This window comes from Rouxiella aceris (assembly GCF_012933545.1).
GTDB lineage: Bacteria > Pseudomonadota > Gammaproteobacteria > Enterobacterales > Enterobacteriaceae > Rouxiella > Rouxiella aceris.
In genome coordinates, this window is record NZ_JAADJU010000018.1 from 1 (window position 1) to 51142 (window position 51142).

A 51142-nucleotide genomic window follows, 5' to 3' on the forward strand; every position below is an offset into this window, starting at 1 on the left:
GGCTATGTTTCAGTGACTCCCAGCGTGGCACGAGCCGCGCTGCTGCGCAGTCCCCTTGCTCGGTCGGGAGCCAAAAACGTCTCCCTCCTCTTCGCGCGGCGCCGTCTCTGAATGTGCCAGCAAACTATCTACACCGTGCCGTTTCAGACAAAGATTTTTTGTCTTTTTGTCTTTCGCCGTTGACCTTTAATGTTGCCGGTTTTGCTTTAAATGTTTCCTGGCCGATTCAAAACCTACGCTGAGCGACGTGGAGCGAGACGTTTTTGGCTCGCGACCGAGTGAAGGGACCGCGCAGCGGCGTGGTTTAGGCCACACACCGATGTCACTGGAAAGAACTCGAACCGAGGGCACGACACTGATCAATTTGGACAAGGCGCAGGATTCCAAAGGAGGCGCGCCTTCGCCTCCTTTGGGCGGTCTGGGCCGCCGCCCAGTGAGCGCAGCGAATGCAGTTGACCTTGAAGTTGACTTTAAAACCCAAAATTGCCATTTAAGCCCCAACCTAATTATTTCCTTGTCAACCAAATCCCATGATGCGGCCGTTGCCGCCACGCCAACGACGATATGGTATGCATAGCGCTCAAATGCGCCAGTATGCGGCGCAGATGGCGCTCCATCTCGGTAACCGGCATATCGGCAACCAACTCGGGAGCGTTAAACAGCGTGGTTTCACTGCTTGGTCCATCGTAGGTTAAACGCTGCTGACAGCTTTGCAGCGCAATTTCGCAGGTTTGCAAATACTCCATCGCCAGCTTGGGCGTCAACATATAGTGTTCGCGGGCGAGAATAGTCATGGCGTTGATATGATCGACCAGAAACTGGCTGTGCGTTACCCATAAACGCATATCGGTCAGATAACGGGAATTAAACCCCGGTTCCTGCATCGCCTGGTTCAGCGAGGTAAATAGCGTATTGTGTGCCTGGTTGACCTTCATCCGCGCATAGGCAAGTTGTACCGGGTCGGGGTTTTCCTGCAATAACAGGCGAATGGCCTGCTGATCGCTTTCCAGCGCCTGATGGGCATTGGTGCGCAGCAGACCACTTTGCCATTGCGGCCATAGCCAAATGGCACCGCCGAACGCCAACGCGCAGCCAATAAGCGTATCAATCAGCCGCGGTAACAGGAAATGTGCACCGTTTAAGGCCAGTAGCTGCAAAGTGTAGACCGCGGTAACCGTCAGACCAATCACCCCCAGGCCGTAGTTTTTACGTAATACCGTGTAGGAGAGCAGAGTGATCACCAGCATGCACAACAGCGTGATATTTTGCGGCAGAGCAAGCTGCAACAGACCGGCGGCAGCGATTAACCCTGCCAGTGTACCGAGGGCACGGTGCTGAATACGTACGCGGGTGGCGTTATAACCGTTTTGGCTGACCAATAGCGTGGTCAACAGTATCCAATAGGGTTTGGGCAAATTGAAAAACAGTCCCAGACTGCTGCCGATGGCCAGGATCACCCCCAGACGTGCGGCGTTACGCAGCGCAGCGGATTTAAACGACAGATAGCTTTTCAGCGCCGCCCAGAACGGCAGACGAGTTTGCGTTTGCATCAGGTCGCGGCGGTAAAGCGGACGCTGGGTGCGCAGCAGGCGGGCAATACGGCTGAAATGGTAATAACAAAATTGCCCCACCGGGTTGTCACGATAGCGTGAGGCAATTTTTTCCAGCGCCGCCAACTCGTTGGTCATTGAGAAACGGTCGGATAAACGGTGATAGAGAATATCGTCAGCCAGCACCCGTAGACGGGCGGCAATCACCTGGGCATTGCGGCGGATCACCGCTTCGGCATGGCTCTCCTCCACCAGCTTTTGTACCTCTGCCGGCAGATGCAGACTGACGGAAATATGCTCCTGCAAATCGAGGGCCACCTGAAAACGACGGAACAACCGCTGATGATGCTGATGGCCATGGGTTGGCAACATATGCAGTTGCTGATAGAGGAGAGCAATCAAATCGATCACCTGCTGCTGTCTTTTCAGCAGTGGCGGCAGGGCGGTATCGGGGTCGGTATGCTGGGTCAGCAGGCTATATTTCGCCTCAAAATAATCGGCTAACTGCAGGTAGAGCTGGCTCAGGGTCTCGCGCATCGGCTGTTCTTCTGACAGACGAAACCACAGCCAGTTAAACAGACCATACCAGGCGGTACCGACGACAAACAGCAAAGGCGCATGCCACACCGGCACTGTGCCGACCATGCTGAGCGTAAAAATGGTCGCTACCAGCGCACCGGGTAACAGGCGGGCGTGCAGCGGGCTGATCTCGCCGGTCACGCCCAGCACCAGCGACAGACCGAGCATAATCAACGGCAGCGGCAGGTGCCAGTCTTCCAGCATCAGTTGCAGCAAAATACTGCTGATGGCAAACAGCGCACCGCCAATCAGCAGACGTTTAAAGAAGCGTTTATGCGGCGTATCCAGACCGGCGATATTGCAGCAGGCAGGCACCAGAGAGAAAAGCAGGCCGAGTTGCAGCTGGCCAACCAACAGAGCAATGGCAATAGGCAGGCAAAGCACCAGCGTCTGTCGTAACGCATAGTTGACTTCGGGGTGATAAAAGCATTTTCGCCACAGCGTCATAGGTTGTCTATATCAGATCCCGTGAATATCAGAGAGGTAATGTCTATCGGCGCTCGGTATGGCCTCAGCCATCTTGCTGGTAAGCCTCAAAGAGTAGCTTTTGGATCCTGTTATTTCAATGCATTGGCGAGGAAATAGTGTTCATTGGTGGGGTGGGAAATGCCGGGTGCCGTAACAGCACCCGGCGGGGTATAGCGTTTAGCGAGGCGTTGCCGCGTAGATACGGGCTACCGCTTCCTGGTTGCGCGTTAAAGTCTCATCCAGCGTCAGCTTACCCTGCAGCAGATCGGCAATTTGCTGGCCGACGATATTGCCCATCTGGTCGAAACCGGGAATGCTGACATATTGCACCCCCTGGTAAGGCACCGGCATCAGGGTTGGCTGGTCCACGGTGGCACTTTCCACCGCCGCCCGTACGCGTTGCGCATAAGGGGCCAGCTTCAGATAACTACTCTGCTCATAGGTTGAGATACGGCTGCCTGGCGGCACCGACCCCCAGCCGACCGTCTGCGCGACCTGATTGATGTAGGCGCGGGAGGTGGCCCAACTGATAAACTCTATCGCCTGCTGTTTATTTGCCGCGTTGCTCGGCACCGCCAGCGCCCAGGCCCAAAGCCAGTTTGACCCGTTGCTGGTGACCTGGCTGGGTGCCGAGGTAAAGGCGATTTTGTCGGCTACCGGCGAAATCTGTGGATTAACCAGCAACCCGGCCGCCACGGTACTGTCTACCCACATGGCGCATTTTCCCTGGGCAAACAGACGCAGAATTTCATTGAAACTGTTCTTTGGTGTGTCTGGCGGGCCATAGTCGTGGACCATCTGCACATAATCCTGCAGTACCTGACGCCACTCGGGACTGTTAAGCATTGGCTGCCAGTCGCCGTTAAACCATTGCGCGCCGTAACTGTTGGCCATGGTATCGATAATGGCGACATTGTCGCCCCAACCAGGGCTACCGCGCAGGCACAGGCCGTAGATGCCTTTCTGTGGATCGTTGAGTTTGGCGGCCAGCTGTTTGATATCGCTCCATTTGACGTTATCCGGCATGGTCAGCCCTTTTTCCGCAAACAGATCTTTGCGGTAATAGGTCATGCTGCTTTCGCCGTAAAAGGGCAGCGCATAGAGCGTATCGTTCCATGACAGCGCTTTGCGCACCGGCTTCAGTAAATCGTCAGCCTGATAATCGGCAGGCAGGGCATTGAGCGGGGTTAACCAACCGCGTTTGCCCCAAAGCGGCGCTTCATAGGTGCCGACGGTGATCACGTCAAAACCGGGCTTACCGCTGCTCATCGCCTCCATATTTTGACGACGTAGTTCGGTTTCGCTCATGACCTGCCATTTGAGATGAATGCCAGGGTGGCTTTGCTCAAAGGATTGCGATAGCTGCTGCATAATCGTCATATCGCCATTCACAATGGTGGCGATAGTCACGGTGGTATCTGCCAGTGCGCCGAGGGGCAGAGCAAGCAGCAGAGCTAATAGGGCTGATTTGCGCATAATGGTTTCTTACTCCCACACCGGTTTCATGGCGGGTCTGGCCAGAGCCAGTGGCGCGGTTCCGGCCTTTGGTAAACGGCTCTTACCGTCATCCTGTAAGCGGAAGAAGGCCATTTTTTCCACCAGCAGGCCAGCATGCTGGCTCACCGTCTGGCTGGCGGCGCTGGCTTCATGGACCAAGGCGGCATTCTGCTGAGTGGCACTGTCCATCTGGATCACCGCCAGGTTGACTTGTTCGATGCCGCTGGACTGTTCGCGGCTGGCAACGGCTATTTCGCCGACAATTGCCACCACGCGGGCAACGCCGCCATTGATCTCCTCAAGCATCTCCCCGGAACGTATTACCAGTGTGCTGCCGGTATCGACCTTGCTGACGCTGGCCTGGATCAGCTCTTTAATTTCCTGTGCGGCTTTCGATGAGCGCTGCGCCAGTTGACGCACTTCTGAGGCGACGACGGCAAACCCGCGGCCCTGTTCACCGGCCCGTGCGGCTTCTACGGCGGCGTTAAGTGCCAGCAAGTTAGTCTGGAAGGCGATTTCATCAATCACGCGGTTGATATCGGCAATACGTTTACTGGATGACTCAATTTCGCGCATGGCGGCCACAGCATCATTGAGCACTTTGCTGCCATTTTGAGCCTGCTCACGCACCGACATCGCCAGTTCATTAGCCTGCGCGGCATTGTCTGCGTTATGTTTCACCGTGGCTGTCATCTGTTCCATGCTGGCGGCGGTTTGTTCCAGCGAGCTGGCCTGGGTATGGGTGCGTGCCGACAGGTCATCGTTGCCTGCTGCCATTTGGTGGGCTGCATCATTGAGCGCCGAGGCGCTTTCACCAACTTCGCGCACAATACCCGACAGGCGGACATCCATGGTGGCCAGTGAGCGCATAACTTCGCCCATTTCATCGTGAGAAAACTGCGTAATATTATGGTCGAGTTGACCATCGGCGATGGACTCTGCCAGTTCTCGGGCGCTGGAGACCGAGCTGGCAATGGCGCGGACCAACAGCCAGCCGGCAAGGAATGCCAGGAAAAGGCCGCCAGCCAGAATAACCACCAGGCTGTTACGGGCCAGCTGGTAGGAGCTGGCGCTGTCCTGGTAGTTTTGCTGCGCATGTTGGCGCATTAGCTGGTCAAGCTGGTCAATGCCCTGTTGCAACGCTTCGCTGTCGCTACGCAGGCTGGTTTCGATTATCACCAGCGCTGCGGAAGGGTTGCCGGCTTTTAATTGTTCCCCTGCCTTGTTCAGCACGGTCTGATAGTCATTCAGATCGGCCATCAGTTTGCTGTTCAGTGCCTCGGTTCCCGGAACCCGTGGCATGGTAGTGAAACTTTTCAGGTCATCAGCAATCTGCGCACTGTAGAGGCTGATTTTTTGTAATCGTTTGTCCACTTCGCTGGCATCGGTCCAGTAGCGAAGCGTTTCAAATAAGGTGGCGGATTGTAACTGTGCGGTGCGAAAAAGACGTGAGGTAGTTTGTAGCGGTAAAAGTTCAGTTTGATAGGTGGTGGCAGCGCGCTGGTCAGCGGCACGCAAACCGATAATGCCCCAAACGGCAGCGATAATCAGAAGAACACACAACAGGCTCACAATACCGATCAGGCGAGCGCGGATAGTTAAACGCATAACGACCTTCCCCAGTTTAAGTAAAATTCAGATGGGGTTGTCTACAACTCAGTGGTCACCCCTTGATAATGGGTATCGGCCACAGAGGGATAAACTTTATACAAAGTGTAGGGTTATTTAGATGAATTTTTCAACGGCTTGGGGGAAGTGCGCAGATAAAAACGGCGCGGCAGATATCTGTCGCGCCGTTTTAAAACAGTTAACGTGTGCCGTAAACGACAATCGTTTTACCGTGAGCAGAAATCAAACTTTGATCTTCGAGCATTTTTAGAATTCGACCAACAGTTTCGCGTGAACAGCCGACTATCTGACCGATTTCCTGACGAGTAATTTTAATCTGCATACCATCTGGATGGGTCATGGCATCGGGCTGTTTAGCCAGATTAAGCAGGGTTTGTGCAATACGACCTGTGACGTCCAGGAAAGCGAGGTTACCCACTTTCTCAGAGGTTATCTGCAATCGGCTTGCCATCTGTGCGGACAAACGCATCAGAATGTCTGGATTAACCTGGATCAGCTGGCGAAATTTCTTGTAGGAAATTTCCGCTACTTCGCAGGCAGTTTTCGCTCTGACCCACGCACTACGTTCCTGTCCTTCTTCGAAGAGTCCCAGCTCGCCGATGAAGTCACCTTGGTTAAGGTAGGAAAGTATCATCTCTTTGCCTTCTTCATCCTTGATCAGTACGGCGACCGAACCTTTCACGATGTAGTACAGCGTTTCGGCTTTTTCACCCTGGTGAATCAGCGTACTTTTAGATGGATACTTATGTATATGACAGTGAGACAGGAACCATTCGAGAGTGGGGTCTGTTTGTGGCTTGCCGAGAACCATTAGCTATTATCCTCTGTTATTATCGCTGCCCAAATCACAGGGCTCAGAGTTCCCTGTTCGGCGATTTTTTACTTCGCGCTCTTTTAGCATATGAACTGACCAGCAATGCTGCAAGCGGCAGGTGAAGTGAATTCAGCTAAAAATTGGCATTATCACCACGGTAATCCTGTTTGCACCTAAAATACCTAGCCGCAACTTGTTGGAAAGTTACTTTTCGGCTTTGTTTGTAGCACAGGTTTGAAGATGTGTCTTGTGTTGTCTCGCTTCAGCATGATGCGGATCGAGTTCCATTGCCAGTTTCCGGGCTAAAGGGTAGTCTGTTTTGAAAATTGCCGGCGGAGAAAGGAAATGAAAGCACGAGTAAAATGGGTCGAAGGGTTAACCTTTTTGGGGGAATCATCGTCGGGACATCAGATTATTATGGACGGCAATGCCGGTGACAAATCACCCAGTCCAATGGAGATGTTGCTGATGGCTGCCGGGGGATGCAGTGCGATCGATGTGGTGTCTATTTTGCAAAAAGGTCGTAACGAGGTGCAGGGCTGCGAAGTCAAACTGACTTCGGAACGCCGTGAAGAAGCACCGCGTCTGTTTACCCATATCAATCTGCATTTTGTGGTCACCGGTAAAGACTTGACCGACAAAGCGGTGGAACGTGCGGTCAGCCTGTCGGCCGAAAAATACTGCTCGGTTTCGTTGATGCTCGGTAAAGCGGCGACTATTACCCACAGCTTTGAACTGATTGAGGCTGAATAATCGGCTCAAGTCAGGCACACCGCGCCTGGTGGTGCGGTGTGTGTTGCCGTGTACCGGCTTATTCTATTTTCTTGCCTTCCATCAGGCGCTGTACCAGCGGCCCCATAATCAGCTCCATCGCCAGCCCCATTTTTCCCCCGGGCACCACCAGCGTATTGATATGTGAGATAAAAGATCCCTGCAACATGGCCAGTAAATAAGGGAAATCGATCTGATCCAGCCCCTGAAAGTGGATCACGACAAAACTCTCATCCAGCGAAGGGATGGCTTTGGCGGCAAAGGGATTGGAGGTATCCACGGTCGGCACGCGCTGAAAGTTGATATGGGTGCGTGAAAATTGCGGTGTGATGTAGTTGATGTAGTCATCCATCGATCTGACCACCGAGTCCATTACCGCTTCGCGCGAATGTCCACGCTCGCCGGTGTCACGCACCAGTTTTTGTATCCACTCCAGGTTAACGATCGGCACCACGCCCACCAGTAAATCGACGTGTTTGGCGACGTCAACCTGTTGGCTGACCACGCCGCCGTGCAGGCCTTCATAGAACAGAATATCGGTGGGTTCCGGCAGCGCCTGCCACGGCGTAAAGGTCCCCGGCACCTGGTTATAGGGCACCGCTTCGTCATAAGTATGCAAATACTTGCGCGAACGGCCGCTACCCGTTTTTCCGTATTCAATAAAGCTCTGTTCCAGGAGCGCAAAGTCGTTGGCTTCGGGACCAAAGTAGCTGATATGACGTCCCAGATCGCGCGCTTTGCGGATGGCTGCGTCCATCTCCGGACGGGTGAAATGGTGGAAGCTGTCCCCTTCCAGTTCGGCAGCGTGCAGGCCAAACTGCTGGAAAATTTTACGAAACGCCAGACTGGTGGTGGTGGTACCGGCACCGCTTGAACCGGTGACGGCAATAACTGGGTGTTTAGCTGACATGGTAAGTCTTCACTCCCTACAGGTCGCGTCTGCCTGACTGTTTTCTGAGATCTTCAGGCGACAGTCGCATGATAAGCGGTGCATAATTACGCTTATTGTTACCATATCTATGCGATAAATTATAGGGTATCTCTGCGTAAGTTTTGGCGTTGCCGCGGGCCTGACGCGATGAAACAATCCCCCGGCACTGGTAATGATAGCTACATTTCTTCGCGCTCTTCCTGACCGGGGCGAAACTGGCCGCGCGGCATCATATTTAGCGTTTCATGCAGCTCTGACCAAACCAGTACCACGTCACCACTTTTTAGCTGGCGGCGAATATCGTCGACTTTTTGCGACAGCGTACGTTCTTGCTCGCCGTAGTCGGTGCCTTCACGCAGGACGAAAGCTTCAATTACGCCGTTTAGCGTTTCAGGATCCAGTTCTTGCCAGGGAATGATCATCTTCTGTTGGTCTTTTCTCAATTTGTTGCATGGGGATTAACTTCGGCAGCAGCCAGTCGGGAATGCGCTGTTCCAGCCACATTTTCGGATGACGCCAACTGCCGGATACAAAACCGACGTGACCGCCGTGGTCGGTCAACTGATATTCTACCCCAGGCGGCAGTGCTTGCGCGTCGGGGATCACTGCTGCGGTCATAAAAGGGTCGTCTTTGGCATGAATAATCAGTAACGGCACTTTGATGGCGGGGAGTAATGGCATGGCGCTACAGCGTTGGTAATAGTCCAGCGCATTGTTAAATCCATGGGCTTTGGCGGTAATGGCATCATCAAACTCACGGATGCGGCGCATGGCTTTGAGCTGTGCCAGCGTTACCGGCAGCGTCCCCGGATATTTCAGCAGCTTGCGTCTGGCGTTGCCTTTTAGCTGATTAAGCAGGTAACGCTGATAAAAGCGGGAGGATCCGCGCTCCAGCCGATAAGCACAGGGTTCAAGCATCAGGGGGGCGGAAACAATCACTGCCGCCTGTAAGGAACACTTTTCCCCCTCTTGCCCGAGATAACAGGCCAGCATATTGCCACCTAGAGAAAAGCCCACCGCCGCGGTGGGCGCGGCGCCGTAGGTGCGCGTTAGCCAATCAAGAAAATAGCGGGCGTCTTCGGTTTCCCCGGAATGGTAGATGCGTTGCAGGCGATTGGGCTCGCCGCTGCAACCGCGAAAATGCATCACCACCCCCAGCCCGCCCTTGGTGCGCCAGGCATCAAGTAAGCCATGGGCGTAGGGGCTGGTAAAACTGCCTTCCAGACCGTGAAACAACACCATACGCGGTTTATCCCGCGCGAACTGCGGGTCTTCGCTCCAGGCCAAATCGATAAAATCACCGTCGGGCAGCTCGAGACGCTGCCAGAATGGGGTAAGTTTTACCTGCCTGCGCACCAGTCTGGGTAACAGTGTTTGCAGATGTGGATTGCCGGCACCCGGCAACGGGCGGAAATTTTCAGTCATGCTGTGAAAAGATTCTTATTGCGGAACACTACCTATCAATATCACACTGATAGCTTCACTGCTAATTGCGCAATGGTCGGGGTGAGGAGCACCCATTTACATGGAACTTGGTTTATTTCTTTCGATGCTTGGTTTTTTATGGGTAGCGGCGATCACCCCCGGTCCAAATAATATGCTGTTAACCACCTCGGGGGCGAATTTCGGTTTTTGCCGCTCACTGTGGTTGATGCTGGGTATTATGCTCGGCATGCAAAGCATGTTGCTGCTGGTGGCCTTTGGGGTGGGCAGTCTGATTTTGGTCTACCCGTCGCTGCATACTATTTTAAAAGTGCTGGGCAGCCTGTATCTGCTGTGGCTGTCGTGGAAAATTGCCACCTCGGCCTATGAGAAACTGGAAACAGACGTTGCGCCGCCCAAACCGATCCGCCTGTATCAGGGTTGGTTATTGCAGTTTCTCAATCCCAAAGCCTGGTTGATGGGGTTGGGGGCCGTGGCCAGCTTTAGCCTGGAAGGTGCGGCCTATAATCATTCCATCGCGGCCATCAGCCTGGGGATGTTTATGGTTAATCTGGTGTCAGGGCTGATCTGGCTGGGGTTTGGTACGGTGATCGGCCGTTTGCTGCGCAGTCGTCGCGCCTGGTACAGCTTTAATGTGGCGATGGGGCTGTTGACCGCCGCCTGTGTGCTGTTGATTTGGCGATAGTATTCGCCCGTTAACTGCGGGCAAAAGAGGTATCTTGCAAGTGGTCTTGATGATCGAGATACCCGGGCATAGCACACCTGGGGGCGCTCCGGCGGGCAAGCCCGCTACGACCCCAACGGTGTACTCTGCCTAAAAACAGACTTTGTGAGCTGTCAGAGGCATCTTGCGGGATGCCTCTTTTACCTTTGAGCCAGACGATACAGATTGCGGCGTTATTCGGCGTTAAATTCCTGTGCCAGCTGCTCCAACTGTTCCTGGAGATCCAGCCAGGTCATCTCGACCTCTTCCAGCGCGCTTTTTACCTTGATCTGCTGTTGCAGACTGGCGGTCAGATCCGCTTTGCGACTGATATCGTAAATGGCGGCGTCAGCCAGCTTCTCTTCTACGCCGGCCAGTTCGCTGCTCAGCTTTTCCATCTGTTTTTCCAGCGTTGCGATCTGTTTCCGCATTGGCTGGGTCTGGTTGCGGAAATCGGCTTCGCGACGTTTCTGATCTTTGCGTGATTGCGCACTGTTGGCACCGGCATCTTTTTCCGGCGCATCCTGTTGGCTTTCCTGACGCTGAATATCTACCAGCCATTGCTGGTAATCTTCCAGATCGCCGTCGAACTGCTCGACTTTGCCGCCGTGGACCAGATACAAATCGTCGGTGGTTGAGCGCAGCAGATGACGGTCATGGGAGACCACTACCATGGCGCCTTCAAAGTCGATCAGGGCTTCGGTCAGCGCTTGACGCATATCGAGATCGAGGTGGTTGGTCGGTTCATCGAGCAGCAGCAGGTTAGGGCGCTGCCAGACAATCAGCGCCAGCACCAGACGTGCTTTTTCGCCGCCGGAGAAACGCTCGGTTTTTTCAGTGACTTTATCGCCGCGGAAACCAAACCCACCAAGATAATCCCGCAACTGCTGTTCGGTTTGACGCTCGGCCATACGCGTCAAATGCTGTAACGGCGAATCCTCTGCGCGCAGGAACTCCAGTTGGTGCTGGGCGAAGTAACCCAGTTTGACCCCTTTGGCCAGGCCGATATCACCGTGTAACGGTGGCATGGTACCGGCGAGCAGCTTAATCAGCGTCGATTTACCGGCACCGTTGCGCCCGAGCAAACCAATACGCGATCCCGGCACCAGGTTCAGCTTGATTGAATCAAGGATGGTGGTGTCGCCATAACCGGCGCTGACTTTTTCCATGCGCAGCAGCGGGTCGGGCAGACTTTCCGGCGACCTGAAACTAAACTGAAAAGGATTATCAACGTGAGCCGGGGCAATCAGCTCCATGCGCTCAAGCATCTTTATGCGGCTCTGTGCCTGCTTGGCTTTGGTTGCCTGGGCGCGGAAGCGGTCGATATAGCTGTGCAGGTGGGCAACTTTTTCCTGTTGGTGTTCAAACAGCGACTGTTGCTGGGCGAGTTTGGTGGCGCGCTGACGCTCAAATGAGGAGTAGTTGCCGGTATACTCATTGAGGCTCTGCTGCTCGATATGCAGAATTTTATCGACAATAGGGTCGAGAAAATCACGGTCGTGGGAAATCAGCACCAGCGTGCCGTTATAGCTTTTGAGCCACTTTTCCAGCCAGATCACTGCATCGAGATCGAGGTGGTTGGTCGGTTCATCAAGCAATAGCAGGTCCGAGCGGCAAATCAGCGCCTGTGCCAGGTTCAGACGCATGCGCCAGCCACCGGAGAAGGATTTGACTGGCTGTTGCAGCTGATTCTGGGTAAACCCCAGTCCGCTGAGCAGGCTGGCGGCTCTGGCCGGAATGGTCCAGGCCTGAATGGCGTCGAGTTTACCATGCAGGGTGGCAATAGCATGGCCATCATCCCGCTCGTTTGCCGTCGCTAATTCGGCTTCCAACTGGCGAAACTCGCGGTCGCCGTCGATAACATACTCCATGGCGGGGACATCAAGCGCGGGCGTCTCCTGATTGACCCAGGCCAGCGCCCAGTTGGACGGAAAGGTCAGGTTGCCCGCATCGGCGTGCATTTCGTCTTTTAACAGGGAGATCAGGGTCGATTTTCCGCAGCCGTTCTTCCCCACTAAGCCGACTTTTTGGCCTGGGTTGATGGTGGCAGAGGCATTATCAAGCAGGACATTGGTGCCACGCCTGATTTGTAACGATGAGAAAACTATCATAAAGCGCCGTGTCGTTGAGAGTATGTTAAATTAATTGTCATCATTCTACGTTAAACAAGACGTATACCTGTCATATTTGCGATTGCATCGCGCCAATGGCGCGGACTGCAATGGGATATAGAAGAACGCCCTATTGGTATTTGCGAAGCATGGTAGCCGAAAAATTGCACCCTGACGACGCTTTGGAGGTTTTGATGCCGCAGCCACCCAAGGTTTTGCTGCTCTATGCCCACCCGGAATCACCCGATTCGGTGGCCAACAGTATTTTGCTCGACAGGGCGCGGCAGTTGCCGAACGTTACTGTCCACGACCTTTACGCCCATTATCCCGATTTTTTTATTGATATTCATTACGAGCAAAAACTGCTGCGGGAACATAAAGTGATTGTCTTTCAGCACCCTCTTTATACTTACAGCTGTCCTGCCCTGCTCAAGGAGTGGATGGATCGTGTTTTGGCCCGCGGTTTTGCCAGCGGTGCCGGCGGCACGGCGTTAAGCGGTAAATACTGGCGCTCGGTGGTGACCACCGGCGAACCCGAGGGAGCCTATAAACCCGGCGGCTATAACCGCTACCCGATGAGCGATATTTTACTGCCCTTTGAACTGACCGCCGCCATGTGTCATATGCACTGGATGACGCCAATTATTATCTATTGGGCGCGACGTCAGAAGCCGGAAATATTGCACAGCCATGCGCAAGCTTACGGCGAATGGCTGCAATCTCCTATGCCCAACGGAGGAGTATAACTATCGACAGTTCGAATTTACCGACGGCGATACTGCTGTTTTTGTTTGCTGCCGTTGTGGCGGTACCTATTGCTCAACGCCTGGGAATAGGCGCGGTATTAGGCTATCTACTGGCCGGTATCGCTATTGGCCCCTGGGGGCTGGGTTTTATTCGTGACGTAGATGAAATACTGCACTTTTCCGAATTGGGGGTGGTATTTCTGATGTTTATCATCGGGCTGGAGCTGAATCCGGGCAAGCTATGGCAACTGCGTCGGCAGATATTTGGCGTCGGTGCCGGGCAGGTGATCCTCACTGCCATGGTATTGGGCTGCCTGCTCTACCTGACGAATTTTGACTGGCAGGCGGCGCTGATTGGCGGTATTGGCCTGGCCATGTCTTCAACAGCGATGGCGCTACAATTGATGCGCGATAAGGGAATGACCCGCAACGAAGGGGGCCAGCTCGGTTTTGCCGTACTGCTGTTCCAGGATATTGCGGTGATCCCGGCGTTGGCGCTGATCCCGGTGCTGGCCGGTGCCTCCTCCGGGGGCAACGACTGGCAAATGATCAGTATGAAAGTGCTGGCCTTTGTCGGCATGCTGGTGGGCGGCCGTTATCTGTTAAGGCCGATTTTTCGGCTGATTGTCGCCTCGGGAGTGCGCGAGGTGTTTACCGCCGCTGCGCTGTTGGTGGTGCTGGGCTCGGCCTTGTTTATGCAGGCGCTGGGTTTTTCGATGGCCCTCGGGACCTTCCTCGCCGGAATATTGTTGGCAGAGAGTGAATATCAGCACGAACTGGAGATCGCCATTGAGCCTTTTAAGGGGCTGTTGCTGGGGCTGTTTTTTATTTCAGTCGGCATGGCGCTCAATCTTGGGGTGCTCTACACCCATATCCTGCAGGTGCTGGCCGGGGTGATTATCCTGGTGCTGGTAAAAGGTGGTGTTCTCTACCTGCTGGCGCGGCTGTTTGATTTACGCACCTCGGTGCGTTTGCAGTTCGCCGGTGTGCTGAGTCAGGGCGGGGAATTTGCCTTTGTGTTGTTCTCGGCTGCCGCCGCGTCGAAAGTCATTTCGTCGTCGCAGTTGGCGCTGCTATTGGTGGTGGTCACACTTTCAATGATGACCACGCCGCTGCTGCTGAAATACATCGACAGGATATTATTCCGTCGTTATAACGCTCAGGAAGAGAGCGATGAAAAGCACTTTGTGGAGGATAACGAGCCACAGGTGATTATTGTCGGATTTGGGCGTTTCGGGCAGGTGATTGGCCGTTTGCTGATGGCCAACAAAATGCGCATTACCGTACTGGAGCGCGATATTAGCGCCGTGGGGTTAATGCGCACCTTTGGTTATCAGGTCTATTACGGCGATGCCACCAATCTGGAGTTACTGCGTGCTGCCGGTGCCGAAAAAGCCAAATCCATTGTCATCACCTGCAATGAGCCGGAGGATACCATGGAGATTGTGCATCTTTGCCAACAGCATTTTCCCCATTTGAGTATTCTGGCGCGTGCACGGGGGCGCGTAGAGGCTCATGAACTGTTGCAGGCCGGGGTGAAGGATTTTTCCCGAGAAACCTTCTCCAGTGCGCTGGAGCTGGGGAAAAAAGCGCTGATTACCCTGGGTATGCATCCGCATCACGCCTATCGTGCGCAGCAGCACTTCCGTCGTTTGGATATGCGCATGTTGCGTGAGCTGGTGCCGCAGGTGCAAGGGGATGTCGCCCAAATCTCGCGGGTGAAAGAGGCTCGTCGCGAGCTGGAGGATATCTTTCAAAACGAGATGCACAACGAGCGGCGGCGTATTGACGGCTGGGACGATGACGAATAAGCCCCTGGCAACTGCCGGGTAACAGAAGTTTCTGAATATTTTTTTGTAAAGAATTTCATCTGTCGGTGCCGGGTGCGGTGCCGACAGGCTGAGGTCCAGGAGAGACAGACTATGACTACAACCCGTAAACGCTTTATTGCCGGTGCCGTATGTCCAGAATGTAAAGCATTGGATACCTTGATGTTATGGCAGGAAGATCAAGTGGAAGTCGTGGAGTGCGTCAAGTGTGGTCACCACAAACGGCAGACTGACGAGCAGGTTGCGCGACATGTACGACCAGAAGAACAGGTGATTGGCATCTTCCATCCGCAGTAGCGTTATGGCGCACCTTTTTTTATGCTGTTCGGTACAGAGGCGTGGTTTTCCGCTACAATCTTCGCCAAAATTTAGTTTTCAACGTTAGGAGTTATCATGAAAGTATCAAAAGACGTGGTTGTCAGCGTTGCGTATCAGGTACGTACAGAAGACGGCGTGCTGGTTGATGAATCACCAGTAAGCGCACCTCTGGACTATCTGCACGGTCACGGCTCGCTGATTTCCGGTCTGGAAAACGCGCTGGATGGTCATGCAGTGGGTGACCGTTTTGATGTGCACGTTGGCGCCAATGACGCTTACGGCAACTATGATGAAAATTTGGTTCAGCGCGTACCAAAAGAAGTATTCATGGGCGTTGAAGAACTGGAAGTCGGTATGCGTTTCCTGGCCGATACGGACCAGGGTCCAGTGCCGGTAGAAATCACTGAAGTTGACGGCGACCATGTTGTGGTTGACGGCAACCATATGCTGGCCGGTCAGAACCTGAACTTCAACGTTGAAGTTGTGGCTATCCGTGAAGCGACCGAAGAAGAGCTGGCTCATGGCCACGTTCACGGTGAGCACGGTCATGACCACGGTCACGACCACGAGCATGGTGATGGTTGCTGCGGTGGTCACGGCCACGAAGAAGGCCATGAACATGGCAAAGGCGGCTGTGGCGGTAACGGCGGCTGCGGTTGCCACTGATTGTCATTAGCGACAATCAAACTCAGGCGGCCTCGGCCGCCTGAGTTTGATGGCAAAGTCGTCTTGATGATCGAGATACCCGGGCATAGCACACCTAGGGGCGCTCCGGCGGGCAAGCCCGCTACGACCCCAATGGTGCACTCTCCCTAATAACGGACTTTCTCAGCAGTCTGAGGCGGCCTTGGCCGCCTTTTTTATCAGCTTTATTGCTGCCATGCTGCATTTTTTCCGCACACTGCAAGCTATCAATAATGCGGCGGTGGCGTTTCTTCCGAGGCATCGGCAATCATTGAGGGCTGCGTAGCACGTAAACGATCGGTCAGTAAACGCAAATGGTCGTGCAGACGGCTCATTTCCAACTGATGCGTAGTCACAATCTGATTGAGCTCATCGATAGTCACTTCCTGAAAAGCCAGTTTGCTTTCCAGCGCTTCAAGCCGCTGTTCAAATGAATTATGTTCCATAATAGGGTGCCTTGAGTGCTGCAGGGTAAGGGGTGGCTGCCGGAGTGGCAGACTTGACGCCATATTCTACCCGCAATAGCGCAAAAAAACTCGGCCAAGCCGATTTTGCCGCCTTGCCAGAAACTTATTGAAGCAAAAAAGGTCAGAGTTAGGCGCGTTCGGTAAGTATAGAGATTGTCATCTATTGACAGGGACAGTTATATTAACCGGCGAACTTTCGTAATTGTTACTTGAGGCAAAGACCCTCAAGTCTTGGAGAAATGGATGAAATCACTGTTTAAAGTAACGCTGCTCGCGACCACTATGGCTCTTGCCCTGGGTGCGACTCAGGCTATGGCAGAAGACACTGCAAAAGCGACGACGGATACCACCGCAACTGCACCAGCAGCACCAGCAGCGACTGCGCCAGCGGCAGCAGAACCCGCAAAATTTAAAAGTGACGATGAGCAGGCTGCTTACGCGCTGGGTGCATCACTTGGCCGTTACATGGACAATTCGCTGAAAGAACAAGAGAAACTGGGCATCAAACTGGATAAAGACCAGCTGATTGCCGGTGTTCAGGACGCTTTTGCCAGCAAAAGCAAACTGTCTGACGCTGATATCGAAAAAACACTGCAAACTTTCGAAGCGCGTGTAAAAGCTTCTGCCCAGCAAAAAATGGAAGCTGACGCCAAAGCCAACGAAGACAAAGGCGACAAATTCCGCGCTGACTTCGCCAAAGAAAAAGGCGTGAAGAAAACCGAATCTGGCCTGTTGTATCAGGTTGATAAACCAGGTACCGGCAATGCACCTAAAGACAGCGATACCGTGGTAGTCAACTACAAAGGTACTCTGACTGATGGCACCGAGTTCGATAACTCTTATACCCGCGGTGAGCCTTTGTCTTTCCGTCTTGACGGTGTGATCCCAGGCTGGACCGAAGGTCTGAAACACGTTAAGAAAGGCGGCAAGATCAAGCTGGTTATCCCACCGGCTTTGGCCTACGGCAAAACTGGCGTCCCTGGTATCCCTGCCAACTCTACTCTGGTATTTGAAGTAGAACTGCTGGATATCAAACCGGCACCAAAAGCAGATGCAAAAGACGCCACTAAACCGGCTGACGCTGCAGACGCCACCAAAGCAGAATAAGTTTTTCTGACTTTTCTCCAGAAACCGTCGCCTGTGTGACGGTTTTTTTTTGGGCCGCCGCTTTTTAACGGCTTCTTCCCCACTTTTGCAGGGGTTACTCTATGATGATAACTTGACGACTTTCGCGCTCAAGCTTAACGTCACTATCTTGAGTAATCGTAAAGACCTTTCCACTGTAGCTTTGATACAGTAATGGCCTGCTGAGATTGAATGGTGAGCCTTGCTCCAGATAATGAGTAAGGTTCCGATGTAGAGGGTGGTAGCTCCAATGTCTAATTCGCTTTTCAATGGCGAAACCGGTGAACTGGATTTGCTGGACCAACGTCCTTTTAGTGTAACCGACCATGAAATCCTGACCTCCTACGAGGCCGTGGTGGATGGTCTGGCCATGCTGATTGGTCAACACTGTGAAATAGTTCTGCATTCTCTGGAAGATCTGAAATGCTCGGCTATTCGTATCGCCAATGGGGAACACACCGGACGTAAAATAGGCTCGCCGATTACCGATTTGGCGCTGCGTATGCTGCATGATATGACCGGCGCGGACAGTAACGTCTCAAAAGCGTACTTCACCCGTGCGAAAAGTGGTGTGCTGATGAAGTCGGTGACCATCGCCATCCGCAATGGCGAACAGCGCGTTATCGGACTGTTGTGCATCAACATGAATCTGGATGTGCCTTTCTCACAGATTATGCAAACTTTTATCCCGCCAGAAACGCAGGACGTTGCACCATCGGTAAACTTTGCTTCGTCGGTTGACGATCTGGTTGCGCAGACACTCGAATTTACCATCGAGGAAGTGAACGCCGATCGCAATGTGACCAACAATGCCAAGAATCGCCAGGTTGTGCTCAATCTCTATGAGAAAGGCATTTTTGATATTAAAGATGCCATTAATCAGGTTGCCGACCGCCTGAATATTTCCAAACACACGGTCTATTTGTATATTCGCCAGTTCAAAAGTGGCGAACCCGTGGGGAATGAGCGTTGATATTGCGATATAGCATTATGGTCACCGGGCCGGCTTATGGCACCCAGCAAGCCAGTGCCGCCTATCAGTTTGCTTTGGCGCTGGTGGCCAGAGGACACCAACTTGACAGCATTTTTTTCTATCGTGAAGGTGTGCTCAATGGCAATCAGCTCTGTTTGCCCGCTTCCGACGAATTTGATTTGGTGCGTAGTTGGCAGCGGTTGGCGGCTGACCATCAGATTGCCTTGAATGTCTGCGTAGCGGCGGCACTGCGACGCGGGGTGATTGATGCCGATGAAGCCGCTAACCGTGAAGATGTGCGCGCCAATTTGCAACCCGGATTTACCTTGACCGGATTAGGCAGCCTGGCCGAAGCTTCGCTGGTTTGCGATCGTCTGGTGCAATTTTAATTTCTGGTGCAATGATAACGAGGGATCGGACCAAAACATGACGGCAGAAAACCAGAAAAAGAAGGTCGCCTTTATTTTTTCTCAGGGGCCTCACGGCAGTTCAGCGGGTAGGGAAGGGCTGGATGCTTTGCTCGCTACCTCGGCATTAAGCGAAGATATTGGCGTGTTTTTTGTTGCCGATGGCGTTTTACAGCTACTTCCGGGTCAACAGCCAGAAAAAATTTTGGCACGCAATTACATCGCCACTTACGGTGTTTTACCCCTTTACGATGTCGATCAGTGCTTTGTTTGTGAAGCATCGCTCAAAGAGCGGGGACTGTCCAATATCAACAATTGGGTCCTTGATGTTGAAAAGCTTTCCCCCGAAATCCTGCGCCAGCATCTGATTTCCTATGATGTGATAATGACCTTTTGAGCAGGGACAGATAATGCTTTTTACACTGGCACATTCGCCTCAACAATGTGATTTACCTGCACTTGTTCGCATGATTTGCGAGCGGGATGCTTTGCTGTTAATGCAGGACGGCGTTATTGCCGGTCTTGAAGACAGCCTGGCGTTGCCCCATATCACTCAACTGCAATGCCCGGTATATGTCCTGACCGAGGATCTGCAGGCCAGGGGTTTGGTTGGTCAAATTTCGGACAAATTGACGCCGATCGACTATACTGGATTCGTTGAATTGACCGAACAGCATATGCAGCATATTGCGTGGTGATTTGCGTAAATGCTGTATATTTCTTGACACCCTCGTGGGTCAGCAATAAAATTCTGCGTCCCCATATTGGCCTTTGCTAATTGTGGGGCGATTTATTACGTGTTTACAAAGCAGTTTATGAAACAAAATCCAGGAGCTTTTTAATGGCAACAATTAATCAGCTGGTACGCAAACCACGCTCTACGAAGGTTGTTAAAAGCAACGTTCCAGCGCTGGAAGCCTGCCCGCAGAAACGTGGCGTTTGTACCCGTGTGTACACCACCACTCCAAAAAAACCGAACTCCGCATTACGTAAAGTTTGCCGTGTTCGTCTGACTAACGGTTTTGAAGTTACCTCCTACATCGGCGGTGAAGGTCATAACCTCCAGGAACACTCCGTGATCCTGATCCGTGGCGGTCGTGTAAAAGACTTGCCAGGTGTGCGTTACCACACCGTCCGCGGCGCACTGGACTGTTCAGGCGTTAAAGACCGTAAGCAAGCTCGTTCTAAATACGGCGTTAAAAAGCCGAAGTCTTAATGGTTCTCCGTTAAGTAAGGCCAAACATTTTCACATTACTGTCAAAATAAACTCATAGAGTTTTGGACAATCCTGAATTAACAACGGAGTATTCCCATGCCACGTCGTCGCGTCATTGGTCAACGTAAAATCCTGCCAGATCCTAAGTTCGGATCCGAGCTGCTGGCCAAGTTTGTAAATATCCTGATGGTAGATGGTAAAAAATCTACTGCAGAAGCAATCGTCTACACTGCTCTTGAGACCCTGGCTCAGCGCAGTGGCAAAGACAGCCTGGAAGCTTTCGAAGTCGCTCTGGACAACGTCCGTCCGACCGTGGAAGTTAAGTCCCGCCGCGTAGGTGGTTCTACTTACCAGGTTCCTGTTGAAGTACGTCCGGTTCGTCGTAATGCTCTGGCAATGCGCTGGATCGTTGAAGCTGCTCGTAAACGCGGTGATAAATCCATGGCTCTGCGCCTGGCGAACGAACTTTCTGATGCTGCAGACAACAAAGGTACTGCTGTTAAGAAACGTGAAGACGTTCACCGTATGGCTGAAGCCAACAAGGCGTTCGCCCACTACCGCTGGTAATCACCAGTTGTAGTAATACCCAAAAGATTTCAGGTTGCGGGTAGGCGGCAACTGAATGAATCCCGGGCGCTTATTCAGGTAAGTGATCTGGGATAAGCGAAGGCAGCCAACGCAACTGCGATTTGAAATATGCTGGGTATATGCTAACCAAGCGGGCGCTGGTAACAGCTCACCCGCTTGGATTAACTAAATCTGAACGCCCTAGGAATAGAGGAATCAAATGGCTCGTAAAACACCCATTGAGCGCTACCGCAACATTGGTATCAGTGCTCACATCGACGCCGGTAAAACAACGACTACCGAACGTATTCTGTTCTACACCGGTGTAAACCACAAAATTGGTGAAGTTCATGATGGCGCAGCTACCATGGACTGGATGGAACAGGAACAGGAACGTGGTATTACCATCACGTCCGCTGCTACCACCTGTTTCTGGTCTGGTATGGCCAAACAGTTTGAACCACACCACGTAAACATCATCGACACCCCAGGACACGTTGACTTCACCATCGAAGTAGAACGTTCCATGCGTGTTCTTGATGGCGCGGTAATGGTTTACTGTGCTGTTGGCGGTGTTCAGCCACAGTCTGAAACCGTATGGCGTCAAGCCAACAAATATAAAGTTCCACGTATCGCGTTCGTTAACAAAATGGACCGTATGGGTGCTAACTTCCTGAAAGTTGTAGGCCAGATCAAATCTCGCCTGGCAGCTAACCCGGTTCCATTGCAATTGGCAATCGGCGCGGAAGAAAAATTCACCGGTGTTGTTGACCTGGTGAAAATGAAAGCAATCAACTGGAGCGATGCAGACCAGGGCGTGACCTTCGAATACGAAGAGATCCCGGCTGATATGCAAGAGCTGGCCACCGAATGGCGCCAGAACCTGGTTGAATCTGCTGCTGAAGCTTCAGAAGAGCTGATGGACAAATACCTGGGCGGCGAAGAGCTGACCGAGGAAGAAATCAAGACAGCTCTGCGTCAACGCGTTCTGCGGAACGAAGTTATTCTGGTTACCTGTGGTTCTGCGTTTAAAAACAAAGGCGTACAGGCAATGCTGGATGCGGTTATCGAGTATCTGCCAGCACCAACTGACGTTGAATCTATCAACGGCATCCTGGACGACGGTAAAGACACTCCAGCAGTTCGCCATTCTGACGACAAAGAGCCGTTCTCTGCTCTGGCGTTCAAAATTGCAACTGACCCATTCGTGGGTAACCTGACGTTCTTCCGCGTGTACTCCGGTGTTGTTAACTCCGGCGACACCGTAATGAACTCAGTAAAAGCGCAGCGTGAGCGTCTGGGTCGTATCGTTCAGATGCACGCCAACAAGCGTGAAGAGATCAAAGAAGTCCGTGCGGGCGATATCGCTGCAGCAATCGGTCTGAAAGACGTGACAACTGGTGACACTCTGTGTGATCCGAACAATGTGATCATCCTTGAGCGTATGGAATTCCCAGAGCCAGTTATCTCTGTTGCAGTAGAACCGAAAACCAAAGCTGACCAGGAAAAAATGGGTCTGGCTCTGGGCCGTCTGGCTAAAGAAGACCCATCATTCCGCGTATGGACTGATGAAGAATCAGGTCAGACTATCATCGCAGGTATGGGTGAGCTTCACCTTGATATCCTGGTTGACCGTATGCGTCGTGAATTCAACGTTGAAGCTAACGTTGGTAAACCGCAGGTTGCCTACCGTGAAACTATCCGCGATACCGTTACGGACGTGGAAGGTAAACACGCCAAGCAGTCTGGTGGTCGCGGTCAGTATGGTCACGTGGTTATCGATATGATGCCACTGGCACCTGGCGGTGTAGGCTACGAATTTGTCAACGATATCGTTGGTGGTTCAATTCCTAAAGAATTTATCCCAGCGGTTGATAAAGGTCTGCAGGCGCAGCTTAAATCTGGCCCTCTGGCTGGTTACCCGGTTGTTGACGTTAAAGTGCGTTTGCACTTCGGTTCTTACCATGACGTCGACTCCTCTGAATTGGCGTTTAAATTGGCCGCTTCTATCGCGTTTAAAGAAGCGTTCAGAAAAGCTAAACCAGTTCTGCTGGAGCCAGTCATGAAGGTTGAGATCGAAACCCCTGAAGATTACATGGGTGACGTGATCGGTGACCTTAACCGTCGTCGCGGTATGATCGAAGGTATGGAAGATACTGCAACTGGTAAGACTATTCGTGCCCAGGTTCCACTGTCTGAAATGTTCGGTTATGCTACAGACCTGCGTTCTCAGACCCAGGGTCGTGCTTCTTACTCCATGGAGTTCCTGAAGTACGCCGAAGCGCCGAACAACGTTGCTACAGCTATTATCGAAGCCCGTGGTAAATAAGCTTTCGGGTTTAACACATTGATCCAGTGCTCTCTCCTTGAGGGGAGAGCATAAGAGTAAGGAATATATCCGTGTCTAAAGAAAAATTTGAACGTTCCAAACCGCACGTCAACGTTGGTACTATCGGCCACGTCGACCACGGTAAAACTACCCTGACTGCTGCTATCACCACCGTACTGGCTAAAACCTACGGCGGTAACGCTCGTGCATTCGATCAGATCGATAATGCACCAGAAGAAAAAGCACGTGGTATCACCATCAACACTTCACACGTTGAATACGATACCCCAGCACGTCACTATGCGCACGTTGACTGCCCAGGACACGCCGACTATGTGAAAAACATGATCACCGGTGCTGCCCAGATGGATGGCGCGATCCTGGTTGTTGCTGCAACTGACGGCCCTATGCCTCAGACCCGTGAGCACATCCTGCTGGGTCGCCAGGTTGGCGTTCCTTACATCATCGTATTCATGAACAAATGCGACATGGTTGATGATGAAGAGCTGCTGGAACTGGTAGAAATGGAAGTGCGTGAACTTCTGTCTGCTTACGATTTCCCTGGCGACGATCTGCCAGTGGTTCGCGGTTCAGCGCTGAAAGCACTGGAAGGCGAAGCAGAGTGGGAAGCTAAAATCATCGAACTGGCTGGTTACCTGGATAGCTACATCCCAGAACCAGAACGTGCGATCGACAAGCCATTCCTGCTGCCAATCGAAGACGTATTCTCCATCTCTGGTCGTGGTACCGTTGTGACCGGTCGTGTAGAACGCGGTGTTGTTAAAGTTGGCGAAGAAGTAGAAATCGTAGGTATCAAAGACACCGTTAAGTCTACTTGTACCGGCGTTGAAATGTTCCGTAAACTGCTGGACGAAGGTCGTGCAGGCGAGAACGTTGGTGTTCTGCTGCGTGGTATCAAACGTGAAGACATCGAACGTGGTCAGGTACTGGCTAAACCAGGTTCAATCAAACCACACACCAAATTTGACTCAGAAGTTTATATCCTGAGCAAAGATGAAGGCGGCCGTCATACTCCGTTCTTCAAAGGCTACCGTCCACAGTTCTACTTCCGTACAACTGACGTGACCGGTACTATCGAACTGCCAGAAGGCGTTGAGATGGTAATGCCTGGTGACAACGTGAACATGATTGTTACCCTGATCCACCCAATCGCGATGGATGACGGCTTGCGTTTCGCAATCCGTGAAGGCGGCCGTACTGTTGGTGCTGGCGTTGTTGCTAAAGTTATCGCTTAATCGCTGATAATTGCTGCAAATAAAAAGGGTGCTTCGGCGCCCTTTTTTTATGTAAATTTTTCAAAGCGGAATTGAAATAAAAACGATTCCCATTTACAGTTATGGGAACTGATTAAATATTGAGTTCTTCTATGTACGTGTGTTTGTGTAATGCCATTTCTGACAAAGTGATCCGCAAGGTCATTCAACAGCATCAGCCACAGACGATGAAACAGCTCCGTAACCTGGTACCCATCGGTACTGACTGTGGTAAATGTATCAGACAAGCTCGAGAGATCCTGATCGAGGAGCAAGAAAATGCACCGATGATGATTGAGGTCGCCTAACAAAAAGTAGGGCTATTTTTTTGACTCTGCGCTGACCGGTTCTACACTTCATAGAACGAGAGCGGAGAGGTATACCTATGAAAGGCGATAAAAAAGTCATTGCGCACCTGAATAAGCTGCTGGGTAACGAGCTGGTAGCGATTAATCAGTATTTTCTTCACGCCAGAATGTTCAAAAACTGGGGTTTAATGCGCCTTAATGGCATTGAATACCACGAATCCATTGATGAAATGAAACATGCCGATGTCTACATCGAGCGTATCCTGTTCCTGGAAGGTATTCCCAATCTGCAAGATCTCGGCAAACTGAATATTGGCGAAGACGTTGAGGAAATGCTTAAGTCCGATCTGGTTCTGGAACTGGAAGGAGCAAGGGATCTGCGCGAAGCGATCGCCTATGCCGATTCGGTCCATGATTATGTCAGCCGCGATATGATGATCACGATCCTCGCCGACGAGGAACACCATATCGACTGGCTGGAAACTGAAATTGATCTGGTTGCTCGCATCGGTCTGCAAAATTATATTCAGTCGCAGTTAAAAGAGCAGGCACAATAAGCACCCGTAGCTATTTATTAATGTGTCGAGTCACGGCGATCAGCCAGGCAAAGTAAAATGCTGGCTGATATAGACCAGTGCTCCCCCGGTGGCCAGACAGGGACCAAAAGGGAGTTCACCGCGTTTCTTATAAAAACCCAGCCGTAAGCAGTAGACCACTCCACCGGTAAATGAAGCAATTATCGCCACCTGCGGTAACTGTTGCCAACCGACCCAGGCTCCCAATGCCGCCATCAGTTTAAAATCACCATAGCCTAATCCCTCCTTTGCGGTTATCGCCTTGCACAACCAGTAAATTATCCAGCAACAACCGTAGCCCGCCGCTGCACCATAGACGGCATCTGCCAGTTGGTTGGGCAGCAACAGGGCATGACTCAGTAAGCCCAGCCATAACAGGGGTAGGGTTAAGCTGTCGGGTAACAGATAGCAATGCAGATCAATCAGACTCAGGACAAGTAAAAAACTCAGTAACAGCAGAGTCGCGATCAGGATGCACAGCGGAGCCGACAGAAAAGAGAGTAATAGAAACAGGCTGGCACCTGGCAGGGCAAGCAACAGCCGTGTCCGGCGGGAAACCCCGTCATGGCGTGCAGTGCACAAGTGGCAAACTACCGACCAAATAACCGGCCCGTAAAAGAGGCCGGCAGTCCATAGCATGAAATGAAACGCGGGGTTACCGCGCAAGGGAGTCTGCAGGCAGAGTTCAGGCAGCATGGAATATCCTTATTCGCATCATCGTGATTGGACATGATGCGAAAGAGGCTACTCATCGAGGTGGGGAAAACAACGGATAATTATCCCGCTTGATAGCGGCGAAGAGAAATCGGGCGAAATATCGCACAAGGGGATGCAATGAAAAGGCTGGCAGTCGCTAATCTTGGCCAGAGATCGCAAGGGGCAGGCAGTACGAAATAAAACCACTTTATTGTCAGGAATAGGTTGCTTCCTGGCCCTGTTTACGTATAATGCGCGGGCTTACCTAATATTGGTAAGCCTAATTCTAACGAATTAGTTGTCAGGCAAAGTAACCGCCTGGCAAACAATACTCCCGATATGGGGGTTATGTGAAGAACGATTACACTCTCCCATCAATCGAAATGGGTACGAGGAGTAATCATTTACGTTTAAAATAATTGGAGCTCTGGTCTCATGCAGAACCAAAGAATCCGTATCCGCCTGAAAGCGTTTGATCATCGTTTGATTGATCAATCAACTGCGGAAATCGTTGAGACTGCGAAGCGCACTGGTGCGCAAGTTCGTGGTCCAATCCCGCTGCCGACCCGCAAAGAGCGCTTTACCATTCTGATTTCTCCGCACGTCAATAAAGATGCGCGCGATCAGTATGAAATTCGCACTCACAAGCGTCTGGTTGACATCGTTGAGCCAACCGAGAAAACCGTTGATGCTCTGATGCGTCTGGATCTGGCTGCTGGTGTAGACGTGCAGATCAGCCTGGGTTAATCAGGTCATTGAGCGATTGAGAGGTTGAAACAATGATTGGTTTAGTCGGTAAGAAAGTGGGTATGACTCGCATCTTCACAGAAGAAGGCGTTTCTATCCCAGTAACCGTTATCGAAATTGAAACAAACCGCGTTACTCAGATCAAAGATCTGGAAAACGACGGTTACCGTGCTGTCCAAGTTACTACTGGTAGCAAAAAAGCTAACCGTGTAACCAAACCAGAAGCGGGTCACTTCGCTAAAGCTGGCGTAGAAGCTGGCCGTGGTTTGTGGGAATTCCGCCTTGCAGAAGGTGAAGAATTTACTGCAGGTCAAGACATTAGCGTTGAAATTTTCGCAGACGTTAAAAAAGTAGACGTTACTGGTACATCTAAAGGTAAAGGTTTTGCTGGTACTGTAAAGCGCTGGAACTTCCGTACTCAAGATGCTACGCATGGTAACTCCTTGTCTCACCGCGCTCCGGGTTCTATCGGTCAGAACCAGACTCCGGGCAAAGTGTTCAAAGGCAAGAAAATGGCAGGCCAACTGGGTAACGAACGTGTAACCGTTCAAAGCCTGGACGTAGTACGTGTTGACGCTGAGCGCAACCTACTGCTGGTCAAGGGTGCTGTTCCGGGTGCTACCGGTGGCAACCTGATCGTTAAACCTGCTGTTAAGGCTTAACGTCGAGGAGATAGGAATGGAATTAGTAGTGAAAGACGCGCAAGGCGCGCTGACTGTTTCCGAAACTACCTTCGGGCGTGATTTCAATGAAGCGCTGGTACACCAGGTTGTTGTTGCTTACGCAGCAGGTGCCCGTCAAGGTACTCGCGCTCAGAAGACCCGTGCTGAAGTAACTGGTTCCGGTAAGAAACCATGGCGTCAGAAAGGTACCGGCCGTGCGCGTTCAGGTTCTGTTAAGAGCCCGATCTGGCGTTCCGGTGGTGTAACCTTCGCTGCAAAGCCACAGGACCACAGTCAAAAAGTAAACAAAAAGATGTACCGCGGCGCGCTGAAAAGCATTCTGTCCGAACTGGTACGTCAAGATCGCTTGATCGTTGTCGAGACGTTCTCTGTAGAAGCGCCTAAAACTAAGCTGCTGGCACAGAAACTGAAAGACATGGCTCTGGAAGACGTGCTCATTATCACTGGCGAAGTCGACGAGAATCTGTTCCTGGCCGCACGCAACCTGTACAAGGTTGACGTTCGCGATGTAGCAGGTATCGATCCAGTAAGCCTGATCGCCTTCGACAAAGTAGTTATGACTGCTGATGCTGTGAAGCAAGTTGAGGAGATGCTGGCATGATTCGTGAAGAACGTCTGCTGAAAGTGCTGCGCGCGCCGCACGTTTCTGAAAAAGCGTCCGCTGCGATGGAAAAGAACAACACCATCGTTCTCAAAGTTGCCCTCGACGCAACCAAAGCCGAAATCAAGGCTGCGGTTAAGAAACTGTTTGAAGTCGAAGTCGAAGACGTAAACACTTTGCTGGTTAAAGGCAAGTCTAAACGTCACGGACAGCGTGTTGGTCGTCGTAGCGACTGGAAAAAAGCTTACGTCACCCTGAAAGAAGGCCAGAATCTGGACTTCATCAGCGGCGCAGAGTAAGTCGGAGGAGTAAGAACAATGGCAATTGTTAAATGTAAACCTACATCTCCGGGTCGTCGCCACGTTGTTAAAGTGGTTAACCCTGAGCTGCATAAGGGTAAACCTTTTGCCCCGCTGCTTGAAAAATTGAGCAAAAGCGGTGGCCGTAACAACAATGGCCGTATCACTACCCGTCATATCGGTGGTGGCCACAAGCAACATTATCGTCTGGTTGACTTCAAACGCAACAAAGACGGTGTGGTAGCAGTGGTTGAGCGTCTGGAGTACGATCCGAACCGTTCCGCGAATATCGCGCTGGTTCTGTACAAAGACGGCGAACGCCGTTATATCCTGGCGCCGAAAGGCCTGAAAGTGGGTGACCAGATCCAATCTGGCGTTGATGCCGCAATCAAAGTAGGTAACACCCTGCCGATGCGCAACATCCCAGTAGGTTCAACGGTTCATAACGTAGAAATGAAACCAGGTAAAGGCGGCCAGATGGCTCGCTCTGCTGGTGCCTACGTTCAGATCGTTGCTCGTGATGGTTCCTACGTAACTCTGCGTCTGCGCTCTGGCGAAATGCGTAAAGTTCAGATTGATTGCCGCGCCACCGTTGGTGAAGTCGGTAACTCTGAACATATGCTTCGCGTCCTGGGTAAAGCAGGTGCTGCACGTTGGCGTGGTATTCGTCCTACCGTTCGCGGTACTGCGATGAACCCAGTCGATCACCCACACGGTGGTGGTGAAGGTCGTAACTTTGGTAAACACCCAGTAACACCATGGGGCGTTCAGACCAAAGGTAAGAAGACCCGTAGCAACAAGCGTACTGACAAGTTCATCGTACGTCGCCGTAGTAAAAAATAATTAGAGGATAAGCCATGCCACGTTCTCTCAAGAAAGGTCCTTTTATAGACCTGCACTTGCTGAAGAAGGTAGAGAAAGCGGTGGAAAGCGGAGACAAGAAGCCTTTGCGCACTTGGTCCCGTCGTTCAACGATCTTTCCAAACATGATCGGTTTGACCATCGCTGTCCATAATGGTCGTCAGCACGTTCCGGTGTTCGTTTCCGATGAAATGGTCGGTCACAAACTGGGTGAATTCGCGCCGACTCGTACTTATCGCGGCCATGCGGCTGATAAAAAAGCTAAAAAGCGCTAAGGTAGGAGGAAGAGATGGAAACTATCGCTAAACATCGCCACGCTCGTTCTTCTGCACAGAAGGTTCGCCTTGTTGCAGACCTGATCCGCGGTAAGAAAGTGTCGCAAGCTCTGGAAACTCTGGCCTATACCAACAAGAAAGCTGCTGGTTTGGTTAAGAAGGTACTGGAGTCTGCCATTGCTAACGCAGAACACAACGATGGCGCTGACATCGATGATCTGAAAGTCTCGAAGATTTTCGTAGACGAAGGCCCAAGCATGAAGCGCATTATGCCGCGTGCTAAAGGTCGTGCAGATCGCATTCTGAAGCGCACCAGCCACATTACTGTGGTTGTGTCCGATCGCTGAGACTCTGGAGACTAGCAATGGGTCAGAAAGTACATCCTAATGGTATTCGACTGGGTATTGTCAAACCTTGGAACTCTACTTGGTACGCGAATACCAAAGAATTCGCTGACAACCTGGACAGCGACTTTAAAGTTCGTCAATTCCTGACTAAGGAATTGTCGAAAGCTTCCGTTTCTCGCATCGTTATCGAGCGTCCAGCGAAGAGCATCCGTGTGACTATTCACACCGCTCGTCCTGGCATCGTTATCGGCAAGAAAGGTGAAGATGTCGAAAAACTGCGTAAGGTCGTAGCGGATATCGCTGGCGTTCCTGCACAGATTAATATCGCCGAGATCCGTAAACCGGAACTTGACGCAAAATTGGTTGCTGACAGCATCACTTCACAGCTGGAACGTCGCGTTATGTTCCGTCGTGCTATGAAGCGTGCAGTACAGAACGCAATGCGTCTTGGCGCTAAAGGTATCAAAGTTGAAGTAAGCGGCCGTCTTGGCGGTGCTGAAATCGCGCGTACCGAATGGTACCGTGAAGGTCGTGTTCCGTTGCATACACTGCGTGCGGATATCGATTACAACACATCTGAAGCGCACACCACTTACGGTGTAATCGGCGTTAAGGTATGGATCTTCAAAGGTGAGATCCTGGGTGGTATGGCTGCAGTTGAACAACCGGAACCGGCTGCTCAACCTAAAAAGCAGCAGCGTAAAGGCCGCAAGTAAGGAGAGTCGCTGATGTTACAACCAAAGCGTACAAAATTCCGTAAGATGCACAAGGGCCGCAACCGTGGTCTTGCGCAAGGTACGGATGTGAGCTTCGGCACTTACGGTCTGAAAGCTGTTGGCCGTGGTCGTCTGACTGCTCGTCAAATTGAAGCAGCACGTCGTGCGATGACCCGTGCAGTTAAGCGTCAAGGTAAGATCTGGATCCGAGTATTCCCGGACAAACCGATCACCGAGAAGCCACTGGAAGTTCGTATGGGTAAAGGTAAGGGTAATGTTGAGTATTGGGTTGCCCTGATCCAGCCTGGTAAAGTCCTGTACGAAATGGACGGTGTGCCTGAAGAGCTGGCGCGTGAAGCATTCCAGCTGGCAGCAGCGAAACTGCCTATCAAAACCACCTTTGTAACTAAGACGGTGATGTAATGAAAGCACAAGAGCTGCGCGAAAAAAGCGTGGAAGAGCTGAACACTGAGCTTCTGAACCTGTTGCGTGAGCAGTTCAATCTGCGCATGCAAACGGCCAGCGGCCAGCTGCAGCAAACACACCTGTTGAAACAAGTGCGTCGTGATGTTGCACGTGTTAAGACTTTACTGACTGAGAAGGCGGGTGCGTAATGAGTGACAAGATCCGTACTCTGCAAGGTCGTGTTATCAGTGACAAGATGGAGAAATCCATTGTTGTTGCGATCGAACGTGTTGTGAAGCACCCAATTTACGGTAAATTCATCAAACGTACGACTAAGCTGCACGTACATGACGAGAACAACGAATGCGGTATCGGCGATGTCGTTGAAATTAGCGAATGCCGTCCGCTGTCCAAGACTAAGTCCTGGACACTGGTTCGCGTTGTAGAGAAAGCGATTCTGTAATAGAATCAGCCTCTCGAAAATGGATAAACGGCTCATGTTTTGAGCCGTTTATTTTTTCTACCCATAATCAGGAAGCAGTGTTATAATGCTGCGCCCTCATTTGTGGGGATTTCTTAATGACCTATTCTCGGGTCTGATAAGTTGTAGTTGACATTAGCGGAGCACTAACATGATCCAAGAACAGACTATGCTGACCGTGGCCGACAACTCCGGTGCACGTCGCGTAATGTGTATCAAGGTTCTGGGTGGCTCGCACCGTCGCTACGCAGGCGTTGGCGACATCATCAAAATTACCATCAAGGAAGCAATTCCACGTGGTAAGGTGAAGAAAGGCGACGTGCTGAAGGCGGTAGTGGTGCGCACCAGGAAGGGTGTTCGTCGCCCGGACGGTTCTGTCATTCGCTTCGATGGTAATGCATGCGTTATTTTAAATAATAACAGCGAGCAGCCAATCGGCACGCGTATTTTTGGGCCGGTAACTCGTGAACTGCGTAATGAGAAGTTCATGAAAATTATCTCTCTGGCACCAGAAGTACTCTAAGGAGCGAACCATGGCAGCGAAAATCCGTCGTGATGACGAAGTTATCCTGCTTACCGGTAAAGATAAAGGTAAGCGCGGTAAAGTAAAAAATGTCCTGTCTTCTGGTAAGGTCATTGTTGAAGGTATCAACCTGGTTAAAAAACATCAGAAGCCTGTTCCGGCCCTGAACCAACCAGGCGGCATCGTTGAAAAAGAAGCTGCTGTTCAAGTTTCTAACGTTGCTATCTTCAACGCGGCAACCGGTAAGGCTGACCGTGTAGGCTTTAGATTCGAAGACGGCAAAAAAGTCCGTTTCTTCAAATCTAATAGCGAAACTATCAAGTAATTTGGAGTAGTACGATGGCGAAACTGCATGATTACTACAAAGACGATGTCGTAACAAAACTCATGTCTGAGTTTGGTTACAATTCTGTCATGCAAGTCCCTCGGGTCGAGAAGATCACCCTGAACATGGGTGTAGGTGAAGCGATCGCTGACAAGAAACTGCTGGATAATGCAGCAGCGGATCTGGCAGCTATCTCCGGTCAAAAACCGTTCATCACCAAAGCACGCAAATCAGTTGCAGGCTTCAAAATCCGTCAGGGCTATCCGATCGGCTGTAAAGTAACCCTGCGTGGCGAACGCATGTGGGAATTCTTTGAGCGTCTGATCTCTATTGCTGTTCCACGTATCCGTGACTTCCGTGGCTTGTCCGCTAAGTCATTCGATGGCCGTGGTAACTACAGCATGGGCGTGCGTGAACAGATCATCTTCCCGGAAATCGACTATGACAAAGTCGATCGCGTTCGTGGTTTGGATATTACCATCACCACTACTGCGAAATCCGATGATGAAGGCCGCGCTCTGCTGGCTGCCTTTAACTTCCCGTTCCGTAAGTAAGGTAGGGTTACTAATGGCTAAGCAATCCATGAAAGCACGCGAAGTCAAACGCGTGAAATTAGCTAGTAAGTTCTTCGCTAAACGCGTTGAGCTGAAAGCGACTATCTCTGACGTGAACGCTTCCGACGAAGATCGTTGGGATGCCGTTCTGAAGCTGCAGACTCTGCCGCGTGATTCCAGCCCGTCTCGTCAGCGTAACCGCTGCCGTCAAACTGGTCGTCCGCACGCTTTCTTGCGGAAGTTCGGGTTGAGCCGTATTAAAGTCCGTGAAGCCGCTATGCGCGGTGAAATTCCGGGCCTTAAAAAGGCTAGCTGGTAATTGTCACCAATTGAATCACGGGAGTAATGACAGATGAGCATGCAAGATCCGATCGCGGATATGCTGACCCGTATCCGTAACGGTCAGGCCGCGAACAAAGTTGCGGTCACCATGCCTTCCTCGAAGCTGAAAGTGGCAATTGCCAACGTGCTGAAAGAAGAAGGCTACATTGAAGAATTTAAAATCGAAGGCGACACCAAACCTGAACTGGAATTAGTACTGAAGTACTTCCAGGGTAAGGCAGTGGTAGAAAGCATTCAACGTATCAGCCGTCCTGGTCTGCGCATCTATAAGAAAAAAGATGAGCTGCCAAAAGTTATGGCCGGTTTGGGGATCGCTGTTATTTCTACCTCTAAAGGTGTTATGACCGATCGTGCAGCTCGCCAGGCTGGTCTTGGTGGCGAGATTATCTGCTACGTAGCTTAATCGGGAGGAAAGAATGTCTCGTGTTGCAAAAGCACCCGTCGTCATTCCTGCCGGCGTAGAGGTAAAACTCAACGGTCAGGTAATTTCGATTAAAGGTAAAAACGGCGAGCTGTCACGTACTATCCATGACGCCGTTGAAATTAAACAGGTAGAAAACACATTGACTTTCGCTCCACGCGAAGGCTTTGCAAACGGATGGGCCCAAGCGGGTACCACTCGTGCACTGTTGAATTCAATGGTAGTAGGTGTTACCGACGGCTTCATTAAAAAGCTTCAACTGGTTGGTGTTGGTTATCGTGCTGCCGTTAAAGGCAACGTGGTGAATTTAGCCTTAGGCTTCTCTCACCCGGTCGATCACCAGCTGCCGGAAGGCATTACTGCAGAGTGTCCTACTCAAACTGAAATCGTACTGAAAGGTGCTGATAAGCAGATGATTGGACAAGTTGCTGCAGATTTACGTGCCTACCGTCGTCCTGAGCCTTACAAAGGCAAGGGTGTCCGTTACGCCGACGAAGTCGTGCGTACCAAAGAGGCTAAGAAGAAGTAAGGTAACACTATGGATAAGAAATCTGCTCGTATCCGTCGTGCGACCCGCGCACGCCGCAAGCTCAAAGAACTGGGTGCGACACGTCTGGTGGTACATCGTACCCCGCGTCATATTTACGCACAGGTGATTGCACCTAATGGTTCTGAAGTATTAGTCGCTGCTTCTACAGTAGAAAAAGTGATTACTGAGCAATTGAAGTATACCGGTAACAAAGATGCTGCTACAGCTGTAGGTAAAGCTATTGCTGAACGCGCGTTGGAAAAAGGGATCACGAAAGTATCCTTTGACCGTTCCGGTTTCCAATATCATGGTCGAGTCCAGGCACTGGCAGATGCTGCCCGTGAAGCTGGCCTTCAGTTCTAAGGTAGAGGTGTAAGATGGCACACATCGAAAAACAAGCTGGCGAACTGCAGGAAAAGCTGATCGCGGTAAACCGCGTATCTAAAACCGTAAAAGGTGGCCGTATTTTCAGCTTTACCGCACTGACAGTAGTTGGTGATGGTAACGGTCGCGTTGGTTTTGGCTACGGCAAAGCACGCGAAGTTCCGGCAGCGATCCAAAAAGCGATGGAAAAAGCCCGTCGCAACATGATGAATGTCGCGCTGAACAGCGGCACCCTGCAGCACCCTGTTAAAGGTGCTCACACGGGTTCTCGTGTGTTCATGCAGCCGGCTTCTGAAGGTACCGGTATTATTGCCGGTGGTGCAATGCGCGCCGTCCTGGAAGTCGCAGGGGTACACAACGTATTGGCCAAGGCCTATGGTTCTACTAACCCGATTAACGTGGTTCGTGCAACTATTGCTGCCCTGGAAGATATGAAGTCCCCAGAAATGGTCGCTGCCAAGCGTGGTAAATCCGTCGAAGAAATTCTAGGGAAATAACCATGGCGAAGACTATTAAAGTAACTCAAACAAAAAGCAGCATCGGTCGTTTGCCTAAGCATAAGCAAACTCTGACTGGTTTAGGTCTGCGTCGTATTGGTCACACCGTAGAGCGCGAGGATACTCCTGCTATCCGCGGTATGATCAATCTGGTTTCCTACATGGTTAAGGTTGAGGAGTAAGAGATGCGTTTAAATACTCTGTCTCCGGCTGACGGTGCCAAGCAAGCGCCTAGGCGTGTAGGTCGTGGTATTGGTTCTGGCCTGGGTAAAACTTCCGGTCGTGGTCACAAAGGTCAGAACTCACGTTCTGGCGGTGGCGTACGTCGTGGGTTTGAAGGTGGTCAGATGCCTTTATATCGTCGTTTGCCGAAATTCGGCTTCACCTCCCGCAAAGCTATGATCACGGCAGAAGTTCGTCTGTCTGAGCTGGCTCTGGTGGAAGGCGACGTTATCGACCTGAACACGCTGAAAGCCGCTAACGTAGTTGGTATCCAGATCGAATTCGCGAAAGTCATCCTTTCAGGCGAAGTCGGTCGTGCGGTTACCCTGCGTGGTCTGCGTGTCACCAAAGGCGCTCGTGCTGCTATCGAAGCTGCTGGCGGTAAAATAGAGGAATAAGTGAGCTGATGGCTAAGCAACCGGGATTAGATTTTCAAAGTGCTAAAGGTGGACTTGGCGAGCTGAAGCGCAGACTTTTGTTTGTTATCGGTGCGCTGATCGTTTTCCGTATCGGCTCTTTTATTCCGATCCCTGGTATTGATGCCACTGTACTTGCTAAATTGCTCGAGCAGCAAAGAGGCACCATCATTGAAATGTTTAACATGTTCTCTGGTGGTGCTCTTAGCCGTGCTTCAATCTTTGCCCTGGGTATCATGCCGTATATTTCGGCATCGATCATTATCCAGCTGCTGACGGTGGTTCATCCTGCCCTGGCAGAAATAAAGAAAGAAGGGGAAGCTGGCCGTCGCAAGATTAGTCAGTACACCCGCTACGGTACGCTGGTATTAGCCGTATTTCAGTCAATCGGTATTGCTACCGGTTTACCGAATATGCCTGGTATGCAAGGCCTGGTGTTAAATCCAGGCTTTTCATTCTACTTTACTGCAGTTGTGAGTCTGGTTACCGGGACAATGTTCCTGATGTGGCTGGGCGAACAGATTACTGAACGTGGTATCGGTAACGGTATTTCGATCATTATCTTTGCTGGTATCGTAGCGGGTCTCCCGCCAGCTGTAGGCCATACTATCGAACAAGCGAGGCAAGGCGACCTGCACTTCCTCCTGTTGCTGTTGGTTGCAGTATTAGTGTTTGCAGTGACGTTCTTTGTTGTGTTTATGGAACGTGGTCAACGTCGCATTGTCGTTAACTACGCCAAACGCCAACAGGGTCGTCGTGTTTATGCAGCACAGAGCACACACTTACCGTTGAAAGTGAATATGGCCGGCGTAATTCCTGCTATTTTTGCTTCCAGCATCATTCTGTTCCCGGCCACGATAGCATCATGGTTCGGTGGCGGAACTGGTTGGAACTGGCTGACAACAATTTCGCTGTATTTGCAGCCTGGGCAGCCGCTTTATGTGTTACTCTATGCGACTGCAATCATCTTCTTCTGTTTCTTTTATACTGCGTTGGTTTTCAACCCACGTGAGACAGCAGATAACCTGAAGAAGTCCGGTGCATTTGTACCAGGAATTCGTCCGGGAGAGCAAACGGCGAAGTATATTGATAAAGTAATGACCCGCCTTACCCTGGTAGGTGCGTTATACATTACTTTCATCTGCCTTATCCCGGAGTTCATGCGTGATGCAATGAAAGTTCCATTCTACTTTGGTGGCACATCGCTGCTTATCGTAGTTGTGGTCATCATGGACTTTATGGCTCAAGTGCAAACTCTGATGATGTCAAGTCAGTACGAGTCTGCATTGAAGAAAGCAAACCTGAAAGGCTATAACCGCTAATCTGGTGTGTTTGCGAAGTTACGGAGAGTAAAAATGAAAGTTCGTGCTTCCGTCAAGAAATTATGTCGTAACTGCAAAATTGTTAAGCGTAACGGTGTCGTTCGCGTAATCTGCAGCGCAGAACCGAAGCATAAACAGCGTCAAGGCTGATTATCTCGCATATTTTTCTTGCAAAGTTGGGTTGAGCTGGCTAGATTAGCCAGCCAATCTTTTGTATGTAAGCTGCAACACTATTTGAGTATCCTGAAAACGGGCTTTTCAGAATGGTGTTGCCGTATAAAATAGTAGGAGTGCATAGTGGCCCGTATAGCAGGCATTAACATTCCTGATCAGAAACATACCGTAATCGCATTAACTTCGATCTACGGCATCGGCAAAACCCGCTCACAGGCTATCTGTGCAGCATCAGGTATTGCTGAAAATGTGAAGATCAGTGAGCTGTCTGAAGAGCAAATCGAAAAGCTGCGTGACGAAGTTGCCAAGTTCATTGTTGAAGGTGATCTGCGTCGTGAAGTCACCCTGAGCATCAAGCGTCTTATGGACCTTGGGACTTACCGTGGTTTGCGTCATCGTCGTGGTCTTCCAGTACGCGGTCAGCGTACCAAGACTAACGCACGTACCCGTAAGGGTCCGCGCAAACCGATCAAGAAATAATCGGGGTGATTGAATAAATGGCAAAGGCACCTGTTCGTACACGTAAGCGTGTAAGAAAACAAGTCTCTGACGGCGTGGCTCATATCCATGCGTCTTTCAACAACACCATTGTGACTATTACCGATCGTCAGGGTAATGCTTTGGGTTGGGCAACAGCTGGTGGTTCCGGTTTCCGTGGTTCTCGTAAATCCACTCCGTTCGCAGCTCAGGTTGCGGCAGAGCGCTGCGCAGATGCAGTGAAAGAATACGGTATCAAGAATCTGGAAGTTATGGTTAAAGGACCTGGTCCTGGTCGTGAGTCTACTATCCGCGCGTTAAACGCGGCTGGTTTCCGCATCACTAATATTACTGATGTGACTCCTATCCCTCATAACGGTTGTCGTCCGCCGAAAAAGCGTCGCGTATAACGCTGCTTTTAGGTTTGTTGGAGAGAGAAAATGGCAAGATATTTGGGTCCTAAGCTCAAGCTTAGCCGTCGTGAGGGCACAGATTTATTCCTTAAATCTGGCGTTCGCGCGATCGATACCAAGTGTAAAATTGAACAAGCTCCTGGCCAGCACGGTGCGCGTAAACCGCGTCTGTCTGACTATGGTGTTCAGTTACGTGAAAAGCAAAAAGTTCGCCGTATCTATGGTGTTCTGGAGCGTCAGTTCCGTAACTACTATAAAGAAGCAGCCCGCCTGAAGGGCAACACCGGTGCAAACCTGTTGCAACTGCTGGAAGGTCGTCTGGATAACGTTGTCTACCGTATGGGCTTTGGTGCTACGCGTGCAGAATCACGTCAGTTAGTTAGCCACAAAGCTGTTATGGTAAATGGTCGCGTTGTCAACATCGCTTCTTATCAGGTATCTCCGAATGACGTTGTCAGCATCCGTGAGAAAGCTAAAAAGCAATCTCGCGTGAAGGCCGCTTTGGAGTTGGCTGAACAGCGTGAAAAGCCGACTTGGCTTGAAGTTGATGCTGCTAAGATGGAAGGTGTGTTCAAACGTATTCCTGAACGTACCGATCTGTCTGCTGACATTAACGAACACCTGATCGTCGAGCTTTACTCTAAGTAAAGCTTAGTACCAAAGAGAGGACACAATGCAGGGTTCTGTGACAGAGTTTCTAAAACCGCGCCTGGTAGATATCGAGCAAGTCAGTTCGACGCACGCCAAGGTGACCCTTGAGCCATTAGAGCGTGGCTTTGGCCATACTTTAGGCAACGCACTGCGCCGTATTCTGCTTTCATCCATGCCGGGTTGCGCGGTGACCGAGGTTGAGATTGATGGTGTACTGCATGAGTACAGCACCAAAGAAGGCGTACAGGAAGATATCCTGGAGATCCTGCTCAACCTGAAAGGGCTGGCGGTGAGAGTTCAAGGGAAAGATGAAGTTATTCTTACCCTGAATAAGTCTGGCATTGGCCCTGTGACTGCAGCCGACATTACCCATGATGGTGATGTCGAAATCGTCAAGCCGCAACACTTGATCTGCCACCTGACCGATGAAAACGCTGCTATTAGTATGCGTATCAAAGTTCAGCGCGGTCGTGGTTATGTGCCGGCGTCTGCCCGAATTCATTCGGAAGAAGATGAGCGCCCAATTGGTCGTCTGTTAGTCGATGCATGCTACAGCCCTGTAGAGCGTATAGCCTACAATGTTGAAGCTGCCCGCGTCGAACAGCGTACTGATTTGGACAAGCTGGTTATCGAAATGGAAACCAACGGTACGATCGATCCTGAAGAGGCGATCCGTCGTGCGGCAACCATTCTTGCTGAACAACTTGAAGCTTTTGTTGATTTACGTGATGTACGTCAACCAGAAGTCAAAGAAGAGAAGCCGGAATTCGATCCAATCCTGCTGCGCCCTGTTGACGATCTGGAATTGACTGTCCGCTCTGCTAACTGCCTTAAGGCAGAAGCAATCCACTACATCGGTGATCTGGTACAGCGTACCGAAGTTGAGCTTCTTAAGACGCCCAACTTGGGTAAAAAATCTCTTACCGAGATTAAAGACGTACTTGCTTCTCGTGGTTTGTCTCTGGGCATGCGCCTGGAAAACTGGCCACCAGCAAGTATTGCTGACGAGTAACCGGATCACAGGTTAAGGTTTTACTGAGAAGGATAAGGTCATGCGCCATCGTAAGAGTGGTCGTCAACTGAACCGTAACAGCAGCCACCGACAGGCTATGTTCCGTAACATGGCCGGCTCTTTGGTTCGTCATGAAATAATCAAGACGACCCTGCCGAAAGCGAAAGAGCTGCGTCGCGTTGTTGAGCCGCTGATTACTCTTGCCAAGACCGACAACGTTGCAAATCGTCGTCTGGCATTCGCCCGTACTCGTGATAACGAGATCGTGGCAAAACTGTTTAATGAACTGGGCCCGCGTTTCGCGAGCCGTGCCGGTGGTTACACTCGCATTCTGAAGTGTGGTTTCCGTGCAGGCGACAATGCGCCGATGGCTTACATCGAGCTCGTTGATCGTGCAGAGTCAAGCGCAGAAGTAGCAACTGCTGAATAATCTGTAGATGCATGAAAAGACCGGGCAATTGCCCGGTTTTTTTACGTCCGAATTTTACCCGCATTTCCCTTCCCTCTACGCTTTTTCATCTTGTCGCGCTATGCTGTTTCACTGCTGTTATTTTTGCCTCCGGGAGGCTGATATGTTACTCAGTGACCAATGGGCCGAAAGGCGTATTCTCGACGCACAAAGCAAAGGCGAGTTTGATAACCTGCCTGGCGCAGGGGCACCTCTGTTATTAGATGATGATAGCGCTGTTCCAGAGGAGCTGAGAGTTGCCTATCGCATATTAAAAAATGCCGGTTACCTTCCTGCGCAACTGCTCGACAGAAAAGAGGCGTTAGACTTACAGCAATTGCTGGAGCAGGTTTCTGCCGATGCCCCTACTCAGCAGCAGGCAGAAAAACGTTTGATGGTTCTCAAACTGCGTCTGCAGCAGGCCGGGATGAGCACTGATTTTCTCGATAGCAAAAGTTATCACCACAAGATGCAGGCAAAATTTAATGGCGGCAAAAATGTATAAGATTGGCGAACTGGCCAGGCTGGCGGAAGTGACGCCAGACACTATCCGTTACTACGAAAAACAGGGCATGATGTCCCTGGGGGAGCGTAGTGATGCCGGCTATCGTTTGTATGGCGACCACGATCTGCAACGTCTGCGCTTTATTCGCTATGCAAAAACCATCGGCTTCACTCTGGAAACGATCAGTGAACTGTTGTCGATCCGTATCGATCCAGAACATCATACTTGTCAGGAATCAAAGGAGATTGTCGATAGTCGCCTGGCTGAGGTCGAGCATAAACTGAGCGAGCTGATCCGCATGCGTGATTCGTTGCAGCGCTTAAGTGCCGCCTGTTGTGGTGGCGCGCACTCCAGTCAGAGTTGTTCAATTATTGAGGCGTTGGAAAATGGCGCCAGTGGGGATATTGCAAATCAGGCCAATAGCGCATAAATTGTGCACCTGGCCACAGGGCTATTACTTATTCACCGAACGAGGTTCACTATGAGTCATTATCAGCATAAGAAAGGTGTTATTCAGGACAACGCGTTGCAGGCACTGTTACACGACCCATTATTCCGCCAACGCGTAGAGAAAAATTTGAAAGGTAAGGGCAGCTATCGCCGCAAAGATAAAAACGGCAAAGGGGCAAATTGGGAGGGCAGTGTTAAGTTTTTTATTCCGCTTGCGGCCTAAAGGATTTAACACTGCTCTTCTGCTTTATACTCGCCAATAAAAAAGCCATCGTTAGCCGCGATGGCGTTCGTTATTTTACAGCTTTGGTGTCTGCTGGTTTTTCAGCAAATCACGAATTTCGGTCAGCAGAACCTCTTCAGCGCTAGGTTTCGGTGGGGTTGCAGGCGCCACTTCCTCTTTTCTACGTAATTTATTCATCAATGAAATTGCGCAGAAAATAGCGAGGGCAACAATGATGAAATCAAAGATATTCTGAATAAATACGCCGTATTTCATCACCACTGCCGGAGCTGCCCCTTGCGCCTCACGCAAGACCAGTTGAAAGGATTTAAAATCAACGCCGCCAATCAGTAAGCCCAAGGGTGGCATGATAATGTCAGCCACTAACGATGAAACAATTTTGCCAAATGCTGCACCAATGATCACACCGACAGCGAGATCGACAACGTTGCCACGCATGGCGAACTCACGAAACTCTTTCATAAAACTCATAAATTACTCCTTGGCAAATCCAAAAAACATCTCAAACAAAGTAAAGACTATTTAGCGCATCTCCGCTAATAAAGTTACGCATAATCGGTTACTTGCCTGTATGCATGGTGCCTCTCGCCGTGGTTATAAGAAGAATGGGCTTGGTTGGAACAGCCTTTCTACATCGCGAACAAATTTTTTGTCGGTAATAAACATCACTACGTGATCGCCTTGCTGAATGCGGCTGCTGCCTTTGGCGATAATCACTTCGTTGCCGCGGACGATGGCACCAATGGTGGTACCCGGTGGCAGCTTGATTTGTTCCACCGTGCGTCCAACCACTTTCGAGGTACTTTCATCACCGTGTGCAATGGCTTCAATGGCTTCGGCCACACCGCGTCGCAGTGAAGACACGCTGACAATATCGGCTTTACGCACATGGCCCAGTAACGCTGAAATGGTGGCCTGTTGTGGCGAAATGGCAATATCAATAACGCTGCCCTGCACCAGATCGACATAGGCGCTGCGCTGGATAAGCACCATGACCTTTTTGGCCCCCATACGTTTGGCCAGCATTGCCGACATAATATTGGCCTCATCATCATTGGTGATGGCAATAAATACATCGACCTGCTCCACGTGCTCCTCGGCCAACAGTTCCTGATCGGAAGCATCACCGTAGAACACAATAGTATCTTGCAGCAGCTCGGCCAGCTCGGCAGCGCGTTGCTGATCGCGTTCAATTAACTTAACGCTGTAGTTTTTCTCCAGGCGATGGGCCAGTCCGGCACCGACGTTGCCACCGCCGACAATCATAATGCGTTTGTAGGGTTTCTCCAGGCGCTGCAACTCACTCATTACCGCACGAATATGCTGCGAGGCGGCCACAAAAAACACTTCATCGCCAGCTTCGATAATGGTCGAGCCTTGCGGCCGAATTGGCCGGTCCTGACGAAATATCGCCGCCACGCGGGTTTCAACGTGTGGCATATGTTCGCGCATGGCAGAAAGGGCATTACCGACTAATGGGCCGCCATAATAGGCTTTGACGGCGGCAATACTGACTTTGCCTTCGGCAAAATTCACTACCTGCAATGCGCCCGGGTACTCAATCAACTTGTAAATATAATCAATCACCAACTGTTCGGGGGAGATCAGATGGTCAATAGGCACCGCTTCCGGGTGAAAGAGTTTTTCTGATTCACGGATATACTCCGGCGAACGAATACGGGCAATTCGATTGGGTGTATTAAACAGCGAGTAGGCTATCTGACAGGCAATCATATTGGTTTCGTCGGAATTGGTCACTGCGACCAGCATATCGGCGTCTTCGGCGCCCGCTTCGCGCAATACGCGCGGGTGTGAGCCGTGCCCCTGAACCACGCGGAGATCAAATTTATCCTGCAGCTGACGTAAACGCGTGGTGTCGGTATCGACAATAGTAATGTCGTTGTTTTCACCCACCAGGTTTTCTGCCAGCGTACCGCCGACCTGGCCAGCACCGAGAATTATTATTTTCATCGCACTCTCTGTATTGCCTTAAGTGTCGTTACGTCAAAGGGATGACGTTACCCTTTAATCAGCTTAGCGTAATAGAAGCCATCACCGCTTTGTGCATCAGGAAGATTTTGCTTACCTGGTTGTGCAATATCGCCCGTTTCTACCAGGCGTGCATCGGCATGCAAGGCTAAAAACGATGAGATCTGTTGGCTATTCTCATCCGGCAGGATAGAGCAGGTGGCATACACCAGCACCCCCTGATGTTTGAGATACGGCCAAATGGCTTCGAGGATCTCTGCCTGCAGCCGCGCCAGTTCGGCAATATCGCTGTCTCTGCGCAGCCATTTGATATCGGGATGGCGGCGGATCACACCAGTGGCAGAACAGGGGGCATCAAGCAGGATTTTGTCAAAGGTCAGTCCTGTTGCCCAGATATGCGGTTCACGGCCATCGCCCTGTTTAACCTGTGCATGTAGCCCAAGACGTTGCAGGTTCTCGTTGACCCTGACCAGTCGCTGTTTATCAACATCGACCGCCAGCACATGGGCTTTAGGTGCCACTTCGAGGATATGCGTGGTTTTGCCACCCGGCGCGCAGCATAGATCGAGGATCGTTTCGCCATCTTGCGGATCCAGCAGATCGACACTGCCCTGCGCCGAGGCATCCTGTACCGTTACCCAACCCTGTTCAAAACCCGGCAATGAAGTCACGGCACAAGGGGTCGTCAGACGCAAAGCATCGCCATACTCTGGATGCGGGAAGGCTTCAATATCAGCTTGTGCCAGCAGTGCCAGATAGGCATCGCGGCTGTGATGTTGTCGGTTTACTCGCAGCCACATTGGCGGACGCTGGTTATTGGCCTCGACTATTTGCTGCCACTGGTCAGGATAAGCCTGTTTTAGTCGTTTCAGTAGCCAGCTTGGATGTAAAAAGCGGCTATCGTTGTTTTCCATGCGTTGCAGCAATTCAACCTGCTGGCGCTGGAACTGACGTAATACGCCGTTAACCAGTCCTTTTAACTGCGGACGCTTTAATGCTACGGCACCTTCCACGGTTTCCGCCAGGATGGCATGGGCAGGAATGCGGGTGTGCAACATCTGGTACAGCCCGACCATCATCAGATAGTGCAGCGGGCGCTGCTTGCCGGTTAATGGCTTGGCCATCAACTGCTGCAGACACCATTCCAGCTGGGGCAACACGCGTAATGTGCCAAAACACAGTTCTTGCAGCAGTGCTCTGTCTTTATCGGCGATACTTTTCTGCAAGCCTGGCAGAACGGTGGATAAAGACTGTCCCTGATCCAGAACCTGGCCGATTGCTTTTGCAGCAATGCTGCGGAGGTTATATGTGTTTTTCATAGTCAAAAAAGCTGACCTCAGTCAGCATAAATAAAGAGTCAATGTCCAGACCCCGCCCCTTGGCGGCGCTAACCACAGGGACAAGGGCGAAATGGTGTTCTCAGTCTAAAATTGTGCCAGGAGCAAACCATTCACTGCGTGAATTCAGCAGATCCTGGGCGGACATCGGTTTTTTACCTGCCGGTTGCAGTTGCGTAATATTTAGTACGCCCTGCGCGGTGGCAATCTGGATGCCTTTTTTATCGGCTGAGATAATTTTGCCCGGCTGATGCGCCTGTTGTTCGCCGTTGATAACCTGCGCGTTCCAGACTTTTACTGGCTGCTCATCAATCATAAAATAGCTTACCGGCCATGGATTAAAGGCGCGGATGCAGCGTTCAAGCTGCTCGGCACTCAGTGACCAGTCAAGGCGAGCCTCTTCTTTACTTAATTTTTCGGCATAGGTAACCAGAGATTCGTCCTGAACCTCGGGTTTGGCGCTGCCTTGTGCCAGTTGCTGCAAAGTGTGCAACATACCTTGCGGGCCCAGCTCGGCCAGTTTGGCATATAGCGTAGCGCTGGTATCTTGCGCTTCAATGGCGCAGTGAACCTTATGCAGCATATCGCCCGTGTCGAGGCCGACATCCATTTGCATGATAGTCACACCGGTTTCCGCATCCCCAGCCCACAGTGAGCGTTGGATCGGCGCCGCACCGCGCCAGCGAGGCAGCAATGAACCATGCACGTTAATGCAGCCCAGTTTTGGCATGGCCAATACGGCCTTGGGTAAAATCAGGCCATAGGCCACCACCACCATGATATCGGCTGCCAGCTCGGCCACTAACTGCTGATTCTCTTCAGGGCGCAGAGACTTGGGCTGAAATACCGGAATATCATGCTGTAATGCCAGGGCTTTGACCGGACTTGCTGTCAGTTTATTTCCCCGGCCAGCGGGACGATCGGGTTGAGTGAACACGCCAACGATCTGGTGCTCAGATGTTAAAAGCGCGTCGAGATGACGCGCTGCAAAATCAGGTGTACCGGCGAAGATGATCCGCAAAGCCCATGTCCTGTAAAAAGAGTCTGTAAAAAATAGCCAGCGATAAAAAACTGGCTCGGATAATTAGTCGCGCGCGTTGAGTTTTGCCATTTTTTCCATCTTCTGACGGATACGCTGACGTTTCAGCGGTGACAAGTAATCAACGAACAGTTTGCCAACCAGGTGATCCATTTCGTGCTGAATACAAATTGCCAGCAGATCATCGGCCTCGAGTTCGAAGGGGTTGCCTTCGCGATCGAGCGCGCGCACTTTGACTCTCTCTGCGCGAGGCACCAGAGCACGTTGTTCGGGGATAGACAGACAGCCTTCTTCAATCCCTGTTTCACCGCTTTTTTCCAGCAGTTCAGGGTTGATCAGTACAAGCTGTTGATCGCGATCCTCTGACACATCAATAACGATGATGCGCTGGTGAATATCCACCTGAGTCGCCGCCAGTCCAATCCCTTCTTCGGCATACATGGTTTCAAACATATCATCCACGATCTGCTTAATATGGGCGTTTACTTCTTTGACTGGTTTAGCGTGAATGCGAAGCCTGTCGTCTGGGAAATGCAATATATGTAATACGGACATAAATCTCGGGATCTTTCTTCTATGGATTGACGATATATAACTCCTATTCTAGACATTTCCCGCTCCGATTGACAGCATCGTCTATCAATTGAGCAAAGCGCCAGGGCGGCGTTTTACAAGGAAGAAGCGCTATGACACAACAGGAAGTGTGGCTCAGGCTATCAGCAGTCAAGGGGCTGGCCGCCATACAGCTCGGTGATTTGGCCGATCGGCTGGTGGCAGAGAGTACTGTCAGCGCGGCATGTCTGCGTTATTTTGGCTTTGATGATCAGCAGGTTAATGCCTATTTTCACCCCGGTACGCTGAATGTCCCCGCCGCGCTGGCCTGGCTTGAGCGGGAGAACCATCACCTTATTCCCTGTACCAGTCCCGACTATCCGCCGCTACTCAAGCACATCGCATCGTTCCCGCGAGTGCTTTATGTCCAGGGGCCGCCAGCTCTGTTGGCAACGCCGCAGTTGGCGATAGTTGGCAGTCGCCACTGCAGCTATTACGGTGAGCACTGGACGCGTTACTTTGCCGCCGGGCTGGTTAACTGCGGTTTCACCGTTACCAGCGGGCTGGCAATAGGTATTGACGGTATCTGCCATCAGGCCACCCTGGAGGCCGCGGGTAAAACCGTTGCGGTCCTCGGCAGTGGGCTGCAACATCTCCATCCCCGCAGCCATCGCGCGCTGGCGGACCGCATTGTGCAACAGGGCGGCGCACTGGTTTCCGAGTTTCCTCTCAACGCGGCCCCGCTGCCTTACCATTTTCCACGGCGAAATCGCATTATCAGCGGGATGAGTGTCGGAGTACTGATTATCGAAGCCTCACTACGCAGCGGTTCATTGATTACTGCTCGCTGCGCCCTGGAACAAGGTCGCGAAGTCTTCGCTCTGCCGGGGTCGCTGGATAATCCCAACAGCCAGGGCACGCATTGGTTAATCCAACAAGGCGCCTATCTGGTCACGGATCCGCAGGATATTGCCGAGCAGATTGGCAGTGGACTGACCTGGTTGCCGGTCGAGAATGGCTCATTTTTTGCCGATTCGGGAGCATTCAAGCGAAAAAGCGCGTCAGGAGTGAATATTTGTGCGGAACATACCGAACTTGAATTGCCATTTGCCGATGTGTTGGCTAACGTAGGATATGAGGTGACACCTGTTGACGTCGTCGCCGAACGTGCCGGCCAACCTGTGCCAGTCGTAGTAGCTCAACTACTCGAACTGGAGTTAGCAGGATGGATCGCAGCTGTACCCGGCGGCTATGTCCGAATTAGGAGGGCAGGCCATGTTCGACGTACTAATGTACTTATTTGAAACATACATTCACAACGAAGCGGAGATGAGTGTCGACCAAGATAGGTTAACAGCTGATTTGACCGAAGCCGGATTTCATCGTACCGATATCCACAACGCGTTAAATTGGCTTGAAAAACTTGCCGATCTGCAAGAGGGCGGTACACCGTCTTATTTGCTGGATGCGGATCCTTTTGCGCTGAGGGTTTATACCGATGAGGAAACAAGTCGATTAGACGTCAGCTGTCGGGGATTCTTGTTGTTTCTGGAACAGATCAAAGTGCTGAATGTCGATACCAGGGAGATGGTCATCGATCGCGTTATGGCTCTCGATACCGATGAGTTCGATCTTGAAGATCTCAAATGGGTCGTGCTGATGGTTCTCTTTAATATTCCAGGATATGAAAGCGCTTATCAGCAAATGGAAGAGCTATTATTTGATGTTAATGAAGGTTATCTGCATTAACAGATAACAGGTAAAACACAGAGTATGACAAAAGCTGCGCTTTTTGCCGGGAAGCAAAATGAAATCTGTCCGGAATGCGGGGCCGATTTGGTGATCCGTAGTGGTCGCCACGGCCCCTTTCTCGGCTGTTCCAACTATCCTGAATGTCAGTATATCCGCCCGTTAAAAGCGCAGGCCGATGGCCATATTGTTAAAGTGCTCGACGGGCAGCTTTGTCCCAAATGTCAGTCCACTCTGGTTTTGCGTCAGGGGCGGTTTGGTATGTTTATTGGTTGTGCTCAGTATCCCGAGTGCGACCATACGGAAGTTATCGATAAACCAGAAGAGACATCTTTAGCTTGCCCGCAGTGCGGTCAGGGGCATCTGCTGCAACGCAAGTCGAGATTTGGCAAAGCCTTTCACGCCTGTGACAGATATCCCGATTGTCAGTTTGCCATTAATAACAAGCCAGTGGCTGGCTGCTGTGAATATTGCCAATATCCATTATTAATGGAAAAGAAAACGGCGCAGGGAGTGAAACTCTTTTGTGCCAGTAAGTTATGCGGTAAAGCCGTAGCAAACGCAGAATAATCAACATGAATAAAGAGCAACAATCCAATATGACCTCCCTGTTGCAGGTATTAAGGGATGAGCAGGTGATGGCGTATCCCACCGAAGCGGTTTTCGGTCTTGGCTGTGATCCTGACAGTGAGCGGGCCGTAGAGGCTCTGCTGGCACTGAAGCAACGTTCAAGAGATAAGGGCCTGATCCTTATTGCCGGCAGCTATGAACAATTATTGCCCTATATCGATGATTCTCAACTGAGTGCCGAACGTCGCGAGCAAATTTTTGCCTGCTGGCCGGGGCCGGTTACCTGGGTGATGCCTGCCAAACCCACCACGCCGCAATGGCTCACCGGGCGCTTTACATCTCTTGCAGTCCGCGTAAGCGATCACCCTTTAGTCAAAGAACTTTGTCGCCAGTATGGTAAGCCGCTGGTTTCAACCAGTGCCAATCTTAGCAGCCAACCCCCTTGTCGAACGGCTGATGCCGTCAGACAGCAGTTTGGGCAAGATTTTCCGGTATTGGATGGGGCAGTTGGCGGACGCGAGAATCCGTCTGAAATCAGAGATGCTGCCACCGGCGAACTTATACGTCAGGGTTAAGGAAAGTCTGTTATGTCCTCTTTTGCTGTTTTCGGTAATCCCATCAGTCATAGCAAATCACCGCGTATCCACGCTCTTTTTGCTGAACAAACCGGTATTGCCCTGCACTATGGCACGGTGTTGGCCCCCAATGAGGCCTTCGAAGCCACGCTGCGCGATTTTTTTGCCAGCGGAGCAAAAGGAGCCAATATTACGGTGCCTTTTAAAGAACGTGCTTATGCCGCGTCAGATGAGCTGACCGAGCGTGCCGCCCTTAGTGGTGCGGTCAATACCCTGAAAAAGCTCGATGATGGACGGATACTGGGGGATAACACCGACGGCATCGGTATGCTGAGCGATCTGCAACGTCTGGGGATGATTGCTCACGGCGATCGCGTATTGCTGGTGGGGGCGGGCGGCGCAGCGCGCGGGGTGATCCTGCCACTGCTTGCCTATGGCTGTCGCCTGGTGGTGACTAACCGCACCTTTGAACGAGCGCAACACCTGCAGGGTATTTTCGCTGCCAAAGGTGATATCAGCGCATTGCCGCTTAATGAACTTGATGACCAGAGTTTTGATTTGATCATTAATGCCACGGCATCCGGCATTAAGGGCGAAGTACCTGCGTTGCCTGCTACGGTGGTCAATGCCCATACCCGCGTTTACGACATGTTCTATCAGGCGGGTCCAACGCCCTTTATTGCCTGGGCTAAACAGCAGGGTGCCGGGCAAACTGCCGATGGGCTGGGGATGCTGGTGGGGCAAGCCGCTCATGCATTTAATTTATGGCATGGGGTTATGCCGGAGATCGCGCCAGTGCTGGCACAGTTGAAACAGGATCTTGCCGGGTGAACCAGGGGATCCTGTTTTCTGATTTGGAATATTGTGATCCTGACAGCGGGGCGGTGGTTTTCACTGCCCTGGCCGATGGCTTTCAGATCCATTGTGCGATCAGCCTGGCGGTGATGCAGCAGCGTTTTGCTGCCACCACGCCGGAGCAAGCGCTGGCCTTGTTCCGCGAACATCGCTGGGATCTTGAAGAAGAGTTCGAGCAGCGTATCCGCAATCAGGATTTTAATGAGCAGGGCTGGGTCTATTTATCTTCCCCTGATAAATAGTCATCTTTCCATTTCACATAGTTATTGGCTGAGTAGATTAAACCGGCAAGTTCTTCTGTGGTCAGTTCACGCGCCTGTTTGACCGGACTGCCCAGATAGAGGTAGCCGCTCTCCAGTCGTTTACCGGGCGGCACCAGACTGCCGGCACCAATCATCACATCATCTTCTATTACCGCACCATCGAGAACAATGGATCCCATGCCGACCAGCACCCGGTTGCCCACGGTGCAGCCATGCAGCATGGCTTTATGACCGACAGTCACATCCTCACCAATAATCAGCGGGTAACCTTCGGGATTATGCGGGGACTGATGGGTGACATGCAGTACGCTACCGTCCTGCACATTGCTGCGACAGCCAATCACGACATGATTAACGTCACCACGAATAGCCACCAATGGCCAGATACTCACATCGTCTGCCAGATCGACATCACCGATGATCACGCTGGTGGCATCGACCATCACGCGATCGCCAAGTTTCGGGCGACTTCCTTTATACGAACGTAACACCTCTGCCATACCTTGTTTCCTTCATAAGAGATCCTTTACCTCTGGGCAATATAGTCCGAGGATCGAGGAATACAAAGTTTTGCCCCGCAGGATCGTCGATAAAATAATCCGATCGGGCAAGATATCCACGAAGGGAGCGAAAAACAGGCAGTTAGATTTAAAAGATCAGAAAACACTTGTGGAATAAATTCGGATCCCTATAATGCCGCTCCATCGACAGGGAACAACGTGAACAACATCACGAAGTAACCGGGTCGGAAAGAATAAAAATGATGATGACCGCGAAATTAACGGTTGACATCAAAAGAGGAAAGCGTAAGATACGCCACCTCGAGCTAGCGCCACGGCGGCTAACTCACTGCTCTTTAACAATTTATCAGACAATCTG

Annotated in this window: 70 protein-coding genes; 54 read left to right on the plus strand and 16 right to left on the minus strand. The window is 51.3% G+C overall.

The window, feature by feature from the left end:
* Positions 1-506 precede the first annotated feature (506 nt).
* From GW590_RS23460 to crp, 4 genes are all read right to left on the minus strand, one after another.
* Entirely contained in the window at positions 507-2570 is a 2064-nt protein-coding gene (locus GW590_RS23460) for a YccS/YhfK family putative transporter (RefSeq protein ID WP_169405562.1), read from the minus strand.
* Positions 2571-2774: 204 nt separating this feature from the next.
* The gene (locus GW590_RS23465) at positions 2775-4073 is read right to left on the minus strand and encodes an ABC transporter substrate-binding protein (protein ID WP_169405506.1); all 1299 of its coding nucleotides are present in this window, start codon (positions 4071-4073) and stop codon (positions 2775-2777) included.
* A gap of 9 nt (positions 4074-4082) precedes the next feature.
* Positions 4083-5702, minus strand: a complete 1620-nt coding sequence (locus GW590_RS23470) for a methyl-accepting chemotaxis protein (protein WP_169405507.1) — start codon at positions 5700-5702, stop codon at positions 4083-4085.
* A 199-nt stretch (positions 5703-5901) separates the two neighbouring features.
* A complete protein-coding gene (gene crp, locus GW590_RS23475; protein WP_009638999.1) occupies positions 5902-6534 on the minus strand; it encodes a cAMP-activated global transcriptional regulator CRP in 633 nt (210 codons plus the stop codon).
* 348 nt (positions 6535-6882) lie between these two features.
* Between crp and GW590_RS23480 the strand changes: the two genes are divergently transcribed.
* A complete protein-coding gene (locus tag GW590_RS23480) occupies positions 6883-7290 on the plus strand; it encodes an OsmC family protein (RefSeq protein ID WP_169405508.1) in 408 nt (135 codons plus the stop codon).
* 58 nt (positions 7291-7348) lie between these two features.
* Here GW590_RS23480 and GW590_RS23485 read toward each other — a convergent pair whose 3' ends face one another.
* From GW590_RS23485 to GW590_RS23495, 3 genes are all read right to left on the minus strand, one after another.
* A complete protein-coding gene (locus tag GW590_RS23485; RefSeq protein WP_169405509.1) occupies positions 7349-8218 on the minus strand; it encodes a phosphoribulokinase in 870 nt (289 codons plus the stop codon).
* 200 nt (positions 8219-8418) lie between these two features.
* A complete protein-coding gene (locus GW590_RS23490; protein WP_169405510.1) occupies positions 8419-8661 on the minus strand; it encodes a YheU family protein in 243 nt (80 codons plus the stop codon).
* Positions 8630-9664: a hydrolase gene (locus tag GW590_RS23495; RefSeq protein WP_169405511.1), complete on the minus strand. Its 1035-nt coding sequence runs from the start codon at positions 9662-9664 to the stop codon at positions 8630-8632. The genes GW590_RS23490 and GW590_RS23495 overlap by 32 nt, the downstream gene beginning before the upstream one ends.
* Before the next feature lie 100 nt (positions 9665-9764).
* Between GW590_RS23495 and GW590_RS23500 the strand changes: the two genes are divergently transcribed.
* Positions 9765-10367 carry a LysE family translocator gene (locus GW590_RS23500; RefSeq protein WP_169405512.1) on the plus strand — a complete coding sequence of 201 codons (603 nt, stop codon included), beginning with the start codon at positions 9765-9767 and terminating at the stop codon, positions 10365-10367.
* Positions 10368-10579: 212 nt separating this feature from the next.
* Here GW590_RS23500 and GW590_RS23505 read toward each other — a convergent pair whose 3' ends face one another.
* Positions 10580-12496 (minus strand): ABC transporter ATP-binding protein, encoded by a 1917-nt coding sequence (locus GW590_RS23505; protein WP_169405513.1) that lies wholly within the window; start codon positions 12494-12496, stop codon positions 10580-10582.
* Between the two features lie 194 nt (positions 12497-12690).
* Here GW590_RS23505 and kefG point away from each other — a divergent pair, with 194 nt between their 5' ends.
* From kefG to slyD, 4 genes are all read left to right on the plus strand, one after another.
* Positions 12691-13242 carry a glutathione-regulated potassium-efflux system ancillary protein KefG gene (gene kefG, locus GW590_RS23510; RefSeq protein WP_169405514.1) on the plus strand — a complete coding sequence of 184 codons (552 nt, stop codon included), beginning with the start codon at positions 12691-12693 and terminating at the stop codon, positions 13240-13242.
* Positions 13206-15053: a glutathione-regulated potassium-efflux system protein KefB gene (gene kefB, locus GW590_RS23515; RefSeq protein WP_211186894.1), complete on the plus strand. Its 1848-nt coding sequence runs from the start codon at positions 13206-13208 to the stop codon at positions 15051-15053. Before kefG ends, kefB begins: the two co-directional genes overlap by 37 nt.
* Before the next feature lie 111 nt (positions 15054-15164).
* The gene (locus tag GW590_RS23520; protein ID WP_169405515.1) at positions 15165-15368 is read left to right on the plus strand and encodes a YheV family putative zinc ribbon protein; all 204 of its coding nucleotides are present in this window, start codon (positions 15165-15167) and stop codon (positions 15366-15368) included.
* A gap of 96 nt (positions 15369-15464) precedes the next feature.
* The gene (slyD, locus tag GW590_RS23525) at positions 15465-16055 is read left to right on the plus strand and encodes a peptidylprolyl isomerase (RefSeq protein ID WP_169405516.1); all 591 of its coding nucleotides are present in this window, start codon (positions 15465-15467) and stop codon (positions 16053-16055) included.
* Positions 16056-16300: 245 nt separating this feature from the next.
* Here slyD and GW590_RS23530 read toward each other — a convergent pair whose 3' ends face one another.
* Positions 16301-16519 carry a protein SlyX gene (locus tag GW590_RS23530; RefSeq protein ID WP_169405517.1) on the minus strand — a complete coding sequence of 73 codons (219 nt, stop codon included), beginning with the start codon at positions 16517-16519 and terminating at the stop codon, positions 16301-16303.
* Between the two features lie 264 nt (positions 16520-16783).
* Here GW590_RS23530 and fkpA point away from each other — a divergent pair, with 264 nt between their 5' ends.
* The 11 genes from fkpA (at position 16784) to bfr (ending at position 25296) form a co-directional block, all read left to right on the plus strand.
* Positions 16784-17647, plus strand: a complete 864-nt coding sequence (gene fkpA, locus GW590_RS23535; RefSeq protein WP_169405518.1) for an FKBP-type peptidyl-prolyl cis-trans isomerase — start codon at positions 16784-16786, stop codon at positions 17645-17647.
* 268 nt (positions 17648-17915) lie between these two features.
* A complete protein-coding gene (locus GW590_RS23540; RefSeq protein ID WP_169405519.1) occupies positions 17916-18638 on the plus strand; it encodes a helix-turn-helix transcriptional regulator in 723 nt (240 codons plus the stop codon).
* A gap of 2 nt (positions 18639-18640) precedes the next feature.
* Positions 18641-19027: a sulfurtransferase complex subunit TusD gene (gene tusD / locus GW590_RS23545; protein ID WP_268952828.1), complete on the plus strand. Its 387-nt coding sequence runs from the start codon at positions 18641-18643 to the stop codon at positions 19025-19027.
* A gap of 37 nt (positions 19028-19064) precedes the next feature.
* Positions 19065-19442 carry a sulfurtransferase complex subunit TusC gene (gene tusC / locus GW590_RS23550; protein ID WP_169405521.1) on the plus strand — a complete coding sequence of 126 codons (378 nt, stop codon included), beginning with the start codon at positions 19065-19067 and terminating at the stop codon, positions 19440-19442.
* Positions 19443-19455: 13 nt separating this feature from the next.
* Positions 19456-19743 (plus strand): sulfurtransferase complex subunit TusB, encoded by a 288-nt coding sequence (gene tusB / locus GW590_RS23555; protein ID WP_169405522.1) that lies wholly within the window; start codon positions 19456-19458, stop codon positions 19741-19743.
* A 143-nt stretch (positions 19744-19886) separates the two neighbouring features.
* A complete protein-coding gene (gene rpsL / locus GW590_RS23560) occupies positions 19887-20261 on the plus strand; it encodes a 30S ribosomal protein S12 (protein WP_169405523.1) in 375 nt (124 codons plus the stop codon).
* Between the two features lie 96 nt (positions 20262-20357).
* Positions 20358-20828 carry a 30S ribosomal protein S7 gene (gene rpsG, locus GW590_RS23565; RefSeq protein ID WP_169405524.1) on the plus strand — a complete coding sequence of 157 codons (471 nt, stop codon included), beginning with the start codon at positions 20358-20360 and terminating at the stop codon, positions 20826-20828.
* Between the two features lie 220 nt (positions 20829-21048).
* Entirely contained in the window at positions 21049-23157 is a 2109-nt protein-coding gene (fusA, locus tag GW590_RS23570) for an elongation factor G (RefSeq protein ID WP_169405525.1), read from the plus strand.
* A gap of 71 nt (positions 23158-23228) precedes the next feature.
* Positions 23229-24413 (plus strand): elongation factor Tu, encoded by a 1185-nt coding sequence (gene tuf / locus GW590_RS23575; protein WP_169405526.1) that lies wholly within the window; start codon positions 23229-23231, stop codon positions 24411-24413.
* Between the two features lie 131 nt (positions 24414-24544).
* On the plus strand, positions 24545-24739 hold the full coding sequence (bfd, locus tag GW590_RS23580; protein WP_169405527.1) for a bacterioferritin-associated ferredoxin: 195 nt from the start codon (positions 24545-24547) through the stop codon (positions 24737-24739).
* A 77-nt stretch (positions 24740-24816) separates the two neighbouring features.
* Positions 24817-25296: a bacterioferritin gene (gene bfr, locus GW590_RS23585; protein ID WP_169405528.1), complete on the plus strand. Its 480-nt coding sequence runs from the start codon at positions 24817-24819 to the stop codon at positions 25294-25296.
* Positions 25297-25335: 39 nt separating this feature from the next.
* Here bfr and GW590_RS23590 read toward each other — a convergent pair whose 3' ends face one another.
* Positions 25336-26010, minus strand: coding sequence for a prepilin peptidase (locus tag GW590_RS23590; RefSeq protein ID WP_211186895.1), 675 nt, complete (start codon positions 26008-26010; stop codon positions 25336-25338).
* Between the two features lie 435 nt (positions 26011-26445).
* On the opposite strand from GW590_RS23590, the gene rpsJ reads away from it, so the two are divergent.
* The 31 genes from rpsJ (at position 26446) to GW590_RS23745 (ending at position 41313) form a co-directional block, all read left to right on the plus strand.
* A complete protein-coding gene (gene rpsJ / locus GW590_RS23595) occupies positions 26446-26757 on the plus strand; it encodes a 30S ribosomal protein S10 (protein WP_009639175.1) in 312 nt (103 codons plus the stop codon).
* A 32-nt stretch (positions 26758-26789) separates the two neighbouring features.
* Entirely contained in the window at positions 26790-27419 is a 630-nt protein-coding gene (gene rplC, locus GW590_RS23600; protein ID WP_169405530.1) for a 50S ribosomal protein L3, read from the plus strand.
* 16 nt (positions 27420-27435) lie between these two features.
* Positions 27436-28041: a 50S ribosomal protein L4 gene (rplD, locus tag GW590_RS23605; protein ID WP_169405531.1), complete on the plus strand. Its 606-nt coding sequence runs from the start codon at positions 27436-27438 to the stop codon at positions 28039-28041.
* A complete protein-coding gene (gene rplW / locus GW590_RS23610) occupies positions 28038-28340 on the plus strand; it encodes a 50S ribosomal protein L23 (RefSeq protein WP_009639178.1) in 303 nt (100 codons plus the stop codon). The genes rplD and rplW overlap by 4 nt, the downstream gene beginning before the upstream one ends.
* A gap of 18 nt (positions 28341-28358) precedes the next feature.
* Positions 28359-29183, plus strand: coding sequence for a 50S ribosomal protein L2 (gene rplB, locus GW590_RS23615; protein ID WP_169405532.1), 825 nt, complete (start codon positions 28359-28361; stop codon positions 29181-29183).
* A 14-nt stretch (positions 29184-29197) separates the two neighbouring features.
* Positions 29198-29476, plus strand: coding sequence for a 30S ribosomal protein S19 (gene rpsS, locus GW590_RS23620; RefSeq protein WP_004929772.1), 279 nt, complete (start codon positions 29198-29200; stop codon positions 29474-29476).
* 14 nt (positions 29477-29490) lie between these two features.
* Positions 29491-29823, plus strand: coding sequence for a 50S ribosomal protein L22 (gene rplV, locus GW590_RS23625; RefSeq protein WP_009639181.1), 333 nt, complete (start codon positions 29491-29493; stop codon positions 29821-29823).
* 17 nt (positions 29824-29840) lie between these two features.
* Positions 29841-30539, plus strand: a complete 699-nt coding sequence (gene rpsC, locus GW590_RS23630) for a 30S ribosomal protein S3 (protein ID WP_017493966.1) — start codon at positions 29841-29843, stop codon at positions 30537-30539.
* A gap of 12 nt (positions 30540-30551) precedes the next feature.
* Positions 30552-30962 (plus strand): 50S ribosomal protein L16, encoded by a 411-nt coding sequence (rplP, locus tag GW590_RS23635; protein ID WP_169405533.1) that lies wholly within the window; start codon positions 30552-30554, stop codon positions 30960-30962.
* Positions 30962-31153: a 50S ribosomal protein L29 gene (rpmC, locus tag GW590_RS23640; RefSeq protein ID WP_013573692.1), complete on the plus strand. Its 192-nt coding sequence runs from the start codon at positions 30962-30964 to the stop codon at positions 31151-31153. The genes rplP and rpmC overlap by 1 nt, the downstream gene beginning before the upstream one ends.
* Positions 31153-31407, plus strand: a complete 255-nt coding sequence (rpsQ, locus tag GW590_RS23645; protein ID WP_169405534.1) for a 30S ribosomal protein S17 — start codon at positions 31153-31155, stop codon at positions 31405-31407. Before rpmC ends, rpsQ begins: the two co-directional genes overlap by 1 nt.
* 169 nt (positions 31408-31576) lie before the next feature.
* The gene (rplN, locus tag GW590_RS23650; RefSeq protein WP_002438705.1) at positions 31577-31948 is read left to right on the plus strand and encodes a 50S ribosomal protein L14; all 372 of its coding nucleotides are present in this window, start codon (positions 31577-31579) and stop codon (positions 31946-31948) included.
* 10 nt (positions 31949-31958) lie between these two features.
* The gene (gene rplX, locus GW590_RS23655; RefSeq protein ID WP_169405535.1) at positions 31959-32273 is read left to right on the plus strand and encodes a 50S ribosomal protein L24; all 315 of its coding nucleotides are present in this window, start codon (positions 31959-31961) and stop codon (positions 32271-32273) included.
* A gap of 14 nt (positions 32274-32287) precedes the next feature.
* Positions 32288-32827 carry a 50S ribosomal protein L5 gene (rplE, locus tag GW590_RS23660; RefSeq protein WP_169405536.1) on the plus strand — a complete coding sequence of 180 codons (540 nt, stop codon included), beginning with the start codon at positions 32288-32290 and terminating at the stop codon, positions 32825-32827.
* Between the two features lie 13 nt (positions 32828-32840).
* The gene (gene rpsN / locus GW590_RS23665) at positions 32841-33146 is read left to right on the plus strand and encodes a 30S ribosomal protein S14 (RefSeq protein WP_169405537.1); all 306 of its coding nucleotides are present in this window, start codon (positions 32841-32843) and stop codon (positions 33144-33146) included.
* Between the two features lie 33 nt (positions 33147-33179).
* The gene (rpsH, locus tag GW590_RS23670; RefSeq protein ID WP_169405538.1) at positions 33180-33572 is read left to right on the plus strand and encodes a 30S ribosomal protein S8; all 393 of its coding nucleotides are present in this window, start codon (positions 33180-33182) and stop codon (positions 33570-33572) included.
* A 13-nt stretch (positions 33573-33585) separates the two neighbouring features.
* Entirely contained in the window at positions 33586-34119 is a 534-nt protein-coding gene (gene rplF / locus GW590_RS23675; protein WP_169405539.1) for a 50S ribosomal protein L6, read from the plus strand.
* A 9-nt stretch (positions 34120-34128) separates the two neighbouring features.
* The gene (gene rplR, locus GW590_RS23680) at positions 34129-34482 is read left to right on the plus strand and encodes a 50S ribosomal protein L18 (protein WP_169405540.1); all 354 of its coding nucleotides are present in this window, start codon (positions 34129-34131) and stop codon (positions 34480-34482) included.
* Between the two features lie 14 nt (positions 34483-34496).
* Positions 34497-35000: a 30S ribosomal protein S5 gene (gene rpsE, locus GW590_RS23685; protein ID WP_169405541.1), complete on the plus strand. Its 504-nt coding sequence runs from the start codon at positions 34497-34499 to the stop codon at positions 34998-35000.
* 2 nt (positions 35001-35002) lie between these two features.
* Positions 35003-35182, plus strand: a complete 180-nt coding sequence (gene rpmD, locus GW590_RS23690; protein ID WP_169405542.1) for a 50S ribosomal protein L30 — start codon at positions 35003-35005, stop codon at positions 35180-35182.
* 3 nt (positions 35183-35185) lie between these two features.
* Positions 35186-35620, plus strand: coding sequence for a 50S ribosomal protein L15 (gene rplO / locus GW590_RS23695; RefSeq protein WP_169405543.1), 435 nt, complete (start codon positions 35186-35188; stop codon positions 35618-35620).
* 8 nt (positions 35621-35628) lie between these two features.
* On the plus strand, positions 35629-36960 hold the full coding sequence (secY, locus tag GW590_RS23700; RefSeq protein ID WP_169405544.1) for a preprotein translocase subunit SecY: 1332 nt from the start codon (positions 35629-35631) through the stop codon (positions 36958-36960).
* 33 nt (positions 36961-36993) lie between these two features.
* Entirely contained in the window at positions 36994-37110 is a 117-nt protein-coding gene (rpmJ, locus tag GW590_RS23705; RefSeq protein ID WP_002227352.1) for a 50S ribosomal protein L36, read from the plus strand.
* 147 nt (positions 37111-37257) lie between these two features.
* Complete coding sequence (gene rpsM / locus GW590_RS23710) at positions 37258-37614, plus strand: 30S ribosomal protein S13 (RefSeq protein ID WP_034793665.1); 357 nt, start codon at positions 37258-37260, stop codon at positions 37612-37614.
* Positions 37615-37631: 17 nt separating this feature from the next.
* Positions 37632-38021, plus strand: coding sequence for a 30S ribosomal protein S11 (gene rpsK, locus GW590_RS23715; protein ID WP_004929731.1), 390 nt, complete (start codon positions 37632-37634; stop codon positions 38019-38021).
* Positions 38022-38051: 30 nt separating this feature from the next.
* On the plus strand, positions 38052-38672 hold the full coding sequence (gene rpsD, locus GW590_RS23720; RefSeq protein ID WP_169405545.1) for a 30S ribosomal protein S4: 621 nt from the start codon (positions 38052-38054) through the stop codon (positions 38670-38672).
* 25 nt (positions 38673-38697) lie between these two features.
* Complete coding sequence (locus GW590_RS23725; RefSeq protein ID WP_056232411.1) at positions 38698-39687, plus strand: DNA-directed RNA polymerase subunit alpha; 990 nt, start codon at positions 38698-38700, stop codon at positions 39685-39687.
* A gap of 40 nt (positions 39688-39727) precedes the next feature.
* Positions 39728-40117: a 50S ribosomal protein L17 gene (gene rplQ, locus GW590_RS23730; RefSeq protein ID WP_169405546.1), complete on the plus strand. Its 390-nt coding sequence runs from the start codon at positions 39728-39730 to the stop codon at positions 40115-40117.
* A 142-nt stretch (positions 40118-40259) separates the two neighbouring features.
* Positions 40260-40640, plus strand: coding sequence for a DnaJ family domain-containing protein (locus tag GW590_RS23735; RefSeq protein ID WP_169405547.1), 381 nt, complete (start codon positions 40260-40262; stop codon positions 40638-40640).
* On the plus strand, positions 40633-41070 hold the full coding sequence (gene zntR, locus GW590_RS23740; protein ID WP_169405548.1) for a Zn(2+)-responsive transcriptional regulator: 438 nt from the start codon (positions 40633-40635) through the stop codon (positions 41068-41070). Before GW590_RS23735 ends, zntR begins: the two co-directional genes overlap by 8 nt.
* A gap of 51 nt (positions 41071-41121) precedes the next feature.
* Complete coding sequence (locus GW590_RS23745; protein ID WP_169405549.1) at positions 41122-41313, plus strand: alternative ribosome-rescue factor A; 192 nt, start codon at positions 41122-41124, stop codon at positions 41311-41313.
* A 75-nt stretch (positions 41314-41388) separates the two neighbouring features.
* Here GW590_RS23745 and mscL read toward each other — a convergent pair whose 3' ends face one another.
* From mscL to def, 5 genes are all read right to left on the minus strand, one after another.
* A complete protein-coding gene (gene mscL / locus GW590_RS23750) occupies positions 41389-41805 on the minus strand; it encodes a large-conductance mechanosensitive channel protein MscL (protein WP_169405550.1) in 417 nt (138 codons plus the stop codon).
* 123 nt (positions 41806-41928) lie between these two features.
* Positions 41929-43305, minus strand: coding sequence for a Trk system potassium transporter TrkA (trkA, locus tag GW590_RS23755; protein WP_169405551.1), 1377 nt, complete (start codon positions 43303-43305; stop codon positions 41929-41931).
* Positions 43306-43352: 47 nt separating this feature from the next.
* Positions 43353-44642 carry a 16S rRNA (cytosine(967)-C(5))-methyltransferase RsmB gene (gene rsmB / locus GW590_RS23760; protein WP_169405552.1) on the minus strand — a complete coding sequence of 430 codons (1290 nt, stop codon included), beginning with the start codon at positions 44640-44642 and terminating at the stop codon, positions 43353-43355.
* A gap of 100 nt (positions 44643-44742) precedes the next feature.
* Complete coding sequence (gene fmt, locus GW590_RS23765) at positions 44743-45681, minus strand: methionyl-tRNA formyltransferase (RefSeq protein ID WP_169405553.1); 939 nt, start codon at positions 45679-45681, stop codon at positions 44743-44745.
* Between the two features lie 63 nt (positions 45682-45744).
* A complete protein-coding gene (gene def / locus GW590_RS23770) occupies positions 45745-46254 on the minus strand; it encodes a peptide deformylase (RefSeq protein ID WP_169405554.1) in 510 nt (169 codons plus the stop codon).
* A 131-nt stretch (positions 46255-46385) separates the two neighbouring features.
* Between def and dprA the strand changes: the two genes are divergently transcribed.
* From dprA to GW590_RS23800, 6 genes are read left to right on the plus strand one after another with little or no spacing between them, the layout of a single operon-like run.
* Positions 46386-47555 carry a DNA-protecting protein DprA gene (gene dprA / locus GW590_RS23775; RefSeq protein WP_169405555.1) on the plus strand — a complete coding sequence of 390 codons (1170 nt, stop codon included), beginning with the start codon at positions 46386-46388 and terminating at the stop codon, positions 47553-47555.
* Entirely contained in the window at positions 47527-48000 is a 474-nt protein-coding gene (locus GW590_RS23780) for a DUF494 family protein (RefSeq protein ID WP_169405556.1), read from the plus strand. The genes dprA and GW590_RS23780 overlap by 29 nt, the downstream gene beginning before the upstream one ends.
* 24 nt (positions 48001-48024) lie before the next feature.
* Entirely contained in the window at positions 48025-48570 is a 546-nt protein-coding gene (locus tag GW590_RS23785; RefSeq protein ID WP_169405557.1) for a DNA topoisomerase family protein, read from the plus strand.
* A gap of 5 nt (positions 48571-48575) precedes the next feature.
* On the plus strand, positions 48576-49145 hold the full coding sequence (gene tsaC, locus GW590_RS23790; RefSeq protein ID WP_169405558.1) for an L-threonylcarbamoyladenylate synthase type 1 TsaC: 570 nt from the start codon (positions 48576-48578) through the stop codon (positions 49143-49145).
* A 12-nt stretch (positions 49146-49157) separates the two neighbouring features.
* The gene (gene aroE / locus GW590_RS23795; protein ID WP_169405559.1) at positions 49158-49976 is read left to right on the plus strand and encodes a shikimate dehydrogenase; all 819 of its coding nucleotides are present in this window, start codon (positions 49158-49160) and stop codon (positions 49974-49976) included.
* Positions 49973-50242: a DUF1488 family protein gene (locus tag GW590_RS23800; RefSeq protein WP_328803098.1), complete on the plus strand. Its 270-nt coding sequence runs from the start codon at positions 49973-49975 to the stop codon at positions 50240-50242. The genes aroE and GW590_RS23800 overlap by 4 nt, the downstream gene beginning before the upstream one ends.
* On the opposite strand, the gene GW590_RS23805 is transcribed toward GW590_RS23800, so the two are convergent.
* Positions 50218-50763: a gamma carbonic anhydrase family protein gene (locus GW590_RS23805; RefSeq protein WP_169405561.1), complete on the minus strand. Its 546-nt coding sequence runs from the start codon at positions 50761-50763 to the stop codon at positions 50218-50220. The genes GW590_RS23800 and GW590_RS23805 overlap by 25 nt on opposite strands.
* Between the last annotated feature and the right edge of the window lie 379 nt (positions 50764-51142).

Coding starts and splice junctions, on each gene's coding strand:
- trkA (WP_169405551.1), bottom strand. CDS start 43,305: ATGAAAATAATAATTCTCGGTGCTGGCCAGGTCGGCGGTACGCTGGCA.
- secY (WP_169405544.1), top strand. CDS start 35,629: ATGGCTAAGCAACCGGGATTAGATTTTCAAAGTGCTAAAGGTGGACTT.
- GW590_RS23540 (WP_169405519.1), top strand. CDS start 17,916: ATGTCTAATTCGCTTTTCAATGGCGAAACCGGTGAACTGGATTTGCTG.
- GW590_RS23725 (WP_056232411.1), top strand. CDS start 38,698: ATGCAGGGTTCTGTGACAGAGTTTCTAAAACCGCGCCTGGTAGATATC.
- GW590_RS23495 (WP_169405511.1), bottom strand. CDS start 9,664: ATGACTGAAAATTTCCGCCCGTTGCCGGGTGCCGGCAATCCACATCTG.
- GW590_RS23520 (WP_169405515.1), top strand. CDS start 15,165: ATGACTACAACCCGTAAACGCTTTATTGCCGGTGCCGTATGTCCAGAA.
- slyD (WP_169405516.1), top strand. CDS start 15,465: ATGAAAGTATCAAAAGACGTGGTTGTCAGCGTTGCGTATCAGGTACGT.
- rpsQ (WP_169405534.1), top strand. CDS start 31,153: ATGAGTGACAAGATCCGTACTCTGCAAGGTCGTGTTATCAGTGACAAG.
- GW590_RS23530 (WP_169405517.1), bottom strand. CDS start 16,519: ATGGAACATAATTCATTTGAACAGCGGCTTGAAGCGCTGGAAAGCAAA.
- dprA (WP_169405555.1), top strand. CDS start 46,386: ATGACACAACAGGAAGTGTGGCTCAGGCTATCAGCAGTCAAGGGGCTG.
- tsaC (WP_169405558.1), top strand. CDS start 48,576: ATGAATAAAGAGCAACAATCCAATATGACCTCCCTGTTGCAGGTATTA.
- tusB (WP_169405522.1), top strand. CDS start 19,456: ATGCTTTTTACACTGGCACATTCGCCTCAACAATGTGATTTACCTGCA.
- aroE (WP_169405559.1), top strand. CDS start 49,158: ATGTCCTCTTTTGCTGTTTTCGGTAATCCCATCAGTCATAGCAAATCA.
- rplO (WP_169405543.1), top strand. CDS start 35,186: ATGCGTTTAAATACTCTGTCTCCGGCTGACGGTGCCAAGCAAGCGCCT.
- rplD (WP_169405531.1), top strand. CDS start 27,436: ATGGAATTAGTAGTGAAAGACGCGCAAGGCGCGCTGACTGTTTCCGAA.
- rsmB (WP_169405552.1), bottom strand. CDS start 44,642: ATGAAAAACACATATAACCTCCGCAGCATTGCTGCAAAAGCAATCGGC.
- rpsC (WP_017493966.1), top strand. CDS start 29,841: ATGGGTCAGAAAGTACATCCTAATGGTATTCGACTGGGTATTGTCAAA.
- rpsE (WP_169405541.1), top strand. CDS start 34,497: ATGGCACACATCGAAAAACAAGCTGGCGAACTGCAGGAAAAGCTGATC.
- rplW (WP_009639178.1), top strand. CDS start 28,038: ATGATTCGTGAAGAACGTCTGCTGAAAGTGCTGCGCGCGCCGCACGTT.
- kefB (WP_211186894.1), top strand. CDS start 13,206: ATGGCTGCAATCTCCTATGCCCAACGGAGGAGTATAACTATCGACAGT.
- bfr (WP_169405528.1), top strand. CDS start 24,817: ATGAAAGGCGATAAAAAAGTCATTGCGCACCTGAATAAGCTGCTGGGT.
- fusA (WP_169405525.1), top strand. CDS start 21,049: ATGGCTCGTAAAACACCCATTGAGCGCTACCGCAACATTGGTATCAGT.
- GW590_RS23485 (WP_169405509.1), bottom strand. CDS start 8,218: ATGTCAGCTAAACACCCAGTTATTGCCGTCACCGGTTCAAGCGGTGCC.
- rpmC (WP_013573692.1), top strand. CDS start 30,962: ATGAAAGCACAAGAGCTGCGCGAAAAAAGCGTGGAAGAGCTGAACACT.
- GW590_RS23465 (WP_169405506.1), bottom strand. CDS start 4,073: ATGCGCAAATCAGCCCTATTAGCTCTGCTGCTTGCTCTGCCCCTCGGC.
- GW590_RS23785 (WP_169405557.1), top strand. CDS start 48,025: ATGACAAAAGCTGCGCTTTTTGCCGGGAAGCAAAATGAAATCTGTCCG.
- GW590_RS23780 (WP_169405556.1), top strand. CDS start 47,527: ATGTTCGACGTACTAATGTACTTATTTGAAACATACATTCACAACGAA.
- rpsN (WP_169405537.1), top strand. CDS start 32,841: ATGGCTAAGCAATCCATGAAAGCACGCGAAGTCAAACGCGTGAAATTA.
- rpsH (WP_169405538.1), top strand. CDS start 33,180: ATGAGCATGCAAGATCCGATCGCGGATATGCTGACCCGTATCCGTAAC.
- GW590_RS23805 (WP_169405561.1), bottom strand. CDS start 50,763: ATGGCAGAGGTGTTACGTTCGTATAAAGGAAGTCGCCCGAAACTTGGC.
- rplV (WP_009639181.1), top strand. CDS start 29,491: ATGGAAACTATCGCTAAACATCGCCACGCTCGTTCTTCTGCACAGAAG.
- rpmJ (WP_002227352.1), top strand. CDS start 36,994: ATGAAAGTTCGTGCTTCCGTCAAGAAATTATGTCGTAACTGCAAAATT.
- GW590_RS23490 (WP_169405510.1), bottom strand. CDS start 8,661: ATGATCATTCCCTGGCAAGAACTGGATCCTGAAACGCTAAACGGCGTA.
- fkpA (WP_169405518.1), top strand. CDS start 16,784: ATGAAATCACTGTTTAAAGTAACGCTGCTCGCGACCACTATGGCTCTT.
- rpsS (WP_004929772.1), top strand. CDS start 29,198: ATGCCACGTTCTCTCAAGAAAGGTCCTTTTATAGACCTGCACTTGCTG.
- bfd (WP_169405527.1), top strand. CDS start 24,545: ATGTACGTGTGTTTGTGTAATGCCATTTCTGACAAAGTGATCCGCAAG.
- rpsL (WP_169405523.1), top strand. CDS start 19,887: ATGGCAACAATTAATCAGCTGGTACGCAAACCACGCTCTACGAAGGTT.
- GW590_RS23505 (WP_169405513.1), bottom strand. CDS start 12,496: ATGATAGTTTTCTCATCGTTACAAATCAGGCGTGGCACCAATGTCCTG.
- rplX (WP_169405535.1), top strand. CDS start 31,959: ATGGCAGCGAAAATCCGTCGTGATGACGAAGTTATCCTGCTTACCGGT.
- tusC (WP_169405521.1), top strand. CDS start 19,065: ATGACGGCAGAAAACCAGAAAAAGAAGGTCGCCTTTATTTTTTCTCAG.
- rpsJ (WP_009639175.1), top strand. CDS start 26,446: ATGCAGAACCAAAGAATCCGTATCCGCCTGAAAGCGTTTGATCATCGT.
- rpmD (WP_169405542.1), top strand. CDS start 35,003: ATGGCGAAGACTATTAAAGTAACTCAAACAAAAAGCAGCATCGGTCGT.
- rpsD (WP_169405545.1), top strand. CDS start 38,052: ATGGCAAGATATTTGGGTCCTAAGCTCAAGCTTAGCCGTCGTGAGGGC.
- GW590_RS23470 (WP_169405507.1), bottom strand. CDS start 5,702: ATGCGTTTAACTATCCGCGCTCGCCTGATCGGTATTGTGAGCCTGTTG.
- rpsG (WP_169405524.1), top strand. CDS start 20,358: ATGCCACGTCGTCGCGTCATTGGTCAACGTAAAATCCTGCCAGATCCT.
- rplN (WP_002438705.1), top strand. CDS start 31,577: ATGATCCAAGAACAGACTATGCTGACCGTGGCCGACAACTCCGGTGCA.
- mscL (WP_169405550.1), bottom strand. CDS start 41,805: ATGAGTTTTATGAAAGAGTTTCGTGAGTTCGCCATGCGTGGCAACGTT.
- GW590_RS23480 (WP_169405508.1), top strand. CDS start 6,883: ATGAAAGCACGAGTAAAATGGGTCGAAGGGTTAACCTTTTTGGGGGAA.
- rplC (WP_169405530.1), top strand. CDS start 26,790: ATGATTGGTTTAGTCGGTAAGAAAGTGGGTATGACTCGCATCTTCACA.
- rplB (WP_169405532.1), top strand. CDS start 28,359: ATGGCAATTGTTAAATGTAAACCTACATCTCCGGGTCGTCGCCACGTT.
- zntR (WP_169405548.1), top strand. CDS start 40,633: ATGTATAAGATTGGCGAACTGGCCAGGCTGGCGGAAGTGACGCCAGAC.
- rplQ (WP_169405546.1), top strand. CDS start 39,728: ATGCGCCATCGTAAGAGTGGTCGTCAACTGAACCGTAACAGCAGCCAC.
- GW590_RS23745 (WP_169405549.1), top strand. CDS start 41,122: ATGAGTCATTATCAGCATAAGAAAGGTGTTATTCAGGACAACGCGTTG.
- rplR (WP_169405540.1), top strand. CDS start 34,129: ATGGATAAGAAATCTGCTCGTATCCGTCGTGCGACCCGCGCACGCCGC.
- def (WP_169405554.1), bottom strand. CDS start 46,254: ATGTCCGTATTACATATATTGCATTTCCCAGACGACAGGCTTCGCATT.
- GW590_RS23735 (WP_169405547.1), top strand. CDS start 40,260: ATGTTACTCAGTGACCAATGGGCCGAAAGGCGTATTCTCGACGCACAA.
- GW590_RS23590 (WP_211186895.1), bottom strand. CDS start 26,010: ATGCTGCCTGAACTCTGCCTGCAGACTCCCTTGCGCGGTAACCCCGCG.
- crp (WP_009638999.1), bottom strand. CDS start 6,534: ATGGTTCTCGGCAAGCCACAAACAGACCCCACTCTCGAATGGTTCCTG.
- rplP (WP_169405533.1), top strand. CDS start 30,552: ATGTTACAACCAAAGCGTACAAAATTCCGTAAGATGCACAAGGGCCGC.
- kefG (WP_169405514.1), top strand. CDS start 12,691: ATGCCGCAGCCACCCAAGGTTTTGCTGCTCTATGCCCACCCGGAATCA.
- rpsK (WP_004929731.1), top strand. CDS start 37,632: ATGGCAAAGGCACCTGTTCGTACACGTAAGCGTGTAAGAAAACAAGTC.
- rplE (WP_169405536.1), top strand. CDS start 32,288: ATGGCGAAACTGCATGATTACTACAAAGACGATGTCGTAACAAAACTC.
- GW590_RS23500 (WP_169405512.1), top strand. CDS start 9,765: ATGGAACTTGGTTTATTTCTTTCGATGCTTGGTTTTTTATGGGTAGCG.
- rplF (WP_169405539.1), top strand. CDS start 33,586: ATGTCTCGTGTTGCAAAAGCACCCGTCGTCATTCCTGCCGGCGTAGAG.